The organism is Vagococcus bubulae, assembly GCF_003950315.1.
Classification (GTDB): Bacteria; Bacillota; Bacilli; order Lactobacillales; family Vagococcaceae; genus Vagococcus; species Vagococcus bubulae.
Map to the genome: position 1 here is coordinate 1 of NZ_NGJT01000015.1, position 53962 is coordinate 53962.

The 53962-nt window shown below is 34.7% G+C and carries 56 protein-coding genes and 1 other annotated feature; of the genes, 45 read left to right on the plus strand and 11 right to left on the minus strand.

Annotated features, from left to right (window positions below):
• Window positions 1–1741: Cna B-type domain-containing protein (locus tag CBF36_RS08305; RefSeq protein ID WP_125957992.1), on the plus strand; the 1741-nt coding region annotated here is incomplete at its 5' end.
• A gap of 141 nt (window positions 1742–1882) precedes the next feature.
• On the opposite strand, the gene CBF36_RS08310 is transcribed toward CBF36_RS08305, so the two are convergent.
• Window positions 1883–2317 (minus strand): GNAT family N-acetyltransferase, encoded by a 435-nt coding sequence (locus CBF36_RS08310; RefSeq protein ID WP_207854490.1) that lies wholly within the window; start codon window positions 2315–2317, stop codon window positions 1883–1885.
• A gap of 68 nt (window positions 2318–2385) precedes the next feature.
• Between CBF36_RS08310 and CBF36_RS08315 the strand changes: the two genes are divergently transcribed.
• Both CBF36_RS08315 and alaS read left to right on the plus strand, forming a co-directional pair.
• Entirely contained in the window at window positions 2386–3306 is a 921-nt protein-coding gene (locus CBF36_RS08315) for an alpha/beta hydrolase (protein WP_125957993.1), read from the plus strand.
• 281 nt (window positions 3307–3587) lie between these two features.
• Window positions 3588–6233, plus strand: a complete 2646-nt coding sequence (alaS, locus tag CBF36_RS08320; protein ID WP_125957994.1) for an alanine--tRNA ligase — start codon at window positions 3588–3590, stop codon at window positions 6231–6233.
• 51 nt (window positions 6234–6284) lie between these two features.
• On the opposite strand, the gene CBF36_RS08325 is transcribed toward alaS, so the two are convergent.
• From CBF36_RS08325 to CBF36_RS08335, 3 genes are read right to left on the minus strand one after another with little or no spacing between them, the layout of a single operon-like run.
• The gene (locus CBF36_RS08325) at window positions 6285–7295 is read right to left on the minus strand and encodes an aspartate-semialdehyde dehydrogenase (protein ID WP_125957995.1); all 1011 of its coding nucleotides are present in this window, start codon (window positions 7293–7295) and stop codon (window positions 6285–6287) included.
• Window positions 7292–8614: an aspartate kinase gene (locus tag CBF36_RS08330; RefSeq protein ID WP_125957996.1), complete on the minus strand. Its 1323-nt coding sequence runs from the start codon at window positions 8612–8614 to the stop codon at window positions 7292–7294. The genes CBF36_RS08325 and CBF36_RS08330 overlap by 4 nt, the downstream gene beginning before the upstream one ends.
• Window positions 8607–9746, minus strand: a complete 1140-nt coding sequence (locus tag CBF36_RS08335) for a homoserine dehydrogenase (protein WP_125957997.1) — start codon at window positions 9744–9746, stop codon at window positions 8607–8609. The genes CBF36_RS08330 and CBF36_RS08335 overlap by 8 nt, the downstream gene beginning before the upstream one ends.
• Window positions 9747–9829: 83 nt before the next feature.
• On the opposite strand from CBF36_RS08335, the gene thrC reads away from it, so the two are divergent.
• Genes thrC through CBF36_RS08350 form a run of 3 tightly spaced genes read left to right on the plus strand, consistent with a single transcriptional unit; the run spans window position 9830 to window position 12625 of the window.
• Window positions 9830–11317, plus strand: coding sequence for a threonine synthase (gene thrC / locus CBF36_RS08340; protein WP_125957998.1), 1488 nt, complete (start codon window positions 9830–9832; stop codon window positions 11315–11317).
• 4 nt (window positions 11318–11321) lie between these two features.
• Complete coding sequence (thrB, locus tag CBF36_RS08345) at window positions 11322–12206, plus strand: homoserine kinase (RefSeq protein ID WP_125957999.1); 885 nt, start codon at window positions 11322–11324, stop codon at window positions 12204–12206.
• Window positions 12188–12625 carry an ACT domain-containing protein gene (locus CBF36_RS08350; protein WP_125958000.1) on the plus strand — a complete coding sequence of 146 codons (438 nt, stop codon included), beginning with the start codon at window positions 12188–12190 and terminating at the stop codon, window positions 12623–12625. The genes thrB and CBF36_RS08350 overlap by 19 nt, the downstream gene beginning before the upstream one ends.
• 47 nt (window positions 12626–12672) lie before the next feature.
• On the opposite strand, the gene CBF36_RS08355 is transcribed toward CBF36_RS08350, so the two are convergent.
• Window positions 12673–14067: a pyridoxal phosphate-dependent decarboxylase family protein gene (locus CBF36_RS08355; protein ID WP_125958001.1), complete on the minus strand. Its 1395-nt coding sequence runs from the start codon at window positions 14065–14067 to the stop codon at window positions 12673–12675.
• Window positions 14068–14405: 338 nt separating this feature from the next.
• Here CBF36_RS08355 and CBF36_RS08360 point away from each other — a divergent pair, with 338 nt between their 5' ends.
• The 4 genes from CBF36_RS08360 (at window position 14406) to rlmN (ending at window position 18604) form a co-directional block, all read left to right on the plus strand.
• Window positions 14406–15728 (plus strand): polysaccharide deacetylase family protein, encoded by a 1323-nt coding sequence (locus tag CBF36_RS08360; RefSeq protein WP_125958002.1) that lies wholly within the window; start codon window positions 14406–14408, stop codon window positions 15726–15728.
• A gap of 145 nt (window positions 15729–15873) precedes the next feature.
• Entirely contained in the window at window positions 15874–17064 is a 1191-nt protein-coding gene (locus tag CBF36_RS08365; RefSeq protein ID WP_125958003.1) for a coenzyme F420-0:L-glutamate ligase, read from the plus strand.
• Between the two features lie 26 nt (window positions 17065–17090).
• Window positions 17091–17411, plus strand: coding sequence for a hypothetical protein (locus tag CBF36_RS08370; RefSeq protein WP_125958004.1), 321 nt, complete (start codon window positions 17091–17093; stop codon window positions 17409–17411).
• A 125-nt stretch (window positions 17412–17536) separates the two neighbouring features.
• Entirely contained in the window at window positions 17537–18604 is a 1068-nt protein-coding gene (rlmN, locus tag CBF36_RS08375; protein ID WP_125958005.1) for a dual-specificity RNA methyltransferase RlmN, read from the plus strand.
• A gap of 41 nt (window positions 18605–18645) precedes the next feature.
• Here the strand turns inward: rlmN and CBF36_RS08380 are convergent, their stop codons facing one another.
• Window positions 18646–19620, minus strand: coding sequence for an FUSC family protein (locus CBF36_RS08380; RefSeq protein WP_125958006.1), 975 nt, complete (start codon window positions 19618–19620; stop codon window positions 18646–18648).
• Between the two features lie 92 nt (window positions 19621–19712).
• Here CBF36_RS08380 and CBF36_RS08385 point away from each other — a divergent pair, with 92 nt between their 5' ends.
• From CBF36_RS08385 to CBF36_RS08410, 6 genes are all read left to right on the plus strand, one after another.
• Window positions 19713–20138, plus strand: a complete 426-nt coding sequence (locus CBF36_RS08385; protein ID WP_125958007.1) for a MarR family winged helix-turn-helix transcriptional regulator — start codon at window positions 19713–19715, stop codon at window positions 20136–20138.
• Between the two features lie 96 nt (window positions 20139–20234).
• Window positions 20235–20786, plus strand: coding sequence for a 5-formyltetrahydrofolate cyclo-ligase (locus CBF36_RS08390; RefSeq protein ID WP_125958008.1), 552 nt, complete (start codon window positions 20235–20237; stop codon window positions 20784–20786).
• A complete protein-coding gene (locus CBF36_RS08395; RefSeq protein WP_243638000.1) occupies window positions 20783–21511 on the plus strand; it encodes a rhomboid family intramembrane serine protease in 729 nt (242 codons plus the stop codon). Before CBF36_RS08390 ends, CBF36_RS08395 begins: the two co-directional genes overlap by 4 nt.
• Window positions 21512–21581: 70 nt before the next feature.
• Window positions 21582–21791 carry a YqgQ family protein gene (locus tag CBF36_RS08400; protein WP_117972170.1) on the plus strand — a complete coding sequence of 70 codons (210 nt, stop codon included), beginning with the start codon at window positions 21582–21584 and terminating at the stop codon, window positions 21789–21791.
• Complete coding sequence (locus CBF36_RS08405; RefSeq protein ID WP_125958009.1) at window positions 21791–22762, plus strand: ROK family glucokinase; 972 nt, start codon at window positions 21791–21793, stop codon at window positions 22760–22762. Before CBF36_RS08400 ends, CBF36_RS08405 begins: the two co-directional genes overlap by 1 nt.
• 25 nt (window positions 22763–22787) lie before the next feature.
• Entirely contained in the window at window positions 22788–23189 is a 402-nt protein-coding gene (locus CBF36_RS08410) for a rhodanese-like domain-containing protein (RefSeq protein ID WP_125958010.1), read from the plus strand.
• Between the two features lie 36 nt (window positions 23190–23225).
• Here CBF36_RS08410 and bsh read toward each other — a convergent pair whose 3' ends face one another.
• From bsh to CBF36_RS08425, 3 genes are all read right to left on the minus strand, one after another.
• The gene (gene bsh / locus CBF36_RS08415) at window positions 23226–24200 is read right to left on the minus strand and encodes a choloylglycine hydrolase (protein ID WP_125958011.1); all 975 of its coding nucleotides are present in this window, start codon (window positions 24198–24200) and stop codon (window positions 23226–23228) included.
• Window positions 24201–24283: 83 nt separating this feature from the next.
• On the minus strand, window positions 24284–24871 hold the full coding sequence (locus CBF36_RS08420) for a uracil-DNA glycosylase family protein (protein ID WP_125958012.1): 588 nt from the start codon (window positions 24869–24871) through the stop codon (window positions 24284–24286).
• 69 nt (window positions 24872–24940) lie between these two features.
• Window positions 24941–25108: a DUF3042 family protein gene (locus tag CBF36_RS08425; RefSeq protein ID WP_117972175.1), complete on the minus strand. Its 168-nt coding sequence runs from the start codon at window positions 25106–25108 to the stop codon at window positions 24941–24943.
• Between the two features lie 133 nt (window positions 25109–25241).
• On the opposite strand from CBF36_RS08425, the gene CBF36_RS08430 reads away from it, so the two are divergent.
• The 6 genes from CBF36_RS08430 (at window position 25242) to glnA (ending at window position 31203) form a co-directional block, all read left to right on the plus strand.
• Window positions 25242–25967, plus strand: coding sequence for a glycerophosphodiester phosphodiesterase (locus tag CBF36_RS08430; protein WP_125958013.1), 726 nt, complete (start codon window positions 25242–25244; stop codon window positions 25965–25967).
• Window positions 25960–26916: a tRNA (adenosine(37)-N6)-dimethylallyltransferase MiaA gene (miaA, locus tag CBF36_RS08435; RefSeq protein ID WP_125958014.1), complete on the plus strand. Its 957-nt coding sequence runs from the start codon at window positions 25960–25962 to the stop codon at window positions 26914–26916. Before CBF36_RS08430 ends, miaA begins: the two co-directional genes overlap by 8 nt.
• Window positions 26913–28157: a GTPase HflX gene (hflX, locus tag CBF36_RS08440; protein ID WP_125958015.1), complete on the plus strand. Its 1245-nt coding sequence runs from the start codon at window positions 26913–26915 to the stop codon at window positions 28155–28157. Before miaA ends, hflX begins: the two co-directional genes overlap by 4 nt.
• Window positions 28141–29391: a methionine gamma-lyase family protein gene (locus CBF36_RS08445; protein ID WP_125958016.1), complete on the plus strand. Its 1251-nt coding sequence runs from the start codon at window positions 28141–28143 to the stop codon at window positions 29389–29391. The genes hflX and CBF36_RS08445 overlap by 17 nt, the downstream gene beginning before the upstream one ends.
• Before the next feature lie 108 nt (window positions 29392–29499).
• Entirely contained in the window at window positions 29500–29832 is a 333-nt protein-coding gene (locus CBF36_RS08450; RefSeq protein ID WP_125958017.1) for a MerR family transcriptional regulator, read from the plus strand.
• Window positions 29833–29865: 33 nt separating this feature from the next.
• Entirely contained in the window at window positions 29866–31203 is a 1338-nt protein-coding gene (gene glnA / locus CBF36_RS08455; RefSeq protein ID WP_125958018.1) for a type I glutamate--ammonia ligase, read from the plus strand.
• 168 nt (window positions 31204–31371) lie between these two features.
• Here glnA and CBF36_RS08460 read toward each other — a convergent pair whose 3' ends face one another.
• Complete coding sequence (locus CBF36_RS08460; protein WP_125958019.1) at window positions 31372–31683, minus strand: heavy metal-binding domain-containing protein; 312 nt, start codon at window positions 31681–31683, stop codon at window positions 31372–31374.
• 174 nt (window positions 31684–31857) lie between these two features.
• Here CBF36_RS08460 and CBF36_RS08465 point away from each other — a divergent pair, with 174 nt between their 5' ends.
• The 14 genes from CBF36_RS08465 (at window position 31858) to CBF36_RS08530 (ending at window position 43096) form a co-directional block, all read left to right on the plus strand.
• A complete protein-coding gene (locus tag CBF36_RS08465; protein WP_125958020.1) occupies window positions 31858–32424 on the plus strand; it encodes a GNAT family N-acetyltransferase in 567 nt (188 codons plus the stop codon).
• A gap of 419 nt (window positions 32425–32843) precedes the next feature.
• Window positions 32844–33437 carry a DUF6630 family protein gene (locus CBF36_RS08470; RefSeq protein WP_125958021.1) on the plus strand — a complete coding sequence of 198 codons (594 nt, stop codon included), beginning with the start codon at window positions 32844–32846 and terminating at the stop codon, window positions 33435–33437.
• Between the two features lie 298 nt (window positions 33438–33735).
• On the plus strand, window positions 33736–34569 hold the full coding sequence (locus CBF36_RS08475; protein ID WP_165865436.1) for a YwqG family protein: 834 nt from the start codon (window positions 33736–33738) through the stop codon (window positions 34567–34569).
• Window positions 34570–34595: 26 nt separating this feature from the next.
• The gene (locus CBF36_RS08480; protein ID WP_125958023.1) at window positions 34596–34979 is read left to right on the plus strand and encodes a hypothetical protein; all 384 of its coding nucleotides are present in this window, start codon (window positions 34596–34598) and stop codon (window positions 34977–34979) included.
• Between the two features lie 59 nt (window positions 34980–35038).
• Window positions 35039–35350, plus strand: coding sequence for a DUF1266 domain-containing protein (locus CBF36_RS08485; protein WP_165865437.1), 312 nt, complete (start codon window positions 35039–35041; stop codon window positions 35348–35350).
• 19 nt (window positions 35351–35369) lie between these two features.
• Window positions 35370–35822 (plus strand): hypothetical protein, encoded by a 453-nt coding sequence (locus CBF36_RS08490; RefSeq protein WP_125958025.1) that lies wholly within the window; start codon window positions 35370–35372, stop codon window positions 35820–35822.
• Between the two features lie 23 nt (window positions 35823–35845).
• Window positions 35846–36409, plus strand: coding sequence for an RNA 2'-phosphotransferase (locus CBF36_RS08495; protein WP_125958026.1), 564 nt, complete (start codon window positions 35846–35848; stop codon window positions 36407–36409).
• Between the two features lie 150 nt (window positions 36410–36559).
• Window positions 36560–37120, plus strand: coding sequence for an elongation factor P (gene efp, locus CBF36_RS08500; RefSeq protein WP_125958027.1), 561 nt, complete (start codon window positions 36560–36562; stop codon window positions 37118–37120).
• A gap of 82 nt (window positions 37121–37202) precedes the next feature.
• Window positions 37203–37487, plus strand: coding sequence for a hypothetical protein (locus CBF36_RS08505; RefSeq protein WP_125958028.1), 285 nt, complete (start codon window positions 37203–37205; stop codon window positions 37485–37487).
• A gap of 72 nt (window positions 37488–37559) precedes the next feature.
• Window positions 37560–38606 carry an LCP family protein gene (locus CBF36_RS08510; RefSeq protein ID WP_243638001.1) on the plus strand — a complete coding sequence of 349 codons (1047 nt, stop codon included), beginning with the start codon at window positions 37560–37562 and terminating at the stop codon, window positions 38604–38606.
• 88 nt (window positions 38607–38694) lie between these two features.
• The gene (locus CBF36_RS08515) at window positions 38695–39549 is read left to right on the plus strand and encodes a DegV family protein (protein WP_125958029.1); all 855 of its coding nucleotides are present in this window, start codon (window positions 38695–38697) and stop codon (window positions 39547–39549) included.
• 70 nt (window positions 39550–39619) lie between these two features.
• Window positions 39620–40759 carry an alanine racemase gene (gene alr / locus CBF36_RS08520; protein ID WP_125958030.1) on the plus strand — a complete coding sequence of 380 codons (1140 nt, stop codon included), beginning with the start codon at window positions 39620–39622 and terminating at the stop codon, window positions 40757–40759.
• Window positions 40760–41701: an AEC family transporter gene (locus CBF36_RS08525; RefSeq protein ID WP_125958031.1), complete on the plus strand. Its 942-nt coding sequence runs from the start codon at window positions 40760–40762 to the stop codon at window positions 41699–41701.
• Window positions 41702–41749: 48 nt separating this feature from the next.
• Entirely contained in the window at window positions 41750–43096 is a 1347-nt protein-coding gene (locus CBF36_RS08530; protein WP_125958032.1) for a DEAD/DEAH box helicase, read from the plus strand.
• A gap of 43 nt (window positions 43097–43139) precedes the next feature.
• Here the strand turns inward: CBF36_RS08530 and deoC are convergent, their stop codons facing one another.
• A complete protein-coding gene (gene deoC / locus CBF36_RS08535) occupies window positions 43140–43787 on the minus strand; it encodes a deoxyribose-phosphate aldolase (RefSeq protein ID WP_125958033.1) in 648 nt (215 codons plus the stop codon).
• Between the two features lie 168 nt (window positions 43788–43955).
• Window positions 43956–44210 (plus strand) — a binding site (T-box leader).
• 64 nt (window positions 44211–44274) lie between these two features.
• Here deoC and CBF36_RS08540 point away from each other — a divergent pair.
• The 9 genes from CBF36_RS08540 (at window position 44275) to sufB (ending at window position 53650) form a co-directional block, all read left to right on the plus strand.
• On the plus strand, window positions 44275–45303 hold the full coding sequence (locus tag CBF36_RS08540) for a methionine ABC transporter ATP-binding protein (protein WP_125958034.1): 1029 nt from the start codon (window positions 44275–44277) through the stop codon (window positions 45301–45303).
• 1 nt (window position 45304) lies between these two features.
• The gene (locus tag CBF36_RS08545; RefSeq protein WP_125958035.1) at window positions 45305–45994 is read left to right on the plus strand and encodes a methionine ABC transporter permease; all 690 of its coding nucleotides are present in this window, start codon (window positions 45305–45307) and stop codon (window positions 45992–45994) included.
• Window positions 45995–46014: 20 nt separating this feature from the next.
• Window positions 46015–46860, plus strand: a complete 846-nt coding sequence (locus CBF36_RS08550) for a MetQ/NlpA family ABC transporter substrate-binding protein (protein WP_125958036.1) — start codon at window positions 46015–46017, stop codon at window positions 46858–46860.
• Window positions 46861–47091: 231 nt separating this feature from the next.
• The gene (locus CBF36_RS08555; RefSeq protein WP_125958037.1) at window positions 47092–48273 is read left to right on the plus strand and encodes a cation:proton antiporter; all 1182 of its coding nucleotides are present in this window, start codon (window positions 47092–47094) and stop codon (window positions 48271–48273) included.
• A 194-nt stretch (window positions 48274–48467) separates the two neighbouring features.
• On the plus strand, window positions 48468–49241 hold the full coding sequence (gene sufC, locus CBF36_RS08560) for a Fe-S cluster assembly ATPase SufC (protein ID WP_125958038.1): 774 nt from the start codon (window positions 48468–48470) through the stop codon (window positions 49239–49241).
• Between the two features lie 17 nt (window positions 49242–49258).
• Window positions 49259–50548 carry a Fe-S cluster assembly protein SufD gene (gene sufD / locus CBF36_RS08565; protein WP_125958039.1) on the plus strand — a complete coding sequence of 430 codons (1290 nt, stop codon included), beginning with the start codon at window positions 49259–49261 and terminating at the stop codon, window positions 50546–50548.
• Entirely contained in the window at window positions 50549–51781 is a 1233-nt protein-coding gene (locus CBF36_RS08570; protein ID WP_125958040.1) for a cysteine desulfurase, read from the plus strand.
• On the plus strand, window positions 51768–52241 hold the full coding sequence (sufU, locus tag CBF36_RS08575; RefSeq protein ID WP_125958041.1) for a Fe-S cluster assembly sulfur transfer protein SufU: 474 nt from the start codon (window positions 51768–51770) through the stop codon (window positions 52239–52241). Before CBF36_RS08570 ends, sufU begins: the two co-directional genes overlap by 14 nt.
• A 14-nt stretch (window positions 52242–52255) precedes the next feature.
• A complete protein-coding gene (gene sufB / locus CBF36_RS08580) occupies window positions 52256–53650 on the plus strand; it encodes a Fe-S cluster assembly protein SufB (protein ID WP_125958042.1) in 1395 nt (464 codons plus the stop codon).
• The last annotated feature ends 312 nt before the right edge of the window (window positions 53651–53962 follow it).

A 53962-nucleotide genomic window follows, 5' to 3' on the forward strand; every position in this document is an offset into this window, starting at 1 on the left:
ATATGAATTTACTAATCTGCCAAAATACAATCAAGGTAAGTTAATTCGTTACACCGTGACTGAAAATACAGTGGAAGACTATTCCACAACAGTGAATGGTACAGACTTAACAAACCGCTATACACCAGGTAAAACAAGTGTGACAGTCACAAAACGATGGAATGACAACCAAAATCAAGACGGAATACGTCCGAATGCTATTAGTGTTCAGCTTTATGCAGATGGCAAAGAAAGTGGCAAACCAGTGGAATTAAATGATGGGAATGAATGGACATATACTTGGCAAGATTTAGCTGAAAAGGCAAATGGAACCACAATTAAATACACTGTTAAAGAAATCAATGAGGTATCAGGTTACGCAACAAATGTGCTAGATGATAACATTGGAAATATCATTATTACAAATACCCATGATCCAGAAATCACTGAAATTAAAGGTGAAAAACACTGGGATGATGCCAATAATCAAGATGGCAAACGCCCGACATCAATTGAAGTGAATTTACTAGCTGATGGGAAAATTATTGATACTAAAACAGTGACAGAAAAAGACAATTGGCAATATGAATTTACTAATCTGCCAAAATACAATCAAGGTAAGTTAATTCGTTACACCGTGACTGAAAATGCAGTGGAAGATTATTCCACAACAGTGAGTGGTGCTGATTTGACCAATCACTACACACCAGGTAAAACAAGTGTCACCGTGACAAAACGTTGGGATGATAATCAAAATCAAGACGGATTACGACCAGAGTCCATTCAAGTTCAGCTTTATGCAGATGGCAATGAAAGTGGTAAACCAGTTGAATTAAATGACAGTAATAAGTGGCAGTATACTTGGCAAGAGTTAGATGAAAAAGCCAATGGAAAAACAATTCATTACACAGTAAAAGAGATTGAAAAAGTACCTGATTATTCAATGAGTGTGTCAGATAATGATAAGGGGAATATTATTATTACGAATACTCACACGCCTGAGATGACTCAAGTAAAAGGTGAAAAACACTGGGATGATGCCAATAATCAAGATGGTAAGCGTCCAACCTCGATTGAAGTGAATTTATTAGCGAATGGTAAAGTTATTGAGACTAAAGCAGTGACTGAAAAAGATAACTGGAAATATGATTTTACTAATCTACCAAAATATGAGTCAGGTAAAGAAATAAATTATACCGTGACAGAAAACATTGTCTCAGGTTACTCAACTAGTATTGATGGTACAGATATAACCAATCATTACACACCAGGAAAAACAAGCGTTACCGTGACAAAACGTTGGGAAGATAATCAAAATAAAAACAATACACGTCCAACGAGCATTAAAGTTCAACTCTATGCGGATGGTAAGAAAAGTGGTAAAGCTGTTGAATTGAATGAGGATAATCATTGGACATATACGTGGGATAAATTAGCCGAAAAAGCGAATGGAAAATCAATTAACTATACAGTGGAAGAAATAACGGATGTACCAGGTTACACAACAAGTGTGAATGACACGAATATTGGTAACATCATTATCACAAATACTTTAAATGATGAGTCGCGAGATAACGTTCCAAATACAGGTGGAAATAACAACAGTAGTAACGGACAATCAAATAACAACTCAAACTCACAAAATAAATTACCAAGTACGGGTGAAAAGAGTGACGTTATGCTATTTATCAGTGGACTAGTTGTTCTTATGGTTAGTGCGATAGTTGTCTGGTATGTAAAACAACATAGTGTAACAGAATAATATGACATGAGACTGATCCAAAAGTCTTAAAATAAAAAAATCCCATGAAATCAGTTTATTAAAACACTGACTTCATGGGATTTCTGTTTTGTTAGTTTAGTGATTTTCATTTAAAAAGTTACTTTTAGGTCAGTCTCTTTTTTATCTAAGTTCTTTTTCTAACAGCACACAAATAATGCCATCTTCAATGAATTCATCCGAGACAACTTGATAGCCTAATTTTTGATAAAAACCGATTGCTTGCTTTTCTCCATGAACTCGAGAAAGCGTACAGTGTTGTTTTTTACCGATTTGTTCTAATTCTAAAATTAATCGTCTACCTAAACCTTGTTTGCGCATCGTTTTATGGACGCATAACCTATCGGGACGTAAAGTGGTTTCGTCATCTTGTTGATACCTAACTGTTGCAACAGGGTTTTTATCATGATAAATGACTAGATAAAAGGTGCTATCGATATCTAGTTCATCAAATTCAGCTTTTAAGGATATTCCTTGTTCTTGGACAAAGACAAGTGTTCTTAAATAAAATGCAGCAGCTTTGTTCCAAGGGGCGTTATTAAAGACAATTTGAATCATATGATTCTCTCCTTTTCAAATAGATAGTTTCAGTGTATCATACTACTATCTTAATGTTGGAGGTAAGTATGAAAAAGGTATTAACTTATGGACTAGTGATTCTAGTTATTTTTATTATCATAGGGTTAGGTGCAGGGGTTAATTATTTATTTAACTATGCAATTGTGGCAGGAAAAAAAGATTTCATTAATGATGTGAAACAAGAAAAAATTGACAAAGATTGGCAATTTTCAGCGAATCGTTTAAGCGAATTATCAATTAAAAGTGATGATGGATTAAAATTAGTCGCTAAAAAAGTTACACATGATACACCGAGTAAAAAGGTCGCGATTGTTGCACATGGATACATGGGTAAAAGTGATTTCATGGGACAGTACGCTCAACTTTTTTATGATGAAGGTTTTGATGTATTGGTACCAGATAACCGTGCGCATGGAAAGAGCGAAGGAAAATATGTTGGGTTTGGCTGGTTGGATCGAAACGATTATGTGAAGTGGATTAACACAGTGATAAAAGAATATGGAGAAAAGGTTGACATTGTTCTGTATGGATTAAGCATGGGGGCAGCAACTGTCATGATGACAAGTGGTGAGGAGTTACCAAATCAAGTGAAGGTTATTATTGAAGATTGTGGGTATGATTCAGTAGACAATGAACTAGCTTTTCAGTTAAATGATATGTTTCATCTACCAGCATTTCCAATGATTCCACTAGCTTCTGGATACACGAAACTTCTTGCGGGGTATTCATTTAGTGAAGCAAGTGCAGTCAAACAATTAGAAAAAAATACCCTGCCAATGTTATTTATTCATGGGGATAAAGATGATTTTGTTCCTGAAAAAATGGTTTATGAAGTGTATAATGCTACAAAAGGACCAAAAGAGTTGGTTATTTTTGAAGGAGCAAAACATGCAGATTCCCTAAAAAAATACCCTGAAGAATACAAAAAAACCATTGAAACTTTTTTGGCAAAGTATTTTCCAAAATAGTCAAGAAGCATTGACAGCTAGAGGTTTTTTCATTATAATTTATATGCAACTTAAGGACATATTTTTAAATGATGAATGAATCAGAGAGCGCTTGTTTGGTGAGAGAGTGCAGTTAATTTAAAAATGCTCCCTTATGACTTTGATAGTAATCTATCACGTGTTTTCGCGTTAAGAAAGTAAAAGAGGTAATGACTGTCAAAGCATCATTGCAATCAAGGTGGTACCGCGGTAAACGTCCTTGACTGCAGGGTGCTTTTTTATTATTTTTAGGAGGAATATGGATGAAACAATTATCAAGTAGCCAAGTTAGACAATTATTTTTAGATTTTTTTGAAACAAAAGGGCATAAAATTGAACCAAGTGCCTCTCTTGTCCCAATTGATGATCCAACGTTATTATGGATTAACTCAGGAGTAGCCACATTAAAAAAATATTTTGATGGGTCTGTTGTCCCTGAAAACCCAAGAATTACCAACGCTCAAAAAAGTATTCGTACTAATGATATTGAAAACGTTGGGAAAACAGCACGTCACCATACGATGTTTGAAATGTTAGGAAATTTCTCAGTAGGGGATTACTTTAAAAACGAAGCGATCCATTGGGCTTGGGAATTATTAACAAGTGAAAAATGGTTTGGTTTAGATAAAGACAGATTATACGTGACAGTTCATCCAGATGATGATGACGCCTTTCGTATTTGGCATGAAGAAGTTGGTTTACCAAAAGAATCGATTGTTAAATTAGAAGAAAACTTCTGGGATATTGGGGCTGGTCCATGTGGTCCAAACTCTGAAATATTCTTTGATAGAGGACAAGAATACAATGATGTGGCAGAAGATGATCCAGAAAATTACCCAGGTGGCGAAAATGAACGCTATTTAGAAATTTGGAACTTAGTATTCTCAGAATTTAATCATACTGAAAACAATGAGTATTTACCGTTACCACATAAAAACATTGATACGGGTATGGGATTAGAACGTATGGTATCTATTTTCCAAGATGCTAAAACAAACTTTGAAACAGATTTATTTATTCCAATCATTGAAGCAACTCAAAAAATGTCTGATGGAAAAGAATATGGTAAAGATAGTGCAACAGATACGTCTTTCAAAGTCATTGCTGACCATATTCGTGCGGTATCATTTGCGATTGGTGATGGGGCATTGCCATCAAATGAAGGTCGCGGTTACGTGTTACGTCGTTTAATTCGTCGTGCGGTGATGCATGGTAAAAAACTTGGAATTGATAAAGCCTTTTTAGTGGATTTAGTGCCTGTTGTTGGACAAATTATGGAAAGTTATTACCCAGAAATTGTTGAAAAACAAGACTTTATTCAAAAAGTGATTAAAACAGAGGAAGAGAGATTCCACGAAACAATTAATGATGGACTATCAATTATTAGTGAGTTAATTAAAGATTTGAAAGCATCTAACCAAACAGTCTTATCTGGTAAAGATATCTTTAAATTATATGATACGTATGGATTCCCAGTTGAGTTGACTGAAGAGATGGCTCAAGATGAAGGACTAAGTGTGGATCACGAAGGATTTGAAGTGGAAATGACCGCTCAAAGAGATCGTGCTCGTGCGGCTCGTTCAAAAGAAGAATCAATGTCTGTTCAATCATCTTTATTAACAGATATTAAAGTAGTGAGTGAATTTGTCGGATATACTGAAGACACAGTTGATGCTAAATTAATGGTGATTATCCAAGATGATGAGATTAAAGATGCGACAACTGAAGGCAATGCACAATTAATTTTTGGTCAAACACCATTCTACGCTGAAATGGGTGGACAAGTTGCTGACAAAGGGTCAATTTACAATGAATCAGGTGATTTGGTTGCCAATGTAGTAAATGTTAAAAAAGCACCAAATGGTCAATCACTACACCAAGTGGAAGTGTTTGGTGAATTAAAAACAGACGACACATACCAATTAGTGATTGATAAAGAATTACGACAACGCATCACAAAAAATCATACAGCGACTCACTTATTACACCGTGCGTTAAAAGATGTATTAGGAGAGCATGCTAATCAGGCAGGGTCACTTGTAGCACCAGGTTATTTACGATTTGACTTTACTCATTTTGAGCAAGTGACACCTGAAGAGTTAAAACAAATGGAAGAAATCGTAAATGAAAAAATTTGGGCTCACTTACCAGTTGTCACAGTTGAAACAGATATTGATTCAGCAAAAGAAATGGGTGCAATGGCACTGTTTGGTGAAAAATATGGTAAAAATGTTCGTGTGGTAAATGTTGATGGTTACTCTATTGAATTATGTGGTGGGGTACACGTAAGTAATACTTCTGATATTGGTGTTTTCAAAATCGTTTCTGAATCAGGAATTGGTGCAGGTGTCAGACGTATTGAAGCTGTGACAAGTAAAGAAGCTTATGAAGCCTTTAGAGAAGAAGAAGGGTTACTTCGTGAAGTCTCTAAATTTGTTAAAGCACCTCAACTGAAAGATACAGTTCAACGAGTGGAACAATTACAAGAACAATTAAAACAAGCTCAAAAAGAAGTGGAACAATTAAGTGCAAAATTAGCTAACGCTGAAGCAGAAGATGTGTTTAAAAACATTAAAGAAGTAGATGGTGTAACATATATCGCCTCTAAAGTAGCAGTAAAAGACATGAATCAATTACGTCAATTGGCAGATCAATGGAAACAAAAATCATTGTCTGATATTTTAGTTTTAGGTTTAGTACAAGGTGAGAAAGTTAACTTACTTGTCAGTATGACAAAAGAAATGAATGACAAAGGATTGAAATCAGGAGATTTAATCAAAGCGATTGCCCCACTTGTTGGTGGTGGCGGTGGTGGTCGTCCTGACATGGCTCAAGCTGGTGGTAAAAATCCAGAAGGGTTACAATCAGCGCTTGATGCAGTAGCATCTTGGATTAGTGAACATAAATAAATGAAAAAAGAAAAAGCTTAGAAATCAATTATTGGTTTCTAAGCTTTTTTGCTATTTGTTTTGAATATAATATTCTAAAATTTGAACAGCGTTTGTTGCTGCGCCTTTTCTCACTTGGTCGCCACAACACCATAATGTTAAAACAGATTGATTTCCAATCTTGCTTTTACGAATTCGTCCAACATAGACTAAATCTTGATTTGATGTATCTAGAGGCATTGGGTAGCCTTGATGGTCTAAATCATCGATTAACTTGACGCCATCTGTTTCACTGACGATTTGTCGTGCTTCTTCAACAGATAAGTCTTTGTCTAAGAAGAGTGTAATAGCTTCAGAATGAGAACGAATAACAGGCACACGAACACAAGTACACGTTACATCAAGGTCGGGATGATGCAAGATTTTACGTCCTTCATTTTGTAATTTCATTTCCTCACTTGAATGGCCTTCTTCGTTAAAGCCACCAATTTGAGGGATTAAATTATACGCGATTTGATAAGGGAAAATGTGAGGTGTGACACTTTTTCCTTCTGCAATATCAACGACTTGCGTTTCTAATTCTTCAATCCCTTGTTTACCTGCACCAGATACTGCTTGATAAGTGGATACAATCATTGAATGAATGGTTGCTTCTTTATGTAATTTTGCAATCGCGACAAGTGCAATAATGGTTGAACAATTAGGGTTGGCAATAATTCCTTGATGATTAAAAATATCATCAGGATTTACTTCTGGCACAACCAATGGGACATTTTCATCTAAGCGATAAATACTTGAATTATCAATCACTAAACATCCTTGTTTTTTAGCTTCTGGCAAATAAATGCGTGCAATGTCATCATCTAAGGCACATAGCACCACATCAATGCCTTCAAAACAATCTGTTGTAAGGGTTTCAATGACTAATTCTTTGTCACCAAACATCATGGTTTGACCAGCACTTCTTTTAGAAGCAAATAATTTCAAGTCTTTAATCGGGATGTTGCGTTCTAATAAAGAATTTAACATCTCTTTTCCAACTTCACCTGTAGCGCCCAAAATAGCGACTGTTAATTGACTCATAAACTATCGTCTCCTTCGAATTCATAGTAAATTGTTTGAATGGTTGTATTGTAATCTTCATTTTTAACCCCAATAATAATGGTTAACTCATCACTTGTTTGTGAGATGAGTGAGATATTAATGTGTTGTTTTCCAAGAGCACTAAACAAACGACCGCTCATCCCTGTTTTGTTTTTCATAAAACGAGAGACAATGGCGATTAAGGCGATATCATGAATCACCGTTACTTTATCTGCTTGTGTGATGGCTTTTAAATCAGAAATGACTTCATAGTAAAAGGGTTTTAATTTATCAGAGTCAACAACTAGTGAGAAAGAATCCACACCTGTTGGGATATGCTCTACGATAATGCGGTATTTTTCCATACATTCTAGTGCTTTTCTGATAGTCCCAAAGTCATTGGACATATGTGATTTTACCACTGTAATAATGGAAAAATCTTTTTTACCCGTAATTCCGGTAATCGCTTGACGTTTCTCCTGTTCATCTTCAGCTGTAATGACTGTTCCGCAATTGGTAGGGTCATTGGTATTTAAAATATGGATTGGAATACATTTTTCTCTGACAGGGTTGACCGCTTCTTCGTGGATGACATTTGCCCCCATATAGGCTAATTCACGTAATTCTTCATAGGTAATGGTTTCAATTTGTTTTGGATCTCTAACGATGCGTGGGTCAGCTTTTAAGATACCAGATACATCTGTCCAGTTTTCATAACAGACTGCATCCATCACACTAGCTAGAAAACTACCTGTAATATCACTACCACCACGTGACATCAAGTGAATGGATTTATCAGGATAAGCGCCATAAAATCCAGGAACGACGATTTTGTCTGATTGTTTAACATGATGTTGAATTGCTTTACAAGAGCGTTTTTCATCAATTTGCCCATTTGGTTTAAAGATAATAATGTCTTTAGCGTCAACAAATTTAAAGCCTAAGTAATTACTCAATAATTTGGCTGTTAAATATTCCCCGCGGCTGACTAAGTAATCAATGTCGATGGAATCTTGTATTTTATCGTATAAACTATCTAAATCTTTAGAGATATCAGATGTTAAGTTTAATTCATTTTCGATGCGTGTTAATTTGTCACGAATCATTTGAAATAAATCATCAAATGGCATGCCATAGCGTTTATGTTCATAACATAAGTACAATAAGTCAGTCATTTTATGATCATCTGATTGTTCTTTTCCACTAGCACTTGTGACCACAACTGTTCTTGTTGGGTCACTATCAATAATGTGCTTAACTTTTCTAAATTGTGTTGCATTTGCGACACTGCTCCCACCAAATTTTGTTACTTTAATCATGCCAATCCTCCTGAGTAATCACTCTCACAATAAGAGCGTCTTTTAATTGTGTTTGCTTTTTGATGTCAGATAAAGTGATTGGATGAGTGATAAGGTAGTCGCCATCTGTTTCTTTAATTAAACTGGCATCAACTGATTCGTTTGTTCGAATAATGAATGTATAATGATTTTGTTTGGTATCAATTATAGCATTATTTTCATCATTGTCAGTATCTATATAAGAAATATTTTTTGAAATATCTAATATGTCTTGAACCACTGCATTGGCTGTTGGTAATTTTCCAGCACCTTGACCGTAAAATTTGAGTGTTCCGATTGTTTGGCCTTCAAGACTGGCAATATTATTGTTACTTGGAATGGTTGCTTCAACAAATGTTTCAGGTACAGCGTGTAACGAGATAACCCCTTCATCATGCGTGATTTCACCAATGTATTTGACAATTTGACCTTTTTGTTTGAAGTAATGAATATCGCCTTTTGTGATTTGCTTCATTGAGTGAACAAAGAAATCATCTGGATCAAGTTTTTTATTAAATGCTTTTCTAGCTGAAATGATTAATTTGTTTAACACATCAAAGCCATCAATATCTGCACTTGGGTCAGCTTCAGCGTAACCTAAGTCTTGGGCCTCTTTTAACACATCACCAAAATCTTCGTCTTCTTTTAGCATCGTATCTAAGATAAAGTTTGATGTACCATTTAAAATACCATAACATTTTGAGATGTTATCAATTCTTGAAGCGAGTTCAACATTTTTAATCCATGGAATTCCTCCACCAACACTTGCTTCAAAGCTTAAGGACACACCATTTTCTTTTGCTAAATTAGTTAGTTCATCATAATGTCTAGCAATGACTGCTTTATTTGCAGTGACCACATGTTTTTTACTCTTTAACATACGAGAAATTAAATCAAAGGGGACATCGATACCGCCTAAGACTTCAACGACTAATTCGATTTCTTTATCGTTTATAATGTCTTCGATATTAGAACAGAAGTTTGGAATAGTCATCGTGTCACTAGGACGACACCATACTTTTTCCACGCTAAATTTTTTTGCTAAATTTTTTTGCTGTAAAATTTCATAAACACCTGAACCAACTGTTCCAAAACCAAGGATTGCAATTTTCATAATAAGTCCTCCTGTAAAATACACTTGTTTTTATATGGTGAACATTGTATCATAGACTAAAATGAAAGACAAGGAGTGTTACGATGGAAAAAAAATATCAAAGTACCAGAAATGAAACAATTAACTATTCCGCTAGTCAAGCGATTTTAGCAGGGTTAAGTCCTGATGGAGGATTGTTTGTCTTGCCTAACTTAGATGATGTCAATTTAGATGTATCGACTGTTTTAGATAAGGACTATCAAGAGATTGCAGCACTGGTTCTCAATCAGTTTTTCAATGAGTTTTCAGAAAGTGATATCAAAAAATGTGTAAAAGAAGCGTACACTCATACGTTTAGTGATGAAAAGATTACGCCATTAAAAAAAGTTGGCGATGATTTTGTTTTAGAATTATTCCATGGACCAACGTGTTCATTTAAGGATGTTGCTTTATCACTTTTACCAAAACTAGTTAATTTATCAGCAAAAACACAAAATAATACGAATAAACGATTAATTTTAACGGCAACAAGTGGAGACACAGGAAAAGCTGCTTTAGAAGGGTTTAAAAATGATCCGCTAGTTGATATCATTGTTTACTATCCAAACAATGGTGTTTCAACCATTCAAGAAAAACAGATGCAAACACAAGATGGAGATAATGTCGCGGTGGTATCAATAAACGGAAATTTTGATGACGCGCAAAGTAATGTGAAACGTTTATTCCATGATGAAGAATTGGTAGCTTTACTAAAAGACCATGACATTGAGTTTTCAAGTGCCAACTCGGTTAATATTGGTCGACTAATTCCCCAAGTTGTTTATTATTTTGTATCTTATGCAGAATTAGTTAACACCGGTGAAATCAAATTAGGTGAAAAAGTGGATTACATCGTGCCAACTGGAAATTTTGGTAATATTTTAGCAGGATATTACGCGCAACAAATGGGTGTGCCAATTAATAAGTTGATTTGTGCATCAAATGAGAACAATGTGTTATATGATTTCTTAAAAACAGGAGAGTATGATACCAATCGTGAGTTTAAAAAGACAAGCTCTCCAAGTATGGATATTTTGATTTCATCAAACTTAGAAAGAATGCTGTTCCATTTAAGTGGGGGAGATGCTAAGTATGTAGCCGACTTAATGAACCAATTAAAAACAACAGGGAAATTCAAGATTTCTGATGAGTTGCTAAAAACAATTCAGTGTACGTTTGAGACAGGATATGCGACAGACAAAGAAGTCGCTGAACAAATCGATAAAGTTTATAACGAAAAAGGTTATCTGCTTGATCCACATACAGCCGTGGCTTCTTATGTGCTAGAAAACAGTCCAGAAAAGAAAGAAAAAACAGTGATTTTATCAACTGCTTCTCCTTATAAATTTGTTCAAGAAGTGAGCAAAGATATTCCAAAACTTGAGATTGATAGCGCGCAAGATGAATTTAAACTAATTGATGAATTAGAAGAAAAAACAACCGTCTATGCACCAAAACAGTTGAAAGACTTAAAAGAGTTACCAATTTTGCATGATGAAGTGATTGATATTGAGCAAATGAAAGATATTATTATTAAACAGGTAGGTGAGTAAGCTTATGGTTCATATTCAAGTACCCGCCACGTCTGCCAATGTAGGTGTGGGATTTGATACATTAGGTTTAGCTGTGACATTTTATGGGGAATGTGAGGTTGAATTATCAGACAAGTTGGAGATTACAGGGTGTCCTGTGGCATTCCAGACAGAAGATAATTTGATTTATCAATCTTATAAGTATGTTTTAGAAAAATTAAATAAACCTGTTACACCAATTAAATTAAAAATAGATAGTGATATTCCGTTTGCTAGGGGATTAGGTAGCAGTGCAGTCTGTATTGTGTCAGGTGTATTAGCAGCAAATGAATTACATGAGTTACATTTAAGTGAAAGTGAGTTAGTCACCTATTGTACACAACTTGAGGGACACCCTGATAATGTGGTACCAGCATTGCTTGGTGGATTAAGTGCCTCATACCAAATGGGAGATACAATTTTTTATCAGCATTATCCAGTTGATGAATCTTACCAATTTGTTGCCTTTGTACCAGATTTTACGTTAGAAACAGCTGTGGCAAGAGATGTGTTACCAGAAAGTTACTCATTGAAAACTGTGGTTAATAATCAAGCCAAATTATTGTTTTTATTAGAAGCATTAAAAACAGGAGATGCTACTAATTTAGACAAATTTTTAGATGATGACATTCATCAACCTTATCGTAAAAAATTGATTGACGAATATGATATAGTAGAGAATATCGCAAAAAAATCAGGAGCAAAAGGGTTTTATATCTCAGGAAGTGGGTCAACGCTGATGGGAGTCTATAATCAGTCAGTCAACATGGAGGCATTAAATGATTCTTTGAAGTCGCTGAAACATCATTGGAGAGCTCTTGATTTATCAGTGGACTATAAAGGAGCAAACGTATGTCACAGAACTATCTAATTGTTAATCAAGCTGTCTTGCCTGAAGTTTTTTCAAAGGTTATTGAGGCAAAAAAATTACTTAACTCAGGAGATTATAAAAATATTAGTGAAGTGGTCAATGAAGTGGGCATTTCAAGGAGTGCCTTTTATAAATATAAAGACCATGTCTTTGTGGCTGATAAAACAGCACAAATTAGAAAAACATTGATTTCATTTAATCTAACAGATAAAAAAGGGTTGTTGTCTTCTGTATTAAACCGTCTATCAGAGTTAGGTGGAAATGTGTTAACCATTAATCAAAATATTCCCATTCAAGATACAGCAACCGTTGTGATGGGGATTGATATTAAAGAGTTAACAATTTCTGTTAATGATTTATTGATTGAATTAGAAAAGCTTAGGGGAGTCAATCACTTGCAATTACTATCAATAGAATAAAAGAAAAAGCTGGAAAAACGATTAAATCGTTTTTCCAGCTTTTTTAGTTAGTTTTGTTCTAAAGTTTCGATGCACTCACTAATATGTGCGATTGTTTTGTCGATGTCTTCTTGTGTCGTTTCAGGTGAGATGGTACACATACGCAATACCGTTTTACCATTTAGTTTAGTTGTCAAAATTTGAGCAAAACCGGCATTAGAAATCAGATTGGATAATTTAGTATTCCATTCATTTAATTCTAGTTCACTTAATTCGTCATTGAAGTATCTAAAATTAATAATGGCTGTTTGAGCTGGGGTGATGATTTCTAATTTAGGTGTTTTTTGGACAACAGACTCAGTGTATTCGGCTAATTTAATACCATAATCAATCGTATCGCCTAGTTTTTTTGTTCCCAATGCTTGTAAAGACAACCATAATTTAACCCCACGAGCAGGACGAGATAGATCAAGTCCTAAATCCCATGTATTGATGTGTTCATTTTCAGAAGCATCTTCTAAATACTCAGGCGTTTCACTAAAACTTCTTAATAAATCTGTTTTATCTTTTACGAGTAACATGGCACAAGAGTAACTTTGGAATAACCACTTATGAGCGTCCCATGTGATACTGTCAGCTTTTTCAATTCCTGTTAATAAGTGTTTGTGACTCGTTGACAATAAAACAGACGCGCCAAATGCGCCATCAACGTGTAACCACAAATCTTCTTTTTGACAAATATCTGCTAATTCGGGTAGGGGATCGATGACACCAGCGTTTGTTGTCCCAGCTGTGGCGATGACAATAAAAGGTATCAATCCAGATTTCTTATCTTTTTTAATACTCTCAAGCAACGAGTCAGGCAGGATTTTTAACCCGTCATCTGTTTTTACTCGGCGAATGCGTTCATCTGGTATGCCAATCACATGAAGCGCTTTATGAACGCTATGATGCGCTTGATCTGAAATATAGACAACTCCTTTTGTGATGTCATCTAAATGCAAATATTTATCACGGGCAGCAATGGTGGCATTTAAGTTTGCCATAGACCCACCTGATAAAAAAATTCCACTTGCTTTTTTAGGATCAAATCCAGCTTTTTCACACAACCAAGACATGGTTTCTTCTTCAATGACAGCTGTTCCTGAACTTGAATAAAAACCAGCCGCATTAGGATTGTAAAATGATTCGAGTAAATCACCTAGTTTGGAAATATCCACAACTGGTGCTGGTATGAATGCAAAATTTCGTTTATGTTCACTAACATTTCTAAAAGGGTAGACAGTTTCTTCTAAAGTTGCGAGTAGACTGGACAAGTCTCTTCCTTCTTCAGTAAAGTCTAAAGTTTGTAATTGTTTAATTGTTTTTTCTGGAATAATATCGATTGGTTTTCCTTGTTGGATGGTTTCTTTATTTTTGTAAAAAGTATCGATAAATCCTTTCATATAATCTTGAATTTCCATGATAGATTCCCTCCACTGATAGTTTATGCACCATTATTCTATCACAGTTATTTGAAAAAAGTGCCGTTATTTGTATTTCTAATGGGATAATTTATGTTATTTTAATCAATAGTATAAATCTTTTGATTAAAAATCGGTCAAATAGAGAGTAAAAAATGTAAAAAGGGATTGCTAGCAAAATAAATAAATAAACAAAAAATGATTATGTGTTATTTAATTGTCGGAAAATAAAGAAAACCTACCTATTTTGTTATAGGAAAAACCTGAAAATAATAAACAATTATTAGAATTACTGTTAGAATAGAACTGTTATATTTAGAAAGGTGTAGATTTTAAAATTGGCTAAAAATAGAAAAAAGCAATTCATATTAATTTTTTTATTACTTATTTTGGTTGTGGAGGTCGTCTTTTTAGTTCGACGCATGACACTAGATAAAAAAGCATCACAAACACTAGCAAGTGTGACGAGTGAAAAATTGGTGATTGACCAGTCACTAAAAGAGCTTAGTGACAAAAGTTTAGAAAACTATGCCACTAACCAGGAGTTGTTGACAACATCTAATAAAACGCAACAACAAGTTGAAAAGAGCATTAAAACGGTGGATGACATTTCTAATATATCAGGAAAAGTGAAACATCAAAAAAGTCAGTTGTTAACAGAATTACAAAAAGATGCTAAAATGATTCAAATGGTTCAAAATAAAATAAAGACCTCTCAAGAGATGACGGACATTTTTGGCACGAAACCATTTAGCAAAAATGCGTTAGTAAAAAATTTAGCCATTACAAAAAGTATTTCCCCAACTCTGAAAAATGAGTTAATATCGCAAGTGAGTGCTCTACCAAAAGACGAACAACGAGCAGCTCTTGAAGAAGGGGTGAAAGAGCTGACTAGTCAAAATCAACTACTAGCAACCCTTGATAAAGAGATGGCAACTTATATTCAAAATAAAAAGGTTAAGACAGTTCCCTCATCAGAGGAATATAAAAAATTAGACAAAGAAGTCAGCGGCTTGAAAAATGATAAACTGAAAAAAACATATGCGACTCAGTTATCCCTTTTAGAGCAAGAGGTCATTAAAAATGATCCAACTCTTTTAGATGATGATAAAAAAGTGGCGTTAACATTTGATGATGGACCAAATAATACCAGTTCACTTCAAATATTAAATACATTAAAAAAATACGATATTAAAGCAACTTTCTTCATGTTAGGTTCAATGGTTGATACTTATCCTGATGTCGTGAAAAAAATTCACGATGCTGGTCATGAAATTGGTAATCATACTTATGACCACAAAGACTTAACAAAATTAGATGAAGCAAGTATCAAGCAAGAAATTGATTCAACCAATCAAAAAATAGAAAAACTAACAGGTGAAAAACCAACGCTTCTTCGTCCGCCATATGGAGCGTATAATGATCGTGTGACAAAAGTTGAACCAAATATGTCCATTGCTTTATGGAATATTGATACACTAGATTGGAAAACACATAATCCCACAGCTATTCTAGGGGAAGTGAAAAAAGAGTTACAACCTCATAGCATTGTGTTGATGCATGACATTCATCAAGACTCAGCAGATAGTTTGGAAAATGTGATTAAATATTTAAAGAGTCAAGGATACACTTTTGTCTTAGCGAAAGAGTTAATCAATTAAATAGAAAAAGATGATTAGATGCACTATTTAATCATCTTTTTTTAATATTTTTAGAGTCTAAATTTTACTTGTCGCTTAAAACACTGTATAGTACTTATGGAACTAAATTAAAAAAATGAGTTGTATGATAAGGGAGAGTAAACTTATGTCAAGAATTATTGGAACTGTATCAAGGGGATTACGTTGTCCAATTATTAATGAAGGTGATGATTTAGAATCAATCGTCATTGATAGTGTCATTGAAGCATCTAAAGAAGGTAACTTTGCCATTCAAGACAAAGACATTGTCGCTGTGACTGAATCAGTTGTTGCCAGAGCTCAAGGAAACTATGCGTCTATTGATCAAATCGCAGAAGATATTCGTCAAAAATTTAACGAAGACACAGTTGGGGTTATCTTCCCAATCTTTAGCCGTAATCGTTTTTCAAACTGTTTACGTGGTATTGCTAGAGGAAGCAAAAAAATTGTCTTAATGTTAAGTTATCCATCTGACGAAGTTGGCAATCACTTAATTTCGCTTGACGCTTTAGATGAAAAAGGAGTGAATCCTTGGACAGATACATTAACAGAATCTGAATTTAGAGAATTATTTGGTTATCAAAAACATACCTTTACAGGTGTTGACTATATTGAATACTATAAAGAATTAATCGCAGCTGAAGGTGCTGAGTGTGAAGTGATTTTCTCACAAAAACCAAAAACCATTTTATCATATACAAAAAATGTGCTAACGTGTGATATTCACACTCGTTATCGTACAAAACGTATTTTAGAACAAAATGGCGCTGAAAAAGTATATACATTAGATGATGTATTATCTAAATCAGTTAATGGTAGTGGCTTTAACGAGCAATATGGTTTGCTTGGTTCAAACAAATCAACAGATGATGGCGTGAAATTATTCCCAAGAAACTCTCAAGAAACAGTGGATAATATCCAACGTAAATTAAAAGAATTGACTGGAAAACAAGTTGAAGTCATGGTTTATGGTGATGGCGCGTTCAAAGATCCAGTTGGAAAAATCTGGGAATTGGCTGATCCAGTTGTGTCTCCTGCATACACATCAGGTTTAGAAGGAACACCTAACGAAGTGAAGTTAAAATATCTTGCTGATAATAACTTTTCTGATTTACGTGGGGCTGCGTTAGAAGAAGCCATCAAAAAACACATTGACTCAAAAGCAGATGATTTAACAGGATTAATGGAAGCTCAAGGAACAACACCAAGAAAACTAACTGATTTAATCGGTTCATTATCAGATTTAACATCTGGTAGTGGTGATAAAGGAACACCGATTGTCTTTATTCAAGGATACTTTGATAACTTTACTAACTAAAATAAGTGTTAAAGGAGACGAGTAGTATGACGCAAGAAGAATTAGATGTGTTGAAACACCATTTATCAGAGGATAAAACGTTTATTCAAGATGGGTATTACCGTTTAAGAAAATTAGATGAAACTACCTATGAGTTTGCTTTTTTAGTGGCTGATGCGTGCGGAGCAACGAGTGTGCATCCACAAATCACGATTGAAAAACAAGGAGATACGTGGCAAGCTGTTAAATTGCTTGATTTTGTGTCAACACCAGTCGAAACACTTGTTTACTCAGATGACACGTCTCAAACATTAACAAACAGGTTAGAACAGTTATATCAACAATGCATGAAAGCAATCAACCAATAAAATTTAAAAGCAAAGGAAAGCGATTTTCTTTTGCTTTTTTGTTTTTTAAAGTGTTACTTTCTCATTGCAAACTTTCACTAAATCCTATATAGTGATTAAGTGTACAAAGTAGAAAAGAGGAATTAATAATGAAACCATCAATCTATGATTTTACACAGCCTCAACTTGTTGAATGGTTTGTGAAAAATGGTGAAAAGAAATTTAGAGCAGCCCAAGTGTGGCAATGGTTATATGAAAAACGAGTGACTGATTTTTCAGAGATGAGTAATCTATCAAAACAAACAATTGAATTATTAAACGAACATTTTGTATTAGATCCTTTAAAAGAAGTAGTCGTTCAAGAAGGTCAAGATGGAACGATAAAATATTTATTTGAGTTACCAGACCATCATATGATTGAAACAGTGTTAATGCGTCAAGCATATGGTCTATCTGTTTGTGTGACAACACAAATTGGGTGCAACATCGGCTGTACATTTTGTGCGAGTGGGTTATTAAAAAAACAACGCAACTTGTCAACAGGTGAAATTGTCGCTCAAATTATGAAAGTGCAACATTATTTGGATAAACAAGGAAACGATGAGCGTGTGAGTCATATTGTGGTGATGGGGATTGGCGAGCCGTTTGATAATTATAACAATGTTATGAACTTCTTACACATTATGAATGATCCAAAAGGACTTCAAATTGGCGCAAGACATATGACCGTTTCAACGAGTGGTCTTGTACCAAAAATCAAAGAGTTTGCGACAAATGGCTTACAAGTTAATTTGGCTATTTCACTTCATGCGCCAAATAATGAGACACGAACATCTATTATGCAAATCAATCGAGCGTACCCATTAGAACGTTTGATGGATGCAGTGGATTATTATTTAAAAGAAACGAATCGACGTATCACGTTTGAATATATCATGCTTCAAGGGGTTAATGACACACCAGAGCATGCCCAACAATTAGCTGATTTGTTAAAAGATAAGAAAAAACTGACATATGTCAACCTTATTCCTTACAATACTGTAGAAGAGCATAATCTGTATCAACGAAGCACGAAAAAAGATACACTGGCTTTCTATGATATCTTAAAGAAAAATGGGATAAATTGTGTGGTGAGACAAGAATTTGGGTCTGATATTGATGCAGCATGTGGGCAATTAAGAAGTAAACAAATGAAAAAAGAGACAAGCAGATAAAACAAAAAGCTACGCCATTTTGATAATGACTGTAGCTTTTTTTATCTTATGATTAGTTTCTGAAGCACGTGACCTATCATCGCGACTATCGTTGCAATCACAATTCCAATGAATAAGCCAATAAATCGATTAGCAATCGAGATATCACTTGGGAAAATAACGAGTGCCGCATTCATGGCAGCAATTGAATTGACGATGGTTTTATGTTGGTAGTCTACTAAAAAGTAACTGATAAATCCGACAGCTAAAACAAATAAGATGGCATAAGTTTGAGGGATTAATTTTACTAAAAACAAATAAAATACTATCACGCCGAATGTTGTCCCAATGATGCGTTCGCGTGTTTTTTTGATGGTTTCGCTAAAATGAATTTCAGTCAGTGACATGGCTACAATACTAATCCAAAGTGGCTTAGGCGCATGAAGTAATATCGCGACAATCATTGCAATCGACACACTTAGCGTCATTTTTAATAAATAAAAAGGATGTGTTAGTGAACGAGTTATTTGTTCTTTTAGTGTGAGTTGTGAGGTACTTAAAGGTTGTTTATTAGTTGATTTAACAGCTAGCATACTTAGTGCAATACTTCCCACAACTAAACAAATGATTCGGTTTAGTGCATGCGAGGGTTCGACAGGTGTTGCCTGACAGAATAAAAAATTAATCAAATAAGGGATTGAATATTGAAAAACAATCGGTTCAGCAGTTAATAATAAAATCAAAAAAGTAAATCCGGCATAAATAAAAAATAAAACAAGTGGTCTATCATGTGGTAATTGGGCTACAATCCCACCTAATGGAAAGAGTAATAAGTTCGTGACAACTAGTACGCTATTTTTTACACCAAAATTAATTTTGGGAAACATCAAAAATCCAACGCTTAAAGCGACGATTGGCAGAAGATTTTCTTCACCAAAAATTAGTGTAAATAATAAGATAAAAAGTAAGTTACTCGTATAGTCAACTAGATTTTTACGAAAGTTTTTTTGTATATGTGTGGTTAGTTTGGTTATCATGAATCGGTCATCTCCGTTTTTATTAGTACACAAATATGTACTAATAAGGTATCATGAAGAAGATAAAAAAGTCAATTTAGGAGCGTGGGCAAATGGATGATATTTCAAATAAATTACTAAAACTATTACCATATTGGCATTTTAATGTGGAAAGACGGATTAAACAAAAAAATGAGCTAAATATTACATACGAGAGTTATTACTGCCTATTGGGATTGACACAAGTCGACTCCCTTACGATGAAAGAAATCGCGGCAGATTTTTATTTTGGTAAACAACAAACCACACGCATTATTAATCAATTACTCGAACATGGATTTGTCAAAAAAACAGTTAGTCAACAAGATAAGCGTGTCACGTATGTTTCGATTACAGAAAAAGGGATGATATATTTACAAAAAAATCCGTTTGACACCACCTTTTTAAAAGAAGATTTATCTAGGACTTTAACAAAGAAAGACGCTCAGGAATTAAGTGATTCTCTTGATGTTTTGCTAAAAATTTTTAAAAAATTATAATGTTTTTATTAAAAGCCCCTTAATATAATATTTAGATAAAGTTCACAAATAACTTGTGTTATAATATTTGGGTATACTGTTTAAGGAGGTGTTGAGATGAAACAAGTGATTAGACAAGACATATTGGCTAAATTAAAACATCTGGCAACACAAGAAAATAAAAAACAAGCCTTAGAAGAGGACATGCTGTCTCGCTTATATGAAACCAACCAGTGGCGACAAGCGAACGTGATTGCGACGACTTACCCAATGACGCATGAATTTGATACAACAAAATTGATGAAACAAGCTTTTTTAGAAGGAAAAACGATTGTTATACCCAAAACAAAAAAGCGTGGTGAGATGGATTTTTATGTTTATCATGAAGACATTGAGTTAGAGTTAACCTCGTTTGGTGTGTATGAACCAATTGACAGTCAACTTTATGATAAAGCATCTATTGATTTGATGATTGTTCCAGGAGTTGGGTTTACACAAGAAGGCAAACGCATTGGTTATGGCGGTGGATTTTATGACCGATATTTAACTGATTTTAAAGGAAGTACTATTAGTTTAGTTTTTGATGAACAGCTATTGGATGAGTTAGAAACTGAAGAACACGATAAGTTAGTTGATGTATTAATTTGCGCGCGAGGGGGAACTTTATGAGGGAATATAATACAAGTTATTGGATGCGTTTCAAGAGAGGACCATACTTTACTTATACATTTTTAGCCATTCAAATTGTGGTATTTATTTTGATGGAACTTGTTGGCCTGAAACAAGGGATTTATTCTGGATCAGAAGATGTGGGGATATTGTATCAATTTGGTGCAATGACTCATGCAGCCATTATTTTAGATGGTGAGTTTTGGCGATTAGTGACGCCTATTTTTATTCATATCGGGTTTTTCCATTTATTATTAAATTCGTTGGGATTGTATTTTGTAGGGCGTATTTTAGAGCCTTTAATTGGTCATACTCGGTTTTTCCTAGTCTATATGTTGAGTGGGATTTTTGGAAATTTATGGAGTTTTGCCTTTGGGTCATCTAATGCGATTTCTGCTGGTGCGAGCACGTCACTTTTCGGGATATTTGCGGCATTTATTATTTTAGGCCAGATTTATAAAAATCATCCAGGTATTAAATACATGTCACGCAATATGACTCTTCTTATACTGATGAATTTAGTCATGAATTTATTTGATTCAGGTGTGGATATTATGGGGCATTTTGGCGGGGCATTAGGTGGTTTATTAGTGATGGTGATTGTCGGTGTGCCATCTAATCGATTAGGATTTAATGAAAACATTGATTGGAAAAAACGCGTGATAGCACTTATTTTCTTCTTGATATTATCAGTGGGATGTTTTTACAAAGGGTTTAGCATATAAAATAAAAATAAATTCAGACGAGACTAGGAATATCTAGTACTTATCTGTATAATAAGGTCGGTAGTGAAAATTGAGAACAATGTATGATGTACAACAGTTATTTAAACGATTTGGTATCTTTATTTATGTTGGAAATAGATTATGGGATATTGAATTAATGATGATTGAATTAAAACAACTTGAAGAAGCTGGATTGATTGATAAACAAGAATACGTGAAAGCCATGCTTGTTTTAAAACATGAACATCATCTTGAAGAAGATTATCAGGAGGGGCAATAATGAAAAATAAATTAATTGGAATTGATTTAGGTGGTACAACAGCAAAATTAGCGATTTTGACTGAAGATGGCGAAATCCAACAACGATGGAGTGTGGAGACAAACATTGAAGACAATGGGTCTCATATTGTTCCAAATATTATTGAGTCAATTAAACATAGACTAAATTTATATGACATGACAGCATCTGATTTTATCGGAATCGGCATGGGAACGCCAGGAACAGTCGATAAAGAAAATGGAACGGTGATTGGTGCTTATAATTTAAATTGGTCAACGCTTCAAGAAATAAAAAAACCAATGGAAGAAACATTTGGTATTCCATTTGATTTAGACAATGATGCAAACGTTGCAGCACTTGGTGAACGATGGAAAGGTGCTGGAAATAATGCAGCCGATGTAACGTTTATTACACTTGGAACGGGTGTAGGTGGCGGAATTATCGCAGAAGGTCATTTGTTACATGGTGTGGCGGGCGCAGCTGGAGAAATTGGTCATATTACAGTGGATCCTCAAGGCTTTGAATGCACATGTGGGAAAAAAGGCTGTCTTGAAACAGTGGCTTCAGCTACTGGAGTGGTTCGTTTAGCTCGAGAAATGAGTGAAGAATTTTCTGGCGAATCAAGATTAAAAGATATGATTGATGATGGACAAGAAGTGACAAGTAAAGATGTGTTTGACTTAGCTAAAGATAGCGATCATTTTGCCTTATTAGTAGTTGATAAAGTGTGCTTCTATTTAGGTTTAGCATGTGGCAATATTGGTAACATGCTTAATCCACAAGAAATTGTCATCGGTGGCGGTGTGTCTGCTGCAGGAGATTTCTTGTTAGAAAAAGTTCAAGCTTATTTTAATGAGTTCACATTCCCACAAGTAACCAATAGTACCTCAATTAAATTAGCTGAGTTAGGAAATTCGGCTGGTGTGATTGGTGCGGCATCTCTTGCATTAAAATTTAAAGAAGAGAAATAATTAGATAAAGAAAGGTAAATGCCCTGTGAGTTTTTTAGCGACATTAAATATTATATTACTTATTATTATTATTAGTTATGGTTTATACAAATTATTCTTTTTCATCAAACGAAAAAGAGCGGCTGAGTGGATTGAACAAGATAAATTTCAAGAAACGATGAGAACAGCACAAGTGATTGATGTTAGAGAAAAAGAAGATTACAATCGTGGTCATATTCTAGGTGCTAGAAGTGTCCCTTACACTATTGCTAGAGCGCATAAAGAATATTTATTAGCTATTCGTAAAGATGCTCCTGTGTATTTATATGACAATCGTACAAGTATGGCAATTTATATGGCTGGTTTACTTAAAAAAGAAGGCTACAAAGATATCTATATCTTAAAAGGTGGCTATATGAATTGGACAGGTAAGACAAAGAAAAAATAACCAAAAAAGATGTCGGAAAAAATTCCGGCATCTTTTTTAATTGATATGATGAATGGCTGGCTCTGTTACTAAAGGGTAAGATAAAAGGGTTTGTGTATCGAGTGATTCGTTGGCTAAATGAACCACGTTTAATTGACTGTTGTCATATGTTTTATAATAGTAACTTCCAGTTGTTGTATCACAGCAAGAAGAATAGATGGTGTACTCATAATGTTCTTCTCCCACATCACATAGTCCTTTCGTTTGTTCGACAGAACCTAAAATATGGAAAAACTGATTGATGTCTTTTGGAACACACTGAAAGGTTAAACAAGTTTCTTTTGTGTAGCAGGCTCTAACGAATCGTGACATAGAAGACAAATCACCAGGAAGTCCCATACCACCCATGCCATTACTGTAACTATCTAAGTGTAGTGTTTCAGAAAATAACGTGTCATACGTTTTAGGTGACAAGTGACGGTAGTTATTTAAATTAAATAACTGCATAGGAAAAGGTGGGTTATTGGTTAAAACACCGACTGGATTATCATATAGATGAAGACCATCTTTATCTGATTCGATTGTTAAAGAAGAGTCTTTATCAGAAACCATCCAATGTAGTGGTGAATTAGGAAATTCTGGACTAAAAGGTTGGTTAGTTATAATAGCATTTTTTAGTTTAGATTTGACTTCTTCAACTGTTTTACACTGAGTTAAGAGATAAGGAATCAACTCAAATGAGGCAATCTCGTTAGGTGCATTGGTCGAAGGCGCGTAATAAGCATTTTTAGGATAGTTTAGTCCAGCAACGCTTAACCCTTGGTCGTTTGTTGCGTCAAAGTATAGAGGGTAATCATTAGAAATAACAGCCATACCAATCATGGCATAATGTTGGGTGATTGATTGCCCATTTTTAAAGTTAAATGGGTAGTTTTTTGGTGTGATCACAACTTCCTGATTAAACGTATAATCTAAATCAAGATTTCTCCCAAAAAAATGATGGCTTGCATTAAAACTGATAGCTGTACACATAATGTCATCTCCTAAATAAGTATGGCTTTAGTATAGCGCTGAATATGAAACAAAATAATGACTTTTCTATGAAATTTTTATAATCATGATTGATTTAATATTTCTTTTACTAGTTGTTGTAGTTCAGGTACAATCTTTTCTTCAAAACTAGGATTTTTAGCAAACCAACGGAAATTTAGCGGAGAAGAATGAACAATGGGAAAATAAGTTGGTAAGTAATCTTGATATGAAAAGACAGTTTTTGTGAGAGTTCGTTTGGCCTGTGAGTTAAGATAGTACTTTTGAGCATATGTCCCCATTAAAATAGTTAGTTGGATATTAGGCATACAGTTAATCAATGGCGGATGCCATTTTGCTGTGAAGTCTTTTCTAGGTGGTAAATCACCATGAGCTGCTTTTCCAGGGAAGTAAAAATCCATTGGTAAGACAGCAATCTTTTTAGAGTGATAAAAGGTGTCTTCACTGATGCCCATCCATTGACGTAATCTATCTCCACTTTTGTCACGAAACACTTGTCCTTTTTCTTGCGTTTTAATGCCAGGCGCTTGCCCGATGATGAGAATGGTTGCTTCAGGATAAGCCATAAAGATGGGTTGCCATCCTTGTTGGGTGAACGCCTTATTTTCAGGGTCGGTTATAATGTGTTGTTTAATCTCTTCGATGGTTGTCATGAGAATGCTCCTTTCTAAGATAAATAAAAAACCAAACAATAACAGTCGTTATCATTTGGTTTCATTGACTTATCTTGCTCTACTTTTTCTCATTGCTTTTTTACGGTTATCTTCAATTAATTCTTCTTTTTCTTCGATTGGTTCAATTAGAACTTTTTTAACACCTAAAGCCACGCCTGTTAAAGCAGCTAAAGTGGTTGCAGTACCTACTAAAAATCCTTTTGAAAATTTCTTCATAGTGCCTCACGTCCTTATCTGAATTTATACCTTTATTATACGCATTTTACAATAAAAATCTAGTGATAAGGTATTCAATGTCTATCAATTTTAATTTAAAATGGTAAAATTGGAAGTGAATGGAAGTGATAAGATGATAAAAGTAATCGCACATAGAGGAAGTAAAGGAACACATCCGGAAAATACCTTACCGGCGTTTCAGGAAGCGATTGATGTACAGGCAGATGGAATTGAATTAGATGTCCAATTAACACGTGATGGGCAATTAGTGGTCATTCATGATGAGAAAATTAATCGTACAACCAATGCAAAAGGATGGGTAAAAGAGTTAACATTAGCAGAAATCAAAGAATTAGATGCAGGCTCTTGGTTTTCTGAGAACTATAAAGAAACGAGAATTCCCACACTAGAAGAAGTTTTAGAGTTACTCAATCATAATCAATTTAGTGGGTTATTAAATATCGAATTAAAAACAGATCGCATTGAGTATTTAGGGATTGAGCAGAAAGTATTGCGTGCTTTAGAACAAGCTGACTTGTCTTGTACGGTTGTGCTATCTAGTTTTAATCGTGATACAGTGAGACGGCTTAAGGCATTGAATGACACTTATGAAAAAGCGTTTATTGCTTTTGGGAATAAAAATGATTTAGCCTGGTTAAGTAAACAACCAGATATTCATAGTTTTCATCCAGATATTCGCTGGTTGAGACGCCATATTGATCAAACAACAGATATTGAAACAATTAGACCGTGGACTGTGAATAAAGAAAAAGAGATGCAATTTTGTATTAAACATCAATTAGCTGGGATGTTTACAGATTTTCCTAAAAAAGCACTAGAGGTAAGGGATCATGGATAAGCAAAAAGTTCTTGTCATAGTTGGGCCGACTGCTGTGGGAAAAACAGCACTAGGTGTGAGACTAAGTCAGGCGTTTAATGGAGAAGTTATTAGTGGAGACTCTCTACAAGTATATAAGCAATTGGATATTGGGACAGCAAAAGCAACCACAGAAGAAATGCAAGGTGTACCACATCACCTGATTGATATTAAAGAACCCACTGACACCTATTCAGCTCATGAATTTAAACGTCAGGCAACAGAGTGTATAAATGAATTAGCCTTACAAAATAAATTGCCTATTATAGTAGGTGGCACAGGCCTATACATTCAGTCACTTCTTTATGATTTTCATTTAGGTTCTTCTGAATTGAGTGATGATGAGAAAAAAAGTCGTAAAAAGTGGGAAGAGTTTGCTGAAAATTTGTCTAATGAAGAATTATGGCAAGAATTAGAAAAAAGGGATAAAAAAGGGGCAGATACCATTCACCCGAATAACCGAAAACGTGTGATACGAGCATTGGAAGTATTTGATTTAACAGGTAAAAGCATCAGTGAACAGCAACAACTTGATTTAATGGACTTGTCAAAAAGTTCGTTTGATGTGAAACTGATTGGGTTAACCACTGATCGAGATGTTTTGTATAATAGAATCAATCAGCGAGTAGACATCATGATGGATGAAGGCTTGCTTGATGAAGCTAAGTTGGTTTATGAGTTAAATTGTCCTCAAGCGAGTCAAGGAATTGGCTACAAAGAATTTTTTCCTTATTTTGAAGGGAAGTGCTCACTGGAAAAATCAGTGGAAGAAGTAAAACAACATTCTAGGCAATATGCTAAACGTCAATTGACTTGGTTTAGAAATCGAATGCCTGTTGAGTGGTGGGATATTGTTTCAGATGAGACCAACGTTAGTAAACTAGCAGAGGATGTTTCTAAGTGGTTGGATAAGAAAGAAGGAATGGCATGATAGAACGCGTTGTAACCGTGGGGGTTGAAACCCAAGAAAATTTTTATTATTTTGACGAATCAATGAAGGAATTAGAAAATCTAACACAGACGGCACAAGGTGAAGTTGTTGGGACAATGACACAAAAAAGACCAACGATTGATCGCCGGACGATTATTGGAAAAGGAAAATTAGTCGAACTTGAAGCACTTGTTGCGTCAACGGATGCGGACATGGTGATTTTTAACCATGAGTTAACAGCCAGACAAACGTCTGTTATCGAAGAGATGGTGAAAGTAAAAGTGATTGACCGCGTGCAATTAATTTTAGATATTTTTGCTTTAAGAGCAAAATCAAAAGAAGGCCAGCTGCAAGTTGAACTCGCTCAGTTGTCATATCTTTTACCAAGATTAAGTGGACAAGGAGCAAGTATGTCACGTCTTGGTGGTGGGATTGGAACGCGTGGACCAGGGGAGACAAAACTTGAAACAGATCGCCGTCATATCAGATTTAAGATGACACAGATTAAACAAGAGTTAAAAGAAATTGAAAAACATCGCGAAAGAAGTCGTAAAAAACGTCAAGAATCTGACACGATGCAAGTGGGCTTGATTGGTTACACCAATGCCGGAAAATCAACCATTATGAATTTGTTGACGAAAGCAAATACGTATTCAGAAGATCAATTATTTGCGACACTGGATCCGTTGACGAAAAAATGGGAATTGCCAACAGGAACACAGGTGACATTGACTGATACAGTTGGGTTTATTCAAGATTTGCCAACACAATTAATTGAAGCCTTTCAATCAACTCTTGAAGAAAGTAAAGCCATGGACTTTTTACTTCATGTAGTCGATGTGACGTCAACTAATCGTGACCAGCAAGAAAAAACCGTGATCAAATTGTTGCATGAGTTGGATATGGATCATATCCCAGTACTGACTGTATACAATAAAGCGGATTTATTGGAAACAGAATTTGTGCCAACACTTTTTCCAAATTGCTTAGTGTCAGCTAAACGAATAGAAGATAAAGAGAAATTAACAGCAGATATTATGACATTTTTAAAAGAAAACTTAACCAAGTATCATTTGTTTTATTCACCAGCAGAAATGAAAGATTTTAATCAATTAAAAGATGCGACGTTATTGGAAAGTTATGAATATGATGAGTCATTGAATGAGTATGAGTTAATAGGGTATGCAAAAAATGTTGATCGATGGAAAAAAGGGGTTAGTGAAGATGAGTTGGAATGGTAAGTTTCATCCAGAATTAATAGAAAAAATTAAACAAGTGGACAAAGATATTGCAGAAGAACGTCAAAAGATGCAAGACGTAGCATTGTCTAATCAAGCAAAAGTTTTAGAAGCATTTAGAGAACATCATGTATCGGAAAGTCATTTTGCTCCATCAACTGGGTATGGCTATGATGACATTGGAAGAGATGCATTAGAAGCGGTTTATGCGTCAGTGTTTCACGCTGAAAAAGCATTAGTTAGACCACATATTGTCTCAGGAACGCATGCGATTTCAACAACTCTATTTGGCTTGCTTCGTCCGAATGATGAATTAATTTATATCACAGGCACACCTTATGACACATTACTTGAGGTGATAGGAGTAGCTGGAGATGGTATTGGGTCATTAAAAGAATACAATATTGATTATAAAGAAGTGGCATTAAAAGAAAATGGCTTGGTTGACTTTGAAAAAATAAAAGAAGCTATTTCTGATAAAACAAAAGTCATTGCGATTCAACGTTCAAGAGGATATGATTCTCGCCCTTCATTTACAGTGCAACAAATTGGTGAGATGATTCGATTTGTTAAAGCAATCGATGAAAATTTAGTGGTATTTGTTGATAATTGTTATGGCGAATTTGCTGAAGAAATCGAACCAACTGATGTTGGAGCGGATATTATGGCAGGCTCTTTAATTAAAAATCCTGGTGGTGGTATTGCCAAAACGGGTGGTTACATTGTCGGAAAAGAAGCTTTAGTTGATAAGGTATCGTATCGTTTAACCACTCCTGGTGTTGGTGGTGAAGGTGGCGCGATGATTTATAGTACACATGAGATGTTACAAGGATTTTTCTTAGCACCACATGCCGTGAGCCAAGCCATTCAAGGGGCGATTTTTACGGCACGCTTATTAGAAAAGTTTGGTGTGGAGTCAACACCAAAATGGAATGACAAACGCACGGATTTGATTCAAATGATTGAATTAAATGACAAAGAAAAAATGATTGCGTTTTGTCAGTCAGTTCAAAAATTTTCACCAATTGACGCGCATGTCTTGCCAATCCCTTCGTATATGCCGGGATATGAGGATGATGTGATTATGGCTGCTGGAACATTTGTACAAGGTGGTAGTTTGGAATTAACAGCTGATGGGCCAATAAGAGAACCATACCAATTATATGTTCAAGGTGGATTAACTTATGAACATGTTAAAATTGCAGTCTGTGAAGCAGTGAATAGTATCTATTTCTAAAGTTTTTAAAAAGTTAGTTAATTGTGTGAGATAATCTCACATGATTAATTGACTTTCTTTTTTTTTATTGTTATCCTGTTTTTAACCTTTTATGAAAGGAGAAGAAAAATGAATAAAAGAGAATTAAAACGTAGTAAATCAGTCTTTCCTATTGGGTCAGTGATGTTACTAACAGAACTCACCGCAAGACAAATTCGTTACTATGAAGAACAGCAATTAATTCATCCTGAAAGAAATGAAGGAAACAATCGATTATTTTCTCTCAATGATATTGATCTTCTACTGGACATAAAAGACATGTTAGACGATGGGTATACCATTAAAGACATTAAAGCATCTTTTGATAAGGAAAAAAGAAAACAGGAAAAATTATCAGAAGAAAAAATCCGGATTGCTTTATACAATGATTTAATGAAAGAAAGTCGCTTTAACAGATACTAGGTGTTAAAACTTTAATTAAAAGGGTGGAAAACAATGGCAAATTATTCAACAAAAGAAGAAATCAAAGCAGTTGTAAAAAAAGAAAATGTTCGATTCTTAAGACTAATGTTCACTGATATTTTAGGTAGAATTAAAAACGTAGAAGTTCCAATTAGCCAATTAGATAAAGTTTTAGACAACAAAATGATGTTTGATGGTTCTTCAATTGAAGGATTTGTGCGTATCGAAGAAAGTGACATGTATTTATATCCTGACCTTGGAACATGGATGATTTTTCCATGGGAAAGCGAAAAAGGAAAAGTGGCTCGTTTGATTTGTGATGTTTATGGAACAGACGGCAAACCTTTTGCTGGAGACCCTCGTAGTAACTTAAAACGAATTATGAATGAAATGAAAGAATTAGGTTTTACAGGATTTAATATTGGACCTGAACCTGAATTTTTCTTATTTAAATTAGATGAAAATGGTAACCCAACGAAAAAATTAAATGATCAAGGTGGTTATTTTGACTTTGCACCAGTTGATTTAGGTGAAAATTGTCGCCGTGATATTGTATTAGAATTAGAAAGTTTAGGTTTTGAAGTTGAAGCGTCTCACCATGAATGTGGTCCAGGACAACATGAGATTGATTTTAAATATGCTGATGCGATTGAAGCATGTGATAACATCCAAACATTTGAATTAGTGGTTCGTACGATTGCTAGAAAACATGGTTTACATGCAACGTTTATGCCAAAACCGTTACATGGTATTGCTGGTAGCGGAATGCATATCAATATGTCGTTATTTAACGAACAAGGCAATGCGTTCTTTGATGAAAATGGAGACGATCAGTTAAGTGAGACAGCTTATTATTTCTTAGGTGGATTGTTAGAACATGCGAGAGGATATACAGCTGTATGTAACCCAATTGTTAACTCATACAAACGTCTAGTACCTGGTTATGAAGCGCCAGTTTATGTGGCTTGGAGTGGCAAAAACCGTTCGCCATTAGTACGTGTCCCAAGTTCTCGTGGTTTATCAACTCGATTAGAATTACGTTCAGTTGATCCAACAGCTAATCCATATTTAGCAATGGCTGTATTATTACAAGCTGGATTAGATGGGATTAAACGTAAAATTACGCCACCTAAAGCTGTGGATCGCAATATTTACGTGATGACTGAAGAAGAACGTGAGGAAGCACATATCACTGATTTACCATCAACTTTACATAATGCTGTTAAGGCAATGAAAGATGATGAAATGGTCAAAGAAGCATTAGGAAATCATATTTTCAATAACTTTATTGAAGCAAAACGTATGGAGTGGGATGCTTATCGCCAGTCAGTTTCTGAATGGGAACGCGAGCAATATTTAGAAATGTATTAAAAATTAAAAGAGGCTGACCCAAAAGTAATTTTGGAAATAAAATCACTTAACTAACAAAATAGAAATCCCATGAAATCAACGTTGTAATTAACGGATTTCATGGGATTTTTTCTATTTTAAGACTTTTTAGTCAGCCTCTTTTTGTATTTCTGTTTATGGTGGAAAATGTTATACAAATTTAACGGCTGTGCCATATGCAGCGACAGACTGCATATCAGTCCCAATAGAACCTGAATCAAAACGCATCATCACTATCGCATCAGCACCCATTTTTTCAGCGTTTTCTTTTAATCGTTGAATAGCTAATTCACGAGATTCCTCTTGCATTTCAGTATAGGCTTTGATTTCTCCGCCGACAAGATTTTTAAAACTTGCCCCAATATCACGGACAACGTTTTTTGAATTAGTTGTTAAACCAAATACTTCGCCAATAATTTCATATGTTTTTCCAGGTATGTTTTCTGTTGTTGTAATAAGCATATAATTAGTCTCCTTTGATTGTATGGTCTCTACATTGTCTATTTTATAATTAAATTCACGTTGATATATCCAACTAAGGTTGTATTTTTATGATTAAATTCGTTAGATGAAATAGTGAATGATATAATTTAAAAAAGTATCTTTAGTCAAGATAAAGAAAGTTGGTGAACTAGAATGAATGATTTGATCTTGTTGTTAGCCTCACACCCTGTTTTGGAAACAGATAGATTATTGTTGCGTCCTATTAGACTATCAGATGCACCCGATATGTTTGAATTTGCCTCTGATATTGAAACAACAAAATTTGTTTTTAAAGCGTATAAAAGTTTAGCAGAAACTCAATCTATCATAGCTAGTCAATTTTTAGCCCATCCAATTGGGAAATATGGAATTGAGTTGAAAGAGAATCATAAAATGATTGGTATGATAAGTTATAACAGGATTAACGAAGCCACACGAACAGCAGAAGTTGGGTATACATTAAATAAAAATTATCGGGGTAGAGGCATTATGCCTGAAGCGCTTAACCAGTTAGTAGAAACGGGTTTTGAGTTATTCAAGTTTAATAGCTTACTGGCTGTTTATGATGAATTAAATAGTGCATCCAGTAAGGTCATTGAAAAATGTGGCTTTAAGTATTTGTATACTGATCCTTACTCTAGATTTGACTTTTATGATGAAGATAGACTAGTGACAGATGTGTTTTATCGATTAACAAAAGAAGATTATACTACAAAATAATTCATTTGTTTTTCAACTCGCCATTCTAACCCACAGTTCACTTGTTTTTACCAATGAAGTTATATCTTCCATAACTTCATTGAAGCAAAACATGTGTAGTGGTATATATATATCGTCAATTAGTTTCTGAATGGGAACGCAATCAATAAAATGTACTAAAAAAAGAAAAACTTGTAGCCAATATGGTTGTAATTTTTTTGCTTTGATTTAATTCGTCGAGTGAATAGTTGAATGATATAATTAAAAAGGTGTATTTTTTGTATGACTTTTAAGTAGAGTATTTGTCAGATAAATTATAAAGACGGAATTGTCATATGTGCAGATAAAGGAGTTAAAAAATAAAGAATTCTGAATATATTTATTCTAAAAACTTTGAGTAGGTGTGCAAGAACTATAATTTTAAAAGGAGGATTTAAACGATGTTTTTTAGAAAAAAGATAATAGATAATATAAAAAATGGTAAAGATATTGATTATTCTAAATTAATAGACATTACAAGAATATTAACAGAAAATGATGATGAAGCAGTCACTAGTATAGAATTACTTGTTAATCATCCTGAACAATTTGACTATAAGTATGATGAATGGTTAGAAGAAATGGACTTTTCAACTATTCGACATCCGGATTTAATAACAGTATATTGGTTAACAGGACAGAATACTTTATTTGATTTTGGTGCTTATATAGATTGGAAAGGGGAAACCGAAGACATAATTTATTGGTTGAGTAAAAGTATTCAACAAAAAAACTATCATTTGAATCTTTCAGAGATTATGATTTCGGATAATGATTTCACTGATGAAGTGTTATATAAAATTAATAAATATCTCAAAGAAAAACACTTTACTTTAATAAACTGGAATACAGATAGTGATTGTTATCATCTTTTTATTGTTAACGATAAAGATATTTCGAAATTAAAAAAATCAGGTAACTCTATAGGAGTGAGATTTCATAGTTTTAAAAAAGAAATTGATGATAGTGGTAGGAAAATAATTGTAGAAAAGTGATAATAAGAGTAAGTAAGGGGATAAAAAATTTTGGTAAATAGAGTTAAATTTGGATTATGTTTCAATTATTAGTGATGAATAAAGAAGATATAAATACAATTAAAAGTGAGGTTATTATATGGGAGCATGGGGAAATGATGAGGAAATATGTTTACAAATTAGAAGAGAAATACAATCATTAAAAAAGGATGATTTTAAGTGATGCATAAATTGACTATAAATAATGTAAAGAATTTTATACGTATGTTTATTTAAAACTGTATAATTAATGGATTACTTACAAAAGGAGAATAGAATTATGAAAGAATTAGAAAAAATACTTTATAACTACCTACCAGATGAAGATGTGAAACAAATTTTGAAAAGTAAGCGTCAGTTTATTTCACTTGATTTAGTGGATGAGCCGACAAATCTTTATAGCAGCAAAGTTGGGGGATACGGGTATTTACCTAAATCCTTTCCATATCCTACTAATAAGAATAATCAACCACTTTCTTTGTTGGCACAGTTGAATTTTGATGAATTACCTAAATTAGAATCGTTCCCAAAAACAGGGATACTAGCTTTTTATGTCGATTATATTGATGCAAACAGTTATATTGGATTAAATTTTGATAATGTAACGGAGCAGTCGGGATATAAAGTATTGTATTTTTCAAAAATAGATGAGGAACATCATACAGTAGAAGAACAAAAAAAATTATTCATTTCATACTTTGATAAATTCATTTGGCAAGTTGTTTTTGAAGAAAGAAAACTGAGAGGTTTTTTATCAGAGACAATTCCCATTTTAGATATTGTTGAGTTTGAACAATTCATGGGTGAGTCCTATTATGACTTTATTGAAGGTCGATTTCTTGATGAAGATAAACAAGATGAGTTTGAAGAATTAATTTTTGAAAATAATATAGAAAATACATGCATCGGTGGGTATCCATTCTTTACACAATCAGACCCAAGAGGATATGATCAAAAGTTACAAGAAGAGTACAACACCTTATTATTTCAGTTAAATTCTTATAATGATATCGTTATGTGGGGAGATACAGGAGTTGGTAATTTCTTTATTAATGATGAAAAATTGAAAAATAAAGATTTTTCTGATGTGTTATATAATTGGGATTGTTATTAAGATTAGAAACAAAGGAGGAATTATAGGTGTTTAAATTTTTTAAAGAAATGAAAGAAGCTGTTCAAGAAGGCGTGGAAGAAGCTAAGGAAGAATTAAAAGAAGAACAGGAACAAGAGAAACTTAAATCTGTAGATATGTTAGTAGAATTATCTGAAATACCACAGGAAGAAAGATTTGGAACCTCTTTAGCAGCCCCTTTTAGAACAACAGCTTTTATGGATTGGTTCACTTTGTTTAAAAGTCAAAGAGAATCGAAACAAGAAGATGTGGTACCTGTTCATTTATATAAATATGGTAATTTAGAGGAGCTTGATAAAGACTATGTTAGAAATCTAAAAGCACAACAAGAACAAAGTTTTGATATTGAGAATGAAGCAGATGTGTTGTCAATCGTCCAAAATTTTTATTAGGTATTGGTATTTCATTAAATTCTTTAGAGAATATAGAGCCTAAGTATCAACCGGAAGAATTGATATGTTTTAGAGAAGGTGAATTATTACCAGCATGGTCACTTAGTGCAGCAGCTTCAACTTTAGTGTCAGGAGTTGAACTCAATGGAGCGTCAAAGGAATATTCTTTAAAGATATTCTCAGAGTTATTGCCTTATGTTCAAAAAAAGTATTCAAATTGGAATGAATTTGGAAATGATTATATACGAGAAGATGGATTAGTTAATGGTGGAAAGAAAGCTGTTAAACAAACAAGTCATACGATTTATAATTTAACATTTAAATTTGGTAGTCTATGGGTTCAATTTCCATTAGAAAATTACCAACTATAAATACAAGGAGACAAAATAATTGAAGTATGTGAAAATGGGGTTGAACACTATAGAGATAGATGAGTATCGTACGAAGTTATTTTATGAAAAAGCAAATGTGGTTAGTCAGACATGCTCTTGTGACTATTGTCAAAATTACGTTTACTGTTGTACTGATTTTCCACCTGAATTAAATAGGGTATTTACAGAATTATGTATTAATCCTAAAAAAGCAAGTGAAGTGATGGAATTCTTCAAAGACGATAGAGGCAATCATTTATATGCCAGTTTTTATCATATCATAGGAAAAGCTATAGAAGTAATTCCTGAAAACGAACCCATCATTGATTTAAGTAATGAGATGGCTAAACTTGAAAAGAAGACTATTTATTTTGATATTACGGATGAGATATTTATACAATCGAATGACATGATGAGTCCGTTAATGCAAATATGTTTAGAAATCAGTTTACCTTGGGTATTACAGAAATAGTGTGAAAGTAGGAGATGAAATCAATGAGTAAACAAATAAATTATAATGAATTAAGTAAAGAAGTGTCCTATGCGCTAAGACATGCACCATGGGAATTTGAACTAGAATTAGATGAAGAAGGATGGGTACCTGTCAATCAGTTACTCGATTCGTTAAACAAGAAGAAAGAGTGGGAATTAATCGGAATAAACGATTTAGAATATATGATAGAGCATTCTAAAAAGAAAAGGCATGAAATGAAGAATGATGCTATACGAGCATATTATGGCCATTCCATACCTCAAAAGATAAAAAGAACTGGTGCAACGCCACCTGATATCCTTTATCATGGCACATCTATGAGTGCTTTAGAAGGAATAAAAATATCGGGGATTACACCAATGAATCGTCAATATGTTCATTTATCAGAAGATATTGAAACGGCCTTGTCTGTAGGTAAAAGAAAAGCAGTCAGTCCAGTTATATTAGAAATTGATACTAAGGACGTTTTGTCACAGGGAGGTCAGTTTTACTTAGGAAATGAAAAAGTTTGGTTATCAGATTTCATTCCAAATAATTGTTTTAAAATTAAAGAAGATTTAACTTAAATGTTAAGGATGAGAAAAGTTGAAATGATCCCAAACATTTTATGGGACTTATCAGCTAATCTGATTTCACTTGTTTTTACCACAAGAATATTTTATTATAGCTCATTTTATGCTATGATACGGTTAGTAACTATTAAGGGAGATTGAAAAATGATATCAGCAGTTGATTTAAGAGCAGGAAACACATTTGAAAAAGATGGTAAATTAATCAAAGTTTTAGAAGCAAGCCATCATAAACCTGGTAAAGGTAATACGGTTATGCGTATGAAATTAAAAGATTTACGTTCAGGTTCAACCGTTGAAACAACGATGCGTCCTGATGAAAAAGTAAAAAAAGCACATATTGATACAAAAGCTGTACAATACTTATATATCCAAGACGATATGGCAGTATTTATGGACTTAGAAACATATGAACAATATGAAATTCCAGTATCAGTGATTGAGCATGAATTAAACTACTTGTTAGATAACATGGAAGTATCAATCCAATTTTATGATACAGAAGTCGTTGGGGTATCTTTACCGTCATCTGTTGTGTTAACAGTAGCAGAAACTCAACCTTCAATTAAAGGGGCAACTGTTTCAGGTTCTGGTAAGCCAGCAACAATGGAAACAGGTTTAGTAGTAAACGTTCCTGATTTTATCGAAGTAGGCGATAGATTAGAAATTAACACGTCTGAAGGAAACTACATGAAACGCGCGAAATAATCAATGAATCAGCAGACTGTGATGAAACAGACTGTTGATTTTTTTTGTGCTATAATAGATGACAAAGTGGAGGTAATTCAGTATGGAATGGCACACAATGCATGATTGGAAGATTGTATTTGATAATAAGTATGCAGATCATTTTACCTTAATGACAAATGATGAATATGTTTCAATCATTTGTTTAAAGACACAATTTAGTGATTTTTCACCGATTATTTTTAAGTTAACCGACGCCACAGCAAAATTAATGAATCAGCCTCATTTTGTCGAATCAATCACCATTAGTTTAGACAAAGTGATTACAATTGAATTTAATGATTTCTTTGGTTTTCAAGATTTAGAAGAAAATCAAACAGAAGAATAAGAAAGAAACGTGAAAAGATATCCTATCAACCAGATAGAGGGTATCTTTTCTTTATGATAAGGAGAGAACATTATGCCTGGCATGTCTCGGATGGATAAAAGAAGACAAGAAGAAGCAAAAAAACATGTATCAAAAGAAAAACAAATGGACACTCAACAAGTCAATGGACCGCAGCCACCACTCAATCACGGAACTCCACCAAAAAAGAAACGCAAAAAGAAAAAATCATTCCTCTTTTGGGTATTGATAGTATTCGTTGCATTAATCGGGTTATCTGGTGTGGGGTATGCCAAAGGGTATTTTACAGCTAAGGTAGATAAAGATAATAAAGAGTTTGAGATGACGGCTTTTAATGGTCAAAAAAGTCAAGATGATAGCATAAATATTTTATTACTAGGTAGTGACTCACGTGGAGAAGACCAAGGTCGTTCGGATTCGATTATGATTGCCCATTATAATAAAAAAACGAAACAGCCTCAAATCGTGTCAATCATGCGCGATACGTTTGTTGGAATACCGACACAAGATGGGATTGAGTACAACAAGATTAATGCAGCTTATTCTTATGGTGGACCAGAAATGGTGAGACAAACCATTGAAAATAATTTTGGTGTGTCCATTCAATATTATGCTGTCGTAAATTTTGATTCGTTTCCTAAAATTATTGACGTGCTAGCACCAGGAGGGTTGCCGTTGACTGCTGAAAAAGATTTAGAAGTCGAGGGAACGGTGATTAAAAAAGGGCAAACGAATTTAAGTGGACATGAAGCGTTGCAGTATGCTCGTTTTAGAAAAGATGAAGAAGGCGATTTTGGTCGTGTCAGACGCCAGCAACAAGTCATGAGTGCTATCACGAAACAAGCCACAAATCCACTTCATGCTTGGAAGTTGCCAGAGATGTTAGGAGCGGTTGTTGGGTACACGCAAACAGACGTGCCAGCCTCAACTTATTTATCTGTTGGAACTAGTTATTTATTTAGCTCGCATAAGCCCCTTGAAATCCTAACAGTCCCAGTCGAAGGTTCATGGAATGATGGGTATTATGATTATGCTGGAAGTGTTTTGGAAATCAATGAAGAAATGAATAAACAAGCGATACAGAAATTTTTCAGTAAATAAAATAGCGTTCAGACTTTACTTTAAACTCTAAGAAACCTATAATGTTAGGTATGAACTTTAGCGTAGTAAATAGAATTGAGGAAATACAATGAATATTGCAATAGTGACGGATAGCACCGCTTATTTACAAGAGCAGTACCAAAATCATAAAAATTTATTTGTCTTATCTGTTCCATTAATCATTGATGATGTGGTTTATCAAGAAGGAATCGATATTACAGATGAAGAGTTTTATCAAAAATTAAAACAAGCAAAAGAATTTCCTAAAACAAGTCAGCCTGCCATAGGTGAAGTCTATGAGCTATATGAAACATTAGCTAAGTCTGGATATGATGCTGTTATTAGCATTCATTTATCTACTGGAATATCAGGGTTTATTACTACTTTAAATGGTGTATCAAAGGATTTTTCTGACATCGATATTTACCCATTTGATTCTTATATTACAAGTGGACCAATGGGAAGAATGGTTGAGGTCGCTTTAGAAATGACCGAAAATGAAGAGGCTGATCCAAAAGAAATCATCGCTCATTTAGAAAAAATGAGAGAGGTTTGTGAAGGATATATTGTAGTGGATGATTTAAACCATTTAGTTCGTGGTGGACGTTTAAAAAATGGGGCAGCTATTATTGGGACTTTATTAAAAATTAAACCTATTTTACGTTTTCAAGATGGTGACATTATTTTATCTGAAAAAATACGTTCTCAAAAAAAAGCTTTATCACGTGTGATTGACATCGTGCTACAAGAAGTACCAAGTCAACCACATGATAGTATTTTTTATGTGATCCATTGCAATAATATTGAAGTGGCAACGCACGTAAGAGAAGATATGCTAAAAAGAGATAGTCAATTAGACGTGATTTTATGTAATTTTGGTCCAGTGATTGGCACTCATCTTGGGGAAAAATCAATTGGTATTGGTGTCATCCCTAAACAATAGTGATGTAGTAGGAGGATAATTTAAATTATCCTTCTTTTTTAATAATTTTGTGATAGAAAGAGTGGAAAACATGATAGAAAGTACACATAGACCGAGTCAAGTTATCATTGATTTATCGGCTATTGAATATAATGTAAAACAAGAGTTAAGTCGTTTAAATAAAGAGCAATCCTTATTTGCTGTTGTGAAAGCAAACGCTTATGGGCATGGTGCTGTTGAGGTAGCAAAAGTATGTGAAAAAGCAGGAGCAACAGGTTTTTGTGTGTCCAACTTGGATGAAGCACTAGAATTAAGACAAGCTGGACTCAATCTTCCTATTTTGGTGCTAAGTTATGTGTCGCCAAACTATATTGATGTTGCTATCTCACAAACTATTTCCTTAACAGCTCCATCATTAGAATGGTTAAAAGAAGCAGAAAACTATCTAACACAGACAGCCTTAACTAATCCATTAAGCATACACTTAAAAATTGATACGGGTATGGGACGTATTGGATTAAGAGATGAAACGGATATTGCTTTAGCAAAAGAGTTAATCGTATTGTCAACTCGTTTAAAATTAGATGGGATGTTCACGCATTTTTCTTGCGCTGATACAAAAGATACCTCTTATTTTGAATTGCAACAGCAACGATTTACGCGTGCGATGGATATTTTTTCAGATATAGAGATTCCTTACATTCACACATCAAATTCAGCCACCGCATTATGGCATGATGCATGGTGCAGTAATGTGATTCGGTTAGGGGATGCGCTATATGGTTTAAATCCTTCGGGTAAAACACTCGAACTTCCTTATGAGCTAAAATCTGCGTTGTCCCTGACAACAGAATTAATTCACGTCAAACAAGTGTCAGCTGGAGAAAAAATTGGTTATGGAGCTACCTATACAACTGAAAAGGATGAATGGATTGGAACGTTGCCAATTGGGTATGCAGATGGACTGATTCGAAAATTTCAAGGTTATCATGTCATCATTGATGGACAGTATGCTGAAATTGTGGGGCGTGTGTGCATGGATCAATGCATGATTCGTTTGTCAAAAAGATACGCTGTTGGGACACCAGTGACTATTTTTGGAAAAAATGGTGAGCTAGAAAACACATTAGATGATGCTGCTGAATTTATTGGCACGATAAATTATGAAATCATTTGTGGCTTAACTGATCGTTTGCCACGTTATTATCTAAATGAAAGGATAAACAATTAGATGATTACGGCGTATTTAAATATTCTAGTAGTATTTGCGATTATCTTTTTAGGCTATATGTTGACTAAAAAACAATGGTTTGATAATCATATTGCCAATGTTTTTTCAAAATTAGTGTTAAATATCACGTTGCCTTTAAGTATGTTTTTAAATATGACACAAAAATTTACTCGAGCAGAATTTTTAGAACTATTCACAGGATTAGCATTACCATTTGTCTCGATTATTGTGACGTTTTTGATTAGTATTGTGTATTCTCGTCTTACCCATGTACCAGACACTCGTAAGGGCTCGTTTCGCACCATGTTTACGGCGGCTAATACTATTTTTATGGGATTACCTGTCAATATGGCAATTTTTGGTGAAAAAGCAATTCCCTATGCGTTGCTTTACTATATTTGTAATACCACTTTTTTCTTTACGGTTGGCATTATGTTGATTAGTCGAGATAATCCGGATAACCGTTTAGAAAAAGCCAATTTTAGTCTTGAGAAATTATTGAAGCAATTATTATCACCGGCTATTTTAGGGTTTTTTGTTGGGATTTTATGGATGTTGACTGACATGGCTGTACCAAAACCGATGATTGATTTTTCTTCTTACGTTGGTGGGATGACAACAGCTCTGTCTCTTTTTGTGATTGGAATTATTATTTATCAAACAGGATTTAAAAATTTAAAAATGGATAAAGATGTCGCGGGTGTAATACTTGGTCGCTATATTATTTCACCGCTTGTGGTATATGGGTTATCTTTTATTATTCCTGTGCCTAGTTTGATGTTAAAAGTATTTATTTTACAATCTGCTATGCCGGTTCAAAATGCGTTGCCCATTTTAGCAAAAGGTTACGGAGCAGATGCAGAATTTGCGACAACGTCATTAACTTATTCCATCATTTTATATACTGTCTTTATATTCGTCATTTTAACATTATTTTTTTAGTTGAAACTGTGCTATAATGCCAAAGGAACGTAAAGGAAGGTGAATACAATGACAAAATTTAACCAATTTGGATTGAATGATAACTTAATCCAAGCATTAGATGACATAGGATTTAAAGAAGCAACAGAAGTACAAGAGACATTGATTCCAGTGATTAATAAAGGAAAAAGTGTTGTTGGACAATCGCAAACAGGTTCAGGCAAGACACACACATTTTTATTACCACTGATGAATAAAATTGACGCAAAAAAAGAAGAAGTTCAAGTCATTATCACAGCACCAAGTCGTGAGTTGGCTGAACAAATCTATCAAGCAGCCAGTCAATTGGCTAGTCACTATGATGATGAATTACGTGTTAGTAACTATGTGGGTGGAACAGACAAAAAACGCCAAGTGGACAAATTAGCGAACCAACAACCTCATGTTGTAATTGGAACACCAGGTCGTATTTTAGATTTAATTGAAAGTGGTGCGCTAAAAACACATACAGCATTTGCTTTTGTTGTCGATGAAGCAGATATGACACTTGACATGGGATTTTTAGAAGATGTCGACAAGATTGCCGCAACGTTACCTGGAAATTTACAAATGTTAGTCTTTTCAGCAACGATTCCAGTGAAATTAAAACCATTCTTGAAAAAATACATGGATAATCCTGTTGTTGAACATATCAAACCAACATCTGTTATTTCTGATACGATTGACAACTGGGTTATTTCAACAAAAAGTAAAGACGTGGAACAAGTCGTCTATGATTTATTAACGATTGGTCACCCATTTTTAGCGATGGTATTTGCGAATACCAAACAAAAAGTGGATGAAATCACTGATTTCTTAAAAGAAAAAGGCTTGAAAGTAGCAAAAATTCATGGGGATATCCCACCGCGTGAACGTAAACGTGTGATGAAAAGCATTCAAAACTTAGATTATCAATTTGTGGTCGCGACAGATTTAGCTGCTAGAGGGATTGATATAGAGGGAGTTTCTCATGTCATTAACGCTGAAATTCCAAAAGATTTAGAATTCTTTATTCACCGCGTGGGTCGTACTGGGCGTAATGGACTTCCAGGTATCGCCATCACGTTATATGAGCCAAAAGATGAAGCAGCATTGGCTGAATTAGAAAAACTGGGCATTAAATTTGAACCAAAGGCTATCAAAAAAGGGGAAATTGTGGATCATTATGATCGCAATCGTCGTGAACAACGTTCACGTACGCAAAAACAATTAGACCCAACGATGATTGGTATGGTGAAAAAACAGAAGAAAAAAGTGAAACCAGGTTACAAGAAAAAAATTCGTTATGCGATTGCTGATGACCAAAAACAAAAACGTAAAATTGAGCAACGTCAATCAAATAGAAGTAAACGTAAAGCAAGAAAACAAGATTTTTAAGCAAAAAAAAAACGACGGGGAATTTTCCCGTCGTTTTTTTATGTTAGTCTTCTTTTACTAAAAGGATACCAGAACTTGTTCCAAGTCTGTCAGCACCCATTTCAATCATGGTGAAGGCATCTTCTTTAGAACGAACCCCACCAGAAGCTTTAACGAATGCATTGTCTTTAACGGTATCTTTCATTAATTTCACATCTTCAGGTGTTGCCCCACCAGTTGAGAATCCAGTTGATGTTTTAACGAAATCGGCATTTGCTGCAACAGATAACTCACATGCTTTAACGATTTCTTCATCCGTTAAAAGACATGTTTCAATAATGACTTTTACAATGGCTTTTGGATGACTTGCTTCAACCACTGCTGCAATGTCTTTTTCTACGATATCATATTCTTTATTTTTTAAAGCACCGATATTAATCACCATATCAATTTCTTCAGCACCATTTTCAATAGCATTTGTTGTTTCAAATACTTTTGTTTCTGTTGTGTTTGCCCCTAGAGGGAACCCAATAACTGTACACACTTTTGCTTTTGCATCGGCCAAAATATCCGCTGCATAGCTTACCCAGAAAGGATTAACACAAACTGAGGCGAAGTCGTATTCTGCGGCTTCCTCGCATAGTGTTTTGATTTGCTCTCTTGTGGCATCTGGTTTTAATAACGTGTGATCGACATATTTTGCTAAATTCATAAAATTAGCTCCTTCAAATAATATTTGTAAACGCTACTGTATTACTACTACACCATTTTACAATGATTGCTAAAGAATAGCAATGCCAACTCTTCAGTCAAAAAGTTAAAAGAGGTTGAATAAAAAAGTTGACAGAAAAAAATTGGTTTGTTATTATATGCCTTATAAATCATTGCTTTGAAAAGAAGAGTATATTTTTGGATTGTATAAAGAGACCTCGGATGGTGAAAAAGAGGAACAAGAAGGAAATAGAAGATGGTCTTTGAGCATAAAAATATGAGCGTGTACCGCTAGTATTTTTCGGGAGTTCCCGTTACCGGACAACAGTATTAAAAGCAATTGGCTTGCGTACTGGGTAAGGTTATTATCGTGAGGTAATAATGAAAAAAGGTGGTAACACGAAACAATGCTTTCGTCCTTTGTTTACTTGTGTAAAGTAGATAAAGGACGGAAGCTTTTTTTGTTATCAAATATAGGAGGCATCATTGTGAGTGATATAGAATTAATTGATGTATGTAAGACGTATAAAACCAAGAAACAAACCGTTGAAGCAGTAAAAGACGTTAATTTATCAATAAGAAGTGGCGATATTTTTGGAGTGATTGGTTTTTCTGGAGCAGGGAAAAGCACACTGATTCGCTTATTAAATTTATTAGAATCGCCAACTAGTGGTGTGATTGAAGTCGATGGAGAAGATATTACCAAACTAAAAGGAAAAAAATTAAGAGAGTATCGTCAAGAGGTTGGCATGATATTCCAACATTTTAATCTTTTATGGTCAAGGACAGTGTTAGACAATGTTTTATTACCGTTAGAATTTAGCCATGTGCCAAAAGCTGAACGCGAAGAAAAAGCACGTGAATTGATTAAGTTAGTGGGACTTGAAGGACGTGAACATGCCTATCCGAGTCAACTATCAGGTGGTCAAAAACAACGTGTGGGAATCGCTAGAGCCTTAACAAATGATCCACAGATTTTATTATGTGATGAAGCAACGAGCGCTCTTGACCCACAAACAACAGAAGAAGTATTAGACTTGTTATTGGATATTAATAAACAATTGGGCTTGACTATTGTGTTAATCACTCATGAGATGAATGTGATTCGCAAAATCTGTAATAAAGTAGCGGTAATGGAGACAGGACGTGTGATTGAAACAGGCGACACATTATCCGTCTTTAGACACCCAGAACATGAGGTGACAGCACGATTTATCAAGCAAGATAATCAAGAAGATAGTGAAGAAAACGAAGAAGCCATTCAATACTTACTCAAAAATTATCCTGAAGGAATTCTCGTTCGCTTGATATTTGAAGGGGATAAAGCAAAAGAAACCGTCATTTCACAAGTGATTCATGAGTACCAAATCAATGTGAATATTTTACAAGCTAGTCTGAGACAAGCAAAACAATCTTCATTTGGAACGATGCTTGTTCAGTTGACAGGAGACGAGGCAACACTTTCTGAAAGTTTAATCTTTTTCGAGCAACATGGCGTAGGAGTTGAGGTGATATAACATGGATAAAGGATTAATAGAAACATATTTTAATTTTAGTGAAATTAATACAACAGACTTTATTAAAGCAACAAAAGAAACGCTGTATATGACGTTTGTCTCTACTTTTTTTGTGGTGATTATCGGATTAGTTATTGGGTTAATGCTTTATTATTTTGGTAAAAGCACGAAACCAGTTGGCAAAACGCTTTATGGAATTGTCTCAATCATTAGTAACACGTTTCGTTCGATTCCATTTATTATCTTAATTATTTTGTTATTTCCAATAACGAAAGCCTTGATAGGAACGATGTTAGGACCAACTGCTGCTTTACCAGCGTTGATTATTTCAGCAGCGCCATTTTATGCGCGTCTAGTTGACATTGCTTTTCGTGAAGTGGATCCAGGTGTTTTAGAAGCCAGTGAAGCAATGGGTGCAACGCAACTGCAAATTATTTTTAAAGTGTTAATTCCTGAAAGTATCCCAGCCCTAATCTCAGGTATAACGGTTACAACGATTACGATGATTGGCTTTACGGCAATGGCTGGGGCAATTGGGGCAGGTGGACTTGGTTCTCTTGCTTATCAAGGTGGGTTTATGGGAAACAAACACACTATTATTATGGTCGCAACGGTTTTAATTCTAGTCATTGTATTTATTCTACAATGGTTGGGTGATTTATTAGTAAAATTAACAGACAAACGAAGTTAACTGATTAGGGGGAAAAGAAAATGAAGAAAACATGGATTAAATTTGGTGTCACAGCATTGGCTGTATTGGCATTAGTCGGTTGTGGGAACAATAGCAGTAAAGAAGACACATCAAAAAGTGGGTCAAAAGATGACAAAGTGATTAAAGTTGGCGCATCTCCAACACCACATGCTGAAATTTTAGAAGAAGTCAAACCACTTTTAAAGGAAAAAGGGTATGATTTAGAAATCGTGACATTCCAAGATTACATCTTACCAAATAAAGCATTAGCAGAAAAAGAAATTGATGCGAATTATTTCCAACATATTCCGTATTTTAATAAAGAAGTAAAAGAAAAAGGCTATGATTTTGCGAATGCTGGAGCGATCCATTTAGAAAAAATGGCGTTATACTCTCAAAAAATTAAAGACATTAAAGAGTTAGAAGACGGTGCAACAATTCTTGTCAGCAATTCTCAAACTGACTGGGGTCGTGTGATTGGAATGCTTCAAGAAGCAGGACTAGTAAAAGTAAAAGATGGGGTTGATTTAACAACCGCAACGTTTGATGATATCTCAGAAAACCCTAAAAAATTAGTCTTTAAATATGATATTGACCCAGCAATGATGGCGACGACTTATCAAAATAAAGAGGGTGATTTAGTTGCCATTAATGCTAACTTTGCTGAAGGGATTGGATTAAATCCTGAAAAAGATGGGATTTTAGTTGAAGATAATAATTCACCATATGCTAATATCATTGCTGTAAGATCTGAAGACAAAGATTCAGAAAAAACGAAAGCCCTTGTTGAAGCATTACATGATCAAAAAATAGTTGATTTTGTTAATGATAAATGGAAAGGGACGATTACAATCGTCAATCAATAATCATAAAAGTATGAGTTGAAATCATGTGATCTCAATTCATACTTTTTTTCTATTTTAAGGCATTTGATTAACTGATAATAGTTCAAACTTGAAATCATATCCTATTTATTATACGATAAAATTAAGGAAGTAGTGTTAAAGAAAATTAAAGTGAGGTGGAAATGGAATATGTCAATCATAACATTATGGAATCGTTCATATAACGAAATAAAAAATGAAAAGAGGTAGATTATGGATATTTTATTAGCTTTAGGGTTAATTATTTTATTTACAAAAATTGCGGATAGTGTTGCTATAAAACTTGGACTGCCGTCAGTCGTCGGGAGCTTGATAGTGGGGATATTGGTAGGACCATCTGTTTTTAACATCATACAAAGTAATGATTCAATCGAGTTGTTATCACACTTAGGGGTTATTCTATTAATGTTTATTGCGGGTGTGGAAAGTGATTTAAAAATATTAAAAAAATATTTTAAACCATCACTCATAACCGGTCTTCTAGGGGTTTTAGTCCCATTCTTTGTTTTTTTCTTCGCTTCAAGGTCATTTAGTTATTCTCAAGACACATCACTGTTTATCGGCCTAATCTTCGGAGCGACTTCACTCAGTATTGCCATTCAAGTATTAAAAGAATTAAATTTCATTCAAACAAAAGAAGGGTCTATTATTATTGGCTCATCCATTCTGGACGATATTATTGTCGTTATCTTACTAAATCTTGTATTGAATTTAGTAAACCCCAATACAACTACTGCAGACGTCTTACCGTTTCTATTTAAAAATGTGTTGTTCTTCCTATTTGTTTACATCTTCGGAAAATTTATTTTACCAATTATTCTTAAAGTATTATCCTACTTTGTGGTTCCCGAAAGAGATGTCGCATTTTCATTGATTATGGTCTTTTTACTTAGCTTTTTAGCTGATTGGATTGGCATGTCAGATATTATTGGTGCGTTCTTTGCCGGCATTTTAATTTCTCAAACACCATTTGCTGAATACGTTGAAAGAAAAGTAACCAGCATCACATCTGCCTTGTTTGCCCCAATCTTTTTTGTGAGTATTGGATTGAAACTTGTGGTAGATGGATTAAACGAAAATATTTTACTGATTGTAGTCTTTAGTATTCTTGCTATTCTTACCAAATTTATTGGTGGTTTCTTAGGTGGAAAAATCGAAAAATTTGATAATCATAGCAGTGCGATTATTGGTGCAAGTTTAATCTCTCGTGGAGAAATGGCTTTAATTTTAATTTCTTTAGGTCTGGAAAAAGGGTTCATTGACCAGGGAATGTACGCATCCTTAGTTCTTGTGATTATTTTTACCACAGTTATCGCCCCAATATTGTTGAAATTTGCGATTTCATCTGGTAGTGAATCAAAAGAAATCACAGAAAAACCAGTACATGAATCATAGAAAAAGAAAAATGTAGACAATATTGTCTGCATTTTTTTGTTATTTGATAGAAATATTAAATGAGAGTGATTATTAACTGGCTTTTTTCAAGAATACACTTAATTTAAATACTTTTAAATTGAAGTCCATTCTCAATTAGGTTAAAATTAGAAAAGAGTTAATTTTTATTAAAGTAATAATTTGGAGGGAAAAACATGTCCGTTTTAGAAATAAAGGATTTGCATGTATCAATCGAAGAAAAAGAAATACTAAAAGGTGTTAATTTAACCATGAAAACGGGTGAAATTCATGCCATCATGGGACCAAACGGAACAGGTAAATCAACATTATCTGCTGCGATTATGGGAAATCCAAATTATACGGTCACTAAAGGTGAAATTCTTTTAGACGGTGAAGATGTATTAGAAATGGAAGTTGACGAGCGTGCACGTGCTGGTCTATTTTTAGCGGTTCAATACCCAAGTGAAATTCCAGGGATTACAAACGCTGAATTTATGCGTGCAGCAATGAACGCTAAACGTGCTGAAGATGATAAAATTTCAGTAATGGACTTTTTAGATAAATTAGATGACAAAATGGCGTTATTAGATATGCCAGAAGAAATGGCTGAACGTTACTTAAACGAAGGATTCTCTGGCGGAGAGAAAAAACGTAATGAAATTCTTCAATTATTAATGTTAGAACCAACATTTGCGATTTTAGATGAAATCGACTCAGGTCTTGATATTGATGCCTTACAAGTTGTATCAAAAGGAATTAACGAAATGCGTGGCGATAACTTTGGTTCACTTATCATCACTCACTACCAACGTCTACTTAACTATATCGTGCCAGATGTGGTTCATATTATGATGGATGGCCGTGTGGTTATGACAGGAAATGCTGATTTAGCGAAACGTCTTGAAGAAGAAGGATACAAAGGAATCAGTGAAGAATTAGGAATTGATTACGAAGAAAACGAAGAATAATGAAGGAGACAAGATAAATGAAATCTGCAAATGTAACTGATTATCTTGACGACGTGACATTATTTTCAGCTAGTCAGGAAGAACCACAATGGATGTTAGAACGTCGTAAAAAAGCATTAAATCAAATCGACGATTTAGAATTACCAGCAATTGAGCGAGTGAAATACCATCGTTGGCCTTTAATGAATGTTGGTGACTTAAACAATGAAGTGATAAATGAAGAAATCTTGCCTTCTTTTACAGAACTAGAAGACAATCCATTAATCATTCAAGGACGTACAACGACTTATTTTGAACAAATGCCAGTCGAATTAGCTGAGCAAGGCGTGATTTTTACTGATATTTTTACCGCAATGAAAGAGCACAGTGAGTTAGTTGAGAAATATTTCATGACTAAAGCGATACCAAGTGATGAAGATAAATTAACTGCGTTCCATACAGCCTTTTTAAACGGTGGGGTATTTTTATACGTGCCAAAAAATGTGGTTGTAAAAGACGCATTTGAATCATTATTTTATCACCAATTAAACGACAGTAGTGCGATGGTGAAACATGTACTTATCGTGGCTGATGACAACAGTGAGTTAACATACTTGGAGAGATTCCAATCAGTTGGTGAAACAGCTGAAAAGTTAGCCGCAAATATTGTGGTTGAAGTGATTGCTAGACCAGGAGCAAAAGTAAAATTTGCTGCCATTGACCGTCTAGGTAAAGAAGTTAACACATATTTAAATCGTCGCGGTTATATTATGCGTGACGCAAGTGTAGATTGGGCGTTAGGGTTAATGAGTGATGGCAATGTTGTCGCTGATTTTGACTCAGAACTTGTGGGCGAAGGCTCTCATGCTGAAGTGAAAGTTGTGGCCATCGCAACAGGTCGTCAAATTCAAGGAATTGATACACGTGTGACAAATAGAGCGTCACATTCAATTGGTCACATCTTACAACATGGTGTGATTCGTGAGAAAAGTACGTTAACCTTTAACGGAATTGGTCACATCATCAAAGGAGCAAAAGGCGCAGATGCACAACAAGAAAGTCGTGTGCTAATGTTATCTGATAAAGCGCGTGGTGACGCAAACCCAATTTTATTAATTGATGAATTTGAAGTAACGGCAGGACACGCAGCAAGTGCTGGTCGTCTTGACCCAGAAGAATTATATTATTTAATGAGTAGAGGACTTCCTCAAAAAGAAGCAGAAAGATTGGTAACACGTGGATTCTTAGGGTCTGTGATTACGTCAATCCCTGTTAAATCTGTTCAAGAGGAGTTTGTTCAAGTCATTGATAGAAAGCTGGCTGATTAAATGAATGTATCTAAACGCAAACAAGATTTTCCAATCCTTTTTCAACAAGTCAATGATGAGCCACTTGTCTATTTAGACAACGCCGCATCAACACATGTACCAACTCCTGTCATCAATGATTTGGTTACGTATATGCAAACCAGTCATGCAAATGTGCATCGTGGTGTGCATACATTAGCTGAACGCGCGACAAGTCAATATGAAGCAGCGCGAGAAACCGTGCGAGCATTTATTGATGCGAGTAGTGTAAAAGAAGTGTTGTTTACACGTGGGACGACAACTGGATTAAACTGGGTGGCACGTTCACTTGGGGAGTTGGTTGTTGAGCCTGGTGATAAAATTGTGATTAGTCGCATGGAACATCATTCAAATATTGTGCCGTGGCAAGAATTAGCCAAACGCAAACAAGCTGAACTCATCTACATTGATTTGACTGAAGATGGTGAGTTGGATATGACTGATGCGAAAGAAAAAATCGTGTCAGGTGTGAAAATTGTGTCTATTGCCCATGCATCGAATGTATTAGGTGTGGTCAATCCTGTCAAAGACTTAGCGAAACTGGCTCATGAAGTCGGTGCTGTGATGGTTGTTGACGGTGCGCAATCAACGCCGCATATGACAGTCTCTGTGCAAGAGTTGGATTGTGATTTTTATGCCTTTAGTGGACATAAAATGTGTGCGCCAACTGGTATTGGTGTGTTGTATGGCAAACAAACTTGGCTTGAAAAAATGTCCCCCATCGAGTTTGGTGGTGAGATGATTGATTTTGTCTATGATGATTACAGCACATGGGCAGAGTTGCCATATAAGTTTGAAGCCGGTACACCGAATATTTCTGGTGCGATAGCATTAGCAAGTGCGATAAATTATTTGGAAGAGATTGGTTTAGATACGATTACAAAACATGAACAAGAATTAGTCGAGTATGTGTTGCCAAAATTACTAGCGATTGATGGGTTTGAGTTATATGGGCCAAGAGATGCGAGTAAACATACTGGTGTGATTGCCTTTAACATTAAAGGCGTGCATCCGCATGATTTGGCAACTGCATTAGATATGCAAGGTGTGGCGATTCGAGCGGGACATCATTGCGCTCAGCCATTACTTCGCTATTTGGATGTTCATTCAACAGCAAGAGCAAGTTTTTATTTTTACAATACAAAAGAAGATGCTGATTCATTAGTTGAATCAATCATCGCAGCAAAGGAGTTTTTCTCAGATGGCTTTATCTAGATTAGATAATCTTTATCGACAAGTAATTTTAGATCATACCAATCACCCGCACAACAAAGGGGTATTGGACGAAGTGACTAGTCAAATTGAACTGAATAACCCAACGTGTGGGGATGTGATTCAATTACAACTTGTGATGAAAGATGGGGTAATTGATGATATCGCCTTTGACGGTCATGGTTGTTCGATTAGTATGGCAAGTGCTAGTATGATGACAGACGCGGTAAAAGGAAAAACGGAAAAAGAAGCCATTGAAATCATTGCGGACTTTTTAGAGTTGGTGCAAGGTGAGAACATTGGCGAGAAGAAAAAAGTCTTGAAAGATGCTCAAATATTAGGTGGCGTGGCAAAATTTCCTGCGAGGATAAAATGTGCAACGCTAGCGTGGAAAGCATTAGAGCGTGGGATTATTGAAGAAAATCAAACGGTTGTAACCGAAGAATTACATAGTGAAGAATAAGGAGTGTGACCCAAGTGAGTGAGGTACCACAATTAGAAGAATATAAATTTGGTTTTCATGACGATGTGCAACCGATCTATACAACAGGTGAAGGATTAACAGAAGAAATCGTTCGTGCGATTTCAGCTAAAAAAGAAGAACCAGAATGGATGCTTGAGTTTCGTTTGAAATCACTCGAAGCCTTCCACAAAATGCCAATGCAAACATGGGGACCAGATTTATCTGACATGGACTTTGATAAGATTAACTATTATCAAAAACCAAGTGATAAACCAGCCCGTGATTGGGATGATGTGCCAGATAAAATCAAAGAAACCTTTGAACGTATCGGGATTCCAGAAGCAGAACGTAAATACCTAGCTGGAGCAAGTGCCCAGTATGAATCAGAAGTGGTGTATCACAATATGAAAGAAGAATTCCAAAAATTGGGAATCGTCTTTACCGATACAGATACGGCATTAAAAGAGTACCCAGATTTATTTAAACAATATTTCGCCTCTTTAGTGCCACCAACTGATAATAAATTAGCAGCATTAAACTCGGCAGTATGGTCAGGTGGAACATTTATTTATGTACCAAAAGGTGTTCGAGTAGATGTGCCACTACAAACTTACTTCCGTATTAACGCTGAAAATACTGGACAGTTCGAGCGTACGTTGATTATTGTTGATGAAGGCGCAAGCGTGCATTATGTGGAAGGATGTACGGCACCAACTTATTCAAGCAATAGTTTGCATGCGGCAATTGTTGAAATCTTTACCTTAAAAGATGCGTATTGCCGTTACACAACCATCCAAAACTGGTCTGACAACGTGTATAATTTAGTAACAAAACGTGCTCGTGCAGATCAAGGTGCAACAGTGGAATGGATTGATGGAAACTTAGGTGCTAAAACAACAATGAAATACCCAAGTGTTTATCTTGAAGGAGAAGGCGCGCGTGGAACCATGTTATCTGTTGCGTTTGCTGGAGCGAATCAAATTCAAGATACTGGAGCAAAAATGATTCACAACGCACCAAACACATCAAGCTCGATTGTTTCTAAATCAATCGCTAAAGATGGTGGAGAAGTAAACTATCGTGGACAAGTGACGTTCGCTAAACAAAGTGAAGGATCGATTTCACATATTGAGTGTGACACGATTATTATGGATGAGTTATCAAAAAGTGATACCATTCCATTTAACGAAATCCACAATAGTCACGTGGCATTGGAACATGAAGCCAAAGTATCAAAAATCTCTGAAGAACAACTTTACTACTTGATGAGCCGTGGCTTGTCAGAAGAAGAAGCGACAGAGATGATTGTTATGGGATTTGTGGAACCATTTACGAAAGAATTACCAATGGAATATGCTGTTGAATTAAATAGACTGATTTCTTATGAGATGGAAGGGTCTGTGGGTTAATAAATTTAAAGAGTACCAAAACATTGAATTAACAATGTTTTGGGCTCTTTTATTAATGACTTTAGTCAGTTGAGCACGAAATCGTGCGAAACAGAAAAACCACGCGTATTGCGCGTGGAAGAAATAGCTTTAGCGTTAAGAAACTCCTTTCGATATACTAAAAAGTGGCTACCAACCGCAATAAGGGCTCTTTGTCAAATAGGACTGATGAGTTAAATCTATAAGATGATGAATTTGAGAGTAATCTCAGATTTATCATCTTTTTTAGTTATTTAATTTTTATAAGACCGTTTATCAAGAAAATTCTTATTC

What these genes read in the sequence shown, in the direction of transcription:
- CBF36_RS08310 (WP_207854490.1), bottom strand. Translation starts at nt 2,317, where the DNA reads ATGATTCAAATTGTCTTTAATAACGCCCCTTGGAACAAAGCTGCTGCA.
- CBF36_RS08315 (WP_125957993.1), top strand. Translation starts at nt 2,386, where the DNA reads ATGAAAAAGGTATTAACTTATGGACTAGTGATTCTAGTTATTTTTATT.
- alaS (WP_125957994.1), top strand. Translation starts at nt 3,588, where the DNA reads ATGAAACAATTATCAAGTAGCCAAGTTAGACAATTATTTTTAGATTTT.
- CBF36_RS08325 (WP_125957995.1), bottom strand. Translation starts at nt 7,295, where the DNA reads ATGAGTCAATTAACAGTCGCTATTTTGGGCGCTACAGGTGAAGTTGGA.
- CBF36_RS08330 (WP_125957996.1), bottom strand. Translation starts at nt 8,614, where the DNA reads ATGATTAAAGTAACAAAATTTGGTGGGAGCAGTGTCGCAAATGCAACA.
- CBF36_RS08335 (WP_125957997.1), bottom strand. Translation starts at nt 9,746, where the DNA reads ATGAAAATTGCAATCCTTGGTTTTGGAACAGTTGGTTCAGGTGTTTAT.
- thrC (WP_125957998.1), top strand. Translation starts at nt 9,830, where the DNA reads ATGGAAAAAAAATATCAAAGTACCAGAAATGAAACAATTAACTATTCC.
- thrB (WP_125957999.1), top strand. Translation starts at nt 11,322, where the DNA reads ATGGTTCATATTCAAGTACCCGCCACGTCTGCCAATGTAGGTGTGGGA.
- CBF36_RS08350 (WP_125958000.1), top strand. Translation starts at nt 12,188, where the DNA reads ATGTCACAGAACTATCTAATTGTTAATCAAGCTGTCTTGCCTGAAGTT.
- CBF36_RS08355 (WP_125958001.1), bottom strand. Translation starts at nt 14,067, where the DNA reads ATGGAAATTCAAGATTATATGAAAGGATTTATCGATACTTTTTACAAA.
- CBF36_RS08365 (WP_125958003.1), top strand. Translation starts at nt 15,874, where the DNA reads ATGTCAAGAATTATTGGAACTGTATCAAGGGGATTACGTTGTCCAATT.
- CBF36_RS08370 (WP_125958004.1), top strand. Translation starts at nt 17,091, where the DNA reads ATGACGCAAGAAGAATTAGATGTGTTGAAACACCATTTATCAGAGGAT.
- CBF36_RS08380 (WP_125958006.1), bottom strand. Translation starts at nt 19,620, where the DNA reads ATGATAACCAAACTAACCACACATATACAAAAAAACTTTCGTAAAAAT.
- CBF36_RS08385 (WP_125958007.1), top strand. Translation starts at nt 19,713, where the DNA reads ATGGATGATATTTCAAATAAATTACTAAAACTATTACCATATTGGCAT.
- CBF36_RS08390 (WP_125958008.1), top strand. Translation starts at nt 20,235, where the DNA reads ATGAAACAAGTGATTAGACAAGACATATTGGCTAAATTAAAACATCTG.
- CBF36_RS08395 (WP_243638000.1), top strand. Translation starts at nt 20,783, where the DNA reads ATGAGGGAATATAATACAAGTTATTGGATGCGTTTCAAGAGAGGACCA.
- CBF36_RS08405 (WP_125958009.1), top strand. Translation starts at nt 21,791, where the DNA reads ATGAAAAATAAATTAATTGGAATTGATTTAGGTGGTACAACAGCAAAA.
- bsh (WP_125958011.1), bottom strand. Translation starts at nt 24,200, where the DNA reads ATGTGTACAGCTATCAGTTTTAATGCAAGCCATCATTTTTTTGGGAGA.
- CBF36_RS08420 (WP_125958012.1), bottom strand. Translation starts at nt 24,871, where the DNA reads ATGACAACCATCGAAGAGATTAAACAACACATTATAACCGACCCTGAA.
- CBF36_RS08425 (WP_117972175.1), bottom strand. Translation starts at nt 25,108, where the DNA reads ATGAAGAAATTTTCAAAAGGATTTTTAGTAGGTACTGCAACCACTTTA.
- CBF36_RS08430 (WP_125958013.1), top strand. Translation starts at nt 25,242, where the DNA reads ATGATAAAAGTAATCGCACATAGAGGAAGTAAAGGAACACATCCGGAA.
- miaA (WP_125958014.1), top strand. Translation starts at nt 25,960, where the DNA reads ATGGATAAGCAAAAAGTTCTTGTCATAGTTGGGCCGACTGCTGTGGGA.
- hflX (WP_125958015.1), top strand. Translation starts at nt 26,913, where the DNA reads ATGATAGAACGCGTTGTAACCGTGGGGGTTGAAACCCAAGAAAATTTT.
- CBF36_RS08445 (WP_125958016.1), top strand. Translation starts at nt 28,141, where the DNA reads ATGAGTTGGAATGGTAAGTTTCATCCAGAATTAATAGAAAAAATTAAA.
- CBF36_RS08450 (WP_125958017.1), top strand. Translation starts at nt 29,500, where the DNA reads ATGAATAAAAGAGAATTAAAACGTAGTAAATCAGTCTTTCCTATTGGG.
- glnA (WP_125958018.1), top strand. Translation starts at nt 29,866, where the DNA reads ATGGCAAATTATTCAACAAAAGAAGAAATCAAAGCAGTTGTAAAAAAA.
- CBF36_RS08460 (WP_125958019.1), bottom strand. Translation starts at nt 31,683, where the DNA reads ATGCTTATTACAACAACAGAAAACATACCTGGAAAAACATATGAAATT.
- CBF36_RS08465 (WP_125958020.1), top strand. Translation starts at nt 31,858, where the DNA reads ATGAATGATTTGATCTTGTTGTTAGCCTCACACCCTGTTTTGGAAACA.
- CBF36_RS08470 (WP_125958021.1), top strand. Translation starts at nt 32,844, where the DNA reads ATGTTTTTTAGAAAAAAGATAATAGATAATATAAAAAATGGTAAAGAT.
- CBF36_RS08475 (WP_165865436.1), top strand. Translation starts at nt 33,736, where the DNA reads ATGAAAGAATTAGAAAAAATACTTTATAACTACCTACCAGATGAAGAT.
- CBF36_RS08495 (WP_125958026.1), top strand. Translation starts at nt 35,846, where the DNA reads ATGAGTAAACAAATAAATTATAATGAATTAAGTAAAGAAGTGTCCTAT.
- efp (WP_125958027.1), top strand. Translation starts at nt 36,560, where the DNA reads ATGATATCAGCAGTTGATTTAAGAGCAGGAAACACATTTGAAAAAGAT.
- CBF36_RS08505 (WP_125958028.1), top strand. Translation starts at nt 37,203, where the DNA reads ATGGAATGGCACACAATGCATGATTGGAAGATTGTATTTGATAATAAG.
- CBF36_RS08510 (WP_243638001.1), top strand. Translation starts at nt 37,560, where the DNA reads ATGCCTGGCATGTCTCGGATGGATAAAAGAAGACAAGAAGAAGCAAAA.
- CBF36_RS08515 (WP_125958029.1), top strand. Translation starts at nt 38,695, where the DNA reads ATGAATATTGCAATAGTGACGGATAGCACCGCTTATTTACAAGAGCAG.
- alr (WP_125958030.1), top strand. Translation starts at nt 39,620, where the DNA reads ATGATAGAAAGTACACATAGACCGAGTCAAGTTATCATTGATTTATCG.
- CBF36_RS08525 (WP_125958031.1), top strand. Translation starts at nt 40,760, where the DNA reads ATGATTACGGCGTATTTAAATATTCTAGTAGTATTTGCGATTATCTTT.
- CBF36_RS08530 (WP_125958032.1), top strand. Translation starts at nt 41,750, where the DNA reads ATGACAAAATTTAACCAATTTGGATTGAATGATAACTTAATCCAAGCA.
- deoC (WP_125958033.1), bottom strand. Translation starts at nt 43,787, where the DNA reads ATGAATTTAGCAAAATATGTCGATCACACGTTATTAAAACCAGATGCC.
- CBF36_RS08545 (WP_125958035.1), top strand. Translation starts at nt 45,305, where the DNA reads ATGGATAAAGGATTAATAGAAACATATTTTAATTTTAGTGAAATTAAT.
- CBF36_RS08550 (WP_125958036.1), top strand. Translation starts at nt 46,015, where the DNA reads ATGAAGAAAACATGGATTAAATTTGGTGTCACAGCATTGGCTGTATTG.
- CBF36_RS08555 (WP_125958037.1), top strand. Translation starts at nt 47,092, where the DNA reads ATGGATATTTTATTAGCTTTAGGGTTAATTATTTTATTTACAAAAATT.
- sufC (WP_125958038.1), top strand. Translation starts at nt 48,468, where the DNA reads ATGTCCGTTTTAGAAATAAAGGATTTGCATGTATCAATCGAAGAAAAA.
- sufD (WP_125958039.1), top strand. Translation starts at nt 49,259, where the DNA reads ATGAAATCTGCAAATGTAACTGATTATCTTGACGACGTGACATTATTT.
- CBF36_RS08570 (WP_125958040.1), top strand. Translation starts at nt 50,549, where the DNA reads ATGAATGTATCTAAACGCAAACAAGATTTTCCAATCCTTTTTCAACAA.
- sufU (WP_125958041.1), top strand. Translation starts at nt 51,768, where the DNA reads ATGGCTTTATCTAGATTAGATAATCTTTATCGACAAGTAATTTTAGAT.